This is a genomic window from Bacillus sp. FG16 (assembly GCF_057809515.1).
In genome coordinates, this window is the sequence record NZ_JBMDKC010000021.1 from 1 (window position 1) to 57,671 (window position 57,671).

57 protein-coding genes, 2 tRNA genes and 2 other annotated features (1 of these 61 running past the window's edge) are annotated in these 57,671 nt (G+C 36.6%); of the genes, 53 read left to right on the forward strand and 6 right to left on the reverse strand.

Translation table 11 applies throughout. The annotated features are described in order from the left end of the window. Positions 1-72: 72 nt before the first annotated feature. Positions 73-1,038: a DMT family transporter gene (locus tag ACODS7_RS10180; protein ID WP_001201639.1), complete on the reverse strand. Its 966-nt coding sequence runs from the start codon at positions 1,036-1,038 to the stop codon at positions 73-75. 100 nt (positions 1,039-1,138) lie between these two features. Here ACODS7_RS10180 and ACODS7_RS10185 point away from each other — a divergent pair, with 100 nt between their 5' ends. After that, positions 1,139-1,711, forward strand: coding sequence for a helix-turn-helix domain-containing protein (locus ACODS7_RS10185; protein ID WP_088115420.1), 573 nt, complete (start codon positions 1,139-1,141; stop codon positions 1,709-1,711). Positions 1,712-1,781: 70 nt separating this feature from the next. Here ACODS7_RS10185 and ACODS7_RS10190 read toward each other — a convergent pair whose 3' ends face one another. Then, positions 1,782-1,967, reverse strand: coding sequence for a PspC domain-containing protein (locus ACODS7_RS10190; RefSeq protein ID WP_000044337.1), 186 nt, complete (start codon positions 1,965-1,967; stop codon positions 1,782-1,784). Between the two features lie 180 nt (positions 1,968-2,147). Here ACODS7_RS10190 and ACODS7_RS10195 point away from each other — a divergent pair, with 180 nt between their 5' ends. The 5 genes from ACODS7_RS10195 (at position 2,148) to ACODS7_RS10215 (ending at position 6,875) form a co-directional block, all read left to right on the forward strand. Then, positions 2,148-3,389: an amidohydrolase family protein gene (locus ACODS7_RS10195; protein ID WP_050844558.1), complete on the forward strand. Its 1,242-nt coding sequence runs from the start codon at positions 2,148-2,150 to the stop codon at positions 3,387-3,389. A gap of 98 nt (positions 3,390-3,487) precedes the next feature. Further along, a complete protein-coding gene (locus tag ACODS7_RS10200) occupies positions 3,488-4,783 on the forward strand; it encodes a purine/pyrimidine permease (protein ID WP_088115421.1) in 1,296 nt (431 codons plus the stop codon). A 165-nt stretch (positions 4,784-4,948) separates the two neighbouring features. After that, the gene (gene gerE / locus ACODS7_RS10205) at positions 4,949-5,173 is read left to right on the forward strand and encodes a spore germination transcription factor GerE (protein WP_000659484.1); all 225 of its coding nucleotides are present in this window, start codon (positions 4,949-4,951) and stop codon (positions 5,171-5,173) included. A 107-nt stretch (positions 5,174-5,280) separates the two neighbouring features. Then, positions 5,281-5,943 carry a type 1 glutamine amidotransferase domain-containing protein gene (locus tag ACODS7_RS10210; RefSeq protein ID WP_043935309.1) on the forward strand — a complete coding sequence of 221 codons (663 nt, stop codon included), beginning with the start codon at positions 5,281-5,283 and terminating at the stop codon, positions 5,941-5,943. A gap of 293 nt (positions 5,944-6,236) precedes the next feature. Beyond that, a complete protein-coding gene (locus ACODS7_RS10215; RefSeq protein ID WP_001233034.1) occupies positions 6,237-6,875 on the forward strand; it encodes a TetR/AcrR family transcriptional regulator in 639 nt (212 codons plus the stop codon). A gap of 49 nt (positions 6,876-6,924) precedes the next feature. On the opposite strand, the gene ACODS7_RS10220 is transcribed toward ACODS7_RS10215, so the two are convergent. Further along, positions 6,925-7,608, reverse strand: coding sequence for a type 1 glutamine amidotransferase domain-containing protein (locus ACODS7_RS10220; RefSeq protein ID WP_000728514.1), 684 nt, complete (start codon positions 7,606-7,608; stop codon positions 6,925-6,927). 392 nt (positions 7,609-8,000) lie between these two features. On the opposite strand from ACODS7_RS10220, the gene ACODS7_RS10225 reads away from it, so the two are divergent. The 9 genes from ACODS7_RS10225 (at position 8,001) to ACODS7_RS10265 (ending at position 14,526) form a co-directional block, all read left to right on the forward strand. Next, complete coding sequence (locus ACODS7_RS10225; RefSeq protein WP_088115422.1) at positions 8,001-9,326, forward strand: MFS transporter; 1,326 nt, start codon at positions 8,001-8,003, stop codon at positions 9,324-9,326. Between the two features lie 213 nt (positions 9,327-9,539). After that, complete coding sequence (gene racE / locus ACODS7_RS10230) at positions 9,540-10,349, forward strand: glutamate racemase (protein ID WP_000774005.1); 810 nt, start codon at positions 9,540-9,542, stop codon at positions 10,347-10,349. Positions 10,350-10,533: 184 nt separating this feature from the next. After that, positions 10,534-11,583 (forward strand): spore germination protein GerM, encoded by a 1,050-nt coding sequence (gene gerM, locus ACODS7_RS10235; RefSeq protein ID WP_001126744.1) that lies wholly within the window; start codon positions 10,534-10,536, stop codon positions 11,581-11,583. A 131-nt stretch (positions 11,584-11,714) separates the two neighbouring features. Beyond that, on the forward strand, positions 11,715-12,452 hold the full coding sequence (rph, locus tag ACODS7_RS10240) for a ribonuclease PH (protein ID WP_016080158.1): 738 nt from the start codon (positions 11,715-11,717) through the stop codon (positions 12,450-12,452). An 11-nt stretch (positions 12,453-12,463) separates the two neighbouring features. Then, a complete protein-coding gene (locus ACODS7_RS10245) occupies positions 12,464-13,072 on the forward strand; it encodes an XTP/dITP diphosphatase (protein WP_142333797.1) in 609 nt (202 codons plus the stop codon). A gap of 13 nt (positions 13,073-13,085) precedes the next feature. After that, positions 13,086-13,589, forward strand: coding sequence for a metallophosphoesterase (locus ACODS7_RS10250; RefSeq protein ID WP_029443375.1), 504 nt, complete (start codon positions 13,086-13,088; stop codon positions 13,587-13,589). 110 nt (positions 13,590-13,699) lie between these two features. Beyond that, a tRNA-Gly gene (locus ACODS7_RS10255) sits at positions 13,700-13,773 on the forward strand. Position 13,774: 1 nt separating this feature from the next. After that, positions 13,775-13,848, forward strand: a tRNA-Arg gene (locus tag ACODS7_RS10260). A 477-nt stretch (positions 13,849-14,325) separates the two neighbouring features. Then, positions 14,326-14,526 carry a hypothetical protein gene (locus ACODS7_RS10265; protein ID WP_016080160.1) on the forward strand — a complete coding sequence of 67 codons (201 nt, stop codon included), beginning with the start codon at positions 14,326-14,328 and terminating at the stop codon, positions 14,524-14,526. Positions 14,527-14,611: 85 nt separating this feature from the next. Here the strand turns inward: ACODS7_RS10265 and ACODS7_RS10270 are convergent, their stop codons facing one another. Beyond that, positions 14,612-15,226 (reverse strand): PH domain-containing protein, encoded by a 615-nt coding sequence (locus ACODS7_RS10270; RefSeq protein WP_029443374.1) that lies wholly within the window; start codon positions 15,224-15,226, stop codon positions 14,612-14,614. A 519-nt stretch (positions 15,227-15,745) separates the two neighbouring features. On the opposite strand from ACODS7_RS10270, the gene ACODS7_RS10275 reads away from it, so the two are divergent. The 7 genes from ACODS7_RS10275 to ysxC all read left to right on the forward strand — a co-directional run bounded on the left by ACODS7_RS10275 (position 15,746) and on the right by ysxC (position 25,184). Then, positions 15,746-15,994, forward strand: coding sequence for a hypothetical protein (locus ACODS7_RS10275; protein ID WP_001983650.1), 249 nt, complete (start codon positions 15,746-15,748; stop codon positions 15,992-15,994). Between the two features lie 197 nt (positions 15,995-16,191). Then, positions 16,192-17,190, forward strand: coding sequence for a hypothetical protein (locus tag ACODS7_RS10280; RefSeq protein ID WP_016080162.1), 999 nt, complete (start codon positions 16,192-16,194; stop codon positions 17,188-17,190). A gap of 309 nt (positions 17,191-17,499) precedes the next feature. Further along, positions 17,500-18,777, forward strand: a complete 1,278-nt coding sequence (gene tig / locus ACODS7_RS10285; protein WP_016080163.1) for a trigger factor — start codon at positions 17,500-17,502, stop codon at positions 18,775-18,777. A 264-nt stretch (positions 18,778-19,041) separates the two neighbouring features. Then, complete coding sequence (gene clpX / locus ACODS7_RS10290; RefSeq protein ID WP_000472289.1) at positions 19,042-20,301, forward strand: ATP-dependent protease ATP-binding subunit ClpX; 1,260 nt, start codon at positions 19,042-19,044, stop codon at positions 20,299-20,301. A 106-nt stretch (positions 20,302-20,407) separates the two neighbouring features. Continuing rightward, positions 20,408-22,078 (forward strand): ATP-dependent protease LonB, encoded by a 1,671-nt coding sequence (gene lonB, locus ACODS7_RS10295; RefSeq protein ID WP_016080164.1) that lies wholly within the window; start codon positions 20,408-20,410, stop codon positions 22,076-22,078. Positions 22,079-22,260: 182 nt separating this feature from the next. Then, positions 22,261-24,591: an endopeptidase La gene (gene lon / locus ACODS7_RS10300; RefSeq protein WP_000097288.1), complete on the forward strand. Its 2,331-nt coding sequence runs from the start codon at positions 22,261-22,263 to the stop codon at positions 24,589-24,591. Beyond that, positions 24,588-25,184 (forward strand): ribosome biogenesis GTP-binding protein YsxC, encoded by a 597-nt coding sequence (gene ysxC / locus ACODS7_RS10305; RefSeq protein WP_000869118.1) that lies wholly within the window; start codon positions 24,588-24,590, stop codon positions 25,182-25,184. The genes lon and ysxC overlap by 4 nt, the downstream gene beginning before the upstream one ends. 34 nt (positions 25,185-25,218) lie before the next feature. Here the strand turns inward: ysxC and ACODS7_RS10310 are convergent, their stop codons facing one another. Continuing rightward, complete coding sequence (locus tag ACODS7_RS10310; RefSeq protein WP_029443372.1) at positions 25,219-25,635, reverse strand: organic hydroperoxide resistance protein; 417 nt, start codon at positions 25,633-25,635, stop codon at positions 25,219-25,221. A gap of 2 nt (positions 25,636-25,637) precedes the next feature. After that, positions 25,638-26,090 carry a MarR family winged helix-turn-helix transcriptional regulator gene (locus tag ACODS7_RS10315; RefSeq protein ID WP_029443371.1) on the reverse strand — a complete coding sequence of 151 codons (453 nt, stop codon included), beginning with the start codon at positions 26,088-26,090 and terminating at the stop codon, positions 25,638-25,640. A gap of 415 nt (positions 26,091-26,505) precedes the next feature. On the opposite strand from ACODS7_RS10315, the gene hemA reads away from it, so the two are divergent. The 31 genes from hemA to ACODS7_RS10470 form a co-directional block, all read left to right on the forward strand. Next, positions 26,506-27,840, forward strand: coding sequence for a glutamyl-tRNA reductase (hemA, locus tag ACODS7_RS10320; protein WP_016080167.1), 1,335 nt, complete (start codon positions 26,506-26,508; stop codon positions 27,838-27,840). Positions 27,841-27,857: 17 nt separating this feature from the next. After that, on the forward strand, positions 27,858-28,691 hold the full coding sequence (locus tag ACODS7_RS10325; protein WP_000009002.1) for a cytochrome c biogenesis protein: 834 nt from the start codon (positions 27,858-27,860) through the stop codon (positions 28,689-28,691). A gap of 15 nt (positions 28,692-28,706) precedes the next feature. Then, a complete protein-coding gene (gene hemC / locus ACODS7_RS10330; RefSeq protein ID WP_016080168.1) occupies positions 28,707-29,636 on the forward strand; it encodes a hydroxymethylbilane synthase in 930 nt (309 codons plus the stop codon). Between the two features lie 2 nt (positions 29,637-29,638). Beyond that, positions 29,639-30,391 (forward strand): uroporphyrinogen-III synthase, encoded by a 753-nt coding sequence (hemD, locus tag ACODS7_RS10335; protein ID WP_016080169.1) that lies wholly within the window; start codon positions 29,639-29,641, stop codon positions 30,389-30,391. Positions 30,392-30,411: 20 nt separating this feature from the next. Continuing rightward, positions 30,412-31,401 carry a porphobilinogen synthase gene (gene hemB / locus ACODS7_RS10340; protein WP_029443370.1) on the forward strand — a complete coding sequence of 330 codons (990 nt, stop codon included), beginning with the start codon at positions 30,412-30,414 and terminating at the stop codon, positions 31,399-31,401. After that, positions 31,401-32,687 carry a glutamate-1-semialdehyde 2,1-aminomutase gene (gene hemL, locus ACODS7_RS10345; RefSeq protein ID WP_000712942.1) on the forward strand — a complete coding sequence of 429 codons (1,287 nt, stop codon included), beginning with the start codon at positions 31,401-31,403 and terminating at the stop codon, positions 32,685-32,687. Before hemB ends, hemL begins: the two co-directional genes overlap by 1 nt. A gap of 80 nt (positions 32,688-32,767) precedes the next feature. Continuing rightward, positions 32,768-33,778: a stage VI sporulation protein D gene (spoVID, locus tag ACODS7_RS10350; protein WP_140163894.1), complete on the forward strand. Its 1,011-nt coding sequence runs from the start codon at positions 32,768-32,770 to the stop codon at positions 33,776-33,778. Positions 33,779-33,844: 66 nt separating this feature from the next. Then, entirely contained in the window at positions 33,845-34,870 is a 1,026-nt protein-coding gene (gene ysxE, locus ACODS7_RS10355; RefSeq protein WP_243168358.1) for a spore coat protein YsxE, read from the forward strand. 218 nt (positions 34,871-35,088) lie between these two features. Then, positions 35,089-35,320, forward strand: a binding site (T-box leader). A 37-nt stretch (positions 35,321-35,357) separates the two neighbouring features. Continuing rightward, positions 35,358-38,003, forward strand: coding sequence for a valine--tRNA ligase (locus ACODS7_RS10360; RefSeq protein ID WP_000072222.1), 2,646 nt, complete (start codon positions 35,358-35,360; stop codon positions 38,001-38,003). A 93-nt stretch (positions 38,004-38,096) separates the two neighbouring features. Further along, on the forward strand, positions 38,097-39,398 hold the full coding sequence (locus ACODS7_RS10365; protein WP_029443369.1) for a bifunctional folylpolyglutamate synthase/dihydrofolate synthase: 1,302 nt from the start codon (positions 38,097-38,099) through the stop codon (positions 39,396-39,398). Positions 39,399-39,563: 165 nt separating this feature from the next. Continuing rightward, entirely contained in the window at positions 39,564-40,514 is a 951-nt protein-coding gene (locus ACODS7_RS10370; RefSeq protein WP_243168359.1) for a stage II sporulation protein B, read from the forward strand. A 233-nt stretch (positions 40,515-40,747) separates the two neighbouring features. Continuing rightward, positions 40,748-41,323, forward strand: coding sequence for a Maf family protein (locus tag ACODS7_RS10375; protein WP_029443367.1), 576 nt, complete (start codon positions 40,748-40,750; stop codon positions 41,321-41,323). Positions 41,324-41,369: 46 nt separating this feature from the next. After that, positions 41,370-42,047: a DNA repair protein RadC gene (gene radC / locus ACODS7_RS10380; protein ID WP_016080177.1), complete on the forward strand. Its 678-nt coding sequence runs from the start codon at positions 41,370-41,372 to the stop codon at positions 42,045-42,047. Positions 42,048-42,204: 157 nt separating this feature from the next. After that, positions 42,205-43,224, forward strand: coding sequence for a cell shape-determining protein MreB (gene mreB, locus ACODS7_RS10385; protein WP_000466736.1), 1,020 nt, complete (start codon positions 42,205-42,207; stop codon positions 43,222-43,224). A 41-nt stretch (positions 43,225-43,265) separates the two neighbouring features. Continuing rightward, positions 43,266-44,117: a rod shape-determining protein MreC gene (gene mreC / locus ACODS7_RS10390; protein WP_016080178.1), complete on the forward strand. Its 852-nt coding sequence runs from the start codon at positions 43,266-43,268 to the stop codon at positions 44,115-44,117. A gap of 14 nt (positions 44,118-44,131) precedes the next feature. Beyond that, the gene (gene mreD / locus ACODS7_RS10395) at positions 44,132-44,677 is read left to right on the forward strand and encodes a rod shape-determining protein MreD (RefSeq protein ID WP_000975765.1); all 546 of its coding nucleotides are present in this window, start codon (positions 44,132-44,134) and stop codon (positions 44,675-44,677) included. A 35-nt stretch (positions 44,678-44,712) separates the two neighbouring features. Continuing rightward, a complete protein-coding gene (minC, locus tag ACODS7_RS10400; RefSeq protein WP_000391521.1) occupies positions 44,713-45,399 on the forward strand; it encodes a septum site-determining protein MinC in 687 nt (228 codons plus the stop codon). Positions 45,400-45,401: 2 nt separating this feature from the next. After that, positions 45,402-46,199 (forward strand): septum site-determining protein MinD, encoded by a 798-nt coding sequence (minD, locus tag ACODS7_RS10405; protein WP_000503309.1) that lies wholly within the window; start codon positions 45,402-45,404, stop codon positions 46,197-46,199. Between the two features lie 133 nt (positions 46,200-46,332). Beyond that, a complete protein-coding gene (spoIVFA, locus tag ACODS7_RS10410; RefSeq protein ID WP_029443366.1) occupies positions 46,333-47,079 on the forward strand; it encodes a stage IV sporulation protein SpoIVFA in 747 nt (248 codons plus the stop codon). Then, the gene (spoIVFB, locus tag ACODS7_RS10415) at positions 47,072-47,932 is read left to right on the forward strand and encodes a stage IV sporulation intramembrane metalloprotease SpoIVFB (protein ID WP_016080180.1); all 861 of its coding nucleotides are present in this window, start codon (positions 47,072-47,074) and stop codon (positions 47,930-47,932) included. Before spoIVFA ends, spoIVFB begins: the two co-directional genes overlap by 8 nt. 67 nt (positions 47,933-47,999) lie before the next feature. Continuing rightward, complete coding sequence (locus ACODS7_RS10420) at positions 48,000-49,388, forward strand: Rne/Rng family ribonuclease (RefSeq protein ID WP_243168360.1); 1,389 nt, start codon at positions 48,000-48,002, stop codon at positions 49,386-49,388. 77 nt (positions 49,389-49,465) lie between these two features. Continuing rightward, positions 49,466-49,543, forward strand: a sequence feature (ribosomal protein L21 leader region). A 14-nt stretch (positions 49,544-49,557) separates the two neighbouring features. After that, positions 49,558-49,866, forward strand: coding sequence for a 50S ribosomal protein L21 (gene rplU / locus ACODS7_RS10425; protein WP_000270907.1), 309 nt, complete (start codon positions 49,558-49,560; stop codon positions 49,864-49,866). 11 nt (positions 49,867-49,877) lie between these two features. Continuing rightward, positions 49,878-50,222, forward strand: coding sequence for a ribosomal-processing cysteine protease Prp (locus ACODS7_RS10430; RefSeq protein ID WP_002094147.1), 345 nt, complete (start codon positions 49,878-49,880; stop codon positions 50,220-50,222). A 3-nt stretch (positions 50,223-50,225) separates the two neighbouring features. Further along, positions 50,226-50,516, forward strand: a complete 291-nt coding sequence (rpmA, locus tag ACODS7_RS10435) for a 50S ribosomal protein L27 (protein WP_000944957.1) — start codon at positions 50,226-50,228, stop codon at positions 50,514-50,516. A 63-nt stretch (positions 50,517-50,579) separates the two neighbouring features. Then, a complete protein-coding gene (locus ACODS7_RS10440; protein ID WP_001003587.1) occupies positions 50,580-51,128 on the forward strand; it encodes a sporulation initiation phosphotransferase B in 549 nt (182 codons plus the stop codon). Next, positions 51,128-52,414 carry a GTPase ObgE gene (gene obgE / locus ACODS7_RS10445; RefSeq protein WP_000497121.1) on the forward strand — a complete coding sequence of 429 codons (1,287 nt, stop codon included), beginning with the start codon at positions 51,128-51,130 and terminating at the stop codon, positions 52,412-52,414. The genes ACODS7_RS10440 and obgE overlap by 1 nt, the downstream gene beginning before the upstream one ends. Positions 52,415-52,554: 140 nt before the next feature. After that, positions 52,555-53,262: a response regulator transcription factor gene (locus ACODS7_RS10450; protein ID WP_048564872.1), complete on the forward strand. Its 708-nt coding sequence runs from the start codon at positions 52,555-52,557 to the stop codon at positions 53,260-53,262. Continuing rightward, positions 53,252-54,334, forward strand: a complete 1,083-nt coding sequence (locus ACODS7_RS10455) for a HAMP domain-containing histidine kinase (protein WP_029443364.1) — start codon at positions 53,252-53,254, stop codon at positions 54,332-54,334. The genes ACODS7_RS10450 and ACODS7_RS10455 overlap by 11 nt, the downstream gene beginning before the upstream one ends. Positions 54,335-54,427: 93 nt before the next feature. Next, positions 54,428-55,204 carry an ABC transporter ATP-binding protein gene (locus ACODS7_RS10460; RefSeq protein ID WP_000114529.1) on the forward strand — a complete coding sequence of 259 codons (777 nt, stop codon included), beginning with the start codon at positions 54,428-54,430 and terminating at the stop codon, positions 55,202-55,204. Further along, positions 55,179-57,101, forward strand: coding sequence for an ABC transporter permease (locus tag ACODS7_RS10465; RefSeq protein WP_243168361.1), 1,923 nt, complete (start codon positions 55,179-55,181; stop codon positions 57,099-57,101). The genes ACODS7_RS10460 and ACODS7_RS10465 overlap by 26 nt, the downstream gene beginning before the upstream one ends. A 49-nt stretch (positions 57,102-57,150) precedes the next feature. Continuing rightward, positions 57,151-57,671, forward strand: the start of a protein-coding gene (locus tag ACODS7_RS10470; RefSeq protein WP_029443362.1) for an ABC transporter permease. The gene runs 1,393 nt beyond the window's last position; the window shows 521 of its 1,914 coding nt (coding positions 1-521); it begins with the start codon at positions 57,151-57,153; its stop codon lies beyond the right edge, outside the window.

A 57,671-nucleotide genomic window follows, 5' to 3' on the forward strand; every position in this document is an offset into this window, starting at 1 on the left:
AAAAACTGCACCTCCAATTGTTAGACTGTGTCTAACAATTGGGGTGCAGTTCATAGAACCATACTCTTTTTTTTATGCTGATTTTTTCTGTTTAACGGCTGGAATAGATCGGTTTAAAATACTATTTGCAACCATTCCTAACATAATAATAATCATTCCAAGTAGGGAAAGCCCGCCAGGAAACGAACCATTCAAGAAAACAATTTCTCCAAGTACGGTAAAGACCATCGTTCCAGCTTGTGTTGCTTCAACAGCTCCAAGTAAAGCCAGGTTATCTTTTGCTAAGTCAGTAGCAAAGAAAAATGTCATCGTTGCAATAACGCCGGAACATAATGCTAACAAAAATCCTTGAAGCATTTGGCTAGATGTTGGAATACCCGTAGTAGAAAATCCGTATACACCAAGCAAAATTGTTATAGGAAGACTTCCAATTGCCATTCCTAATACACGTTGGAACGTATCAAGGCGTCCGCCAACAAGCTCCATCATTTTTCGGTTACCGAACGGATATAAGAAAGCGGCTAATACGACAGGTAAAAAACCTGAAATGAACTGAGTCATTGTAATATGGCCTGCGGCAGTTGCTTGCATACAAATTACACCAAGTAAAATAAATAAAGCAACATATAAGCTACGAAGTGGAATTTTTCCACGTACAAGTTTCGTACCTGATTTTGTTTCTATTTTCACAAAAAATAGTGGTGATAGTAGTAAACCAGCTAAAATCGTAACTTGCCAAGTTCCAGCAACGAGCCAAGCTGGAGAAAAGACAGCTGCGAAACTTAATAAAGAATAAAAACCAATACCGGCAACAGAACCCCATCCGATCCACGCTAATGGATGTTTTTTTAACTCTTTCCATAATCCCCTAAAGTTTTTGCGAAATAAAACGATAAGGAATAAAATAGGGAGAGCAAATAAAAAACGGAAGGAAGCTGTCCAAGCCCAGCTCGTTCCAGATACATTCATTGCTCTATTAATAATAAAGGTTGCAGAAAAAAAGGCCGATGATAAAAGACCTAATAAAATTGCGCGCATGAAGTATAGCACTCCTTTCGAAAATAAATAATTATGTATAGTATAATATACTTTTAACGAACAAAAGTAAACTATTTTATATTTTAAGGTGGTTTTATATATGAAAGAAAATGAAGATATGCAAACGAAAGAAGTCATTCAACAAGTTGGACAGTTATTGAGACAAATTCGAAATGAACAGAAATTAAGTTTAGAAGAATTAGCTCATAAAACAGGAGTTAGTAAATTAACATTAGGAAAGATCGAAAGAGGGGAAACAAATCCGACGCTAGCTGTCATTTGGAAAATAACGAAAGGGTTATCAATTCCTTTATCTAGATTAATGGTTGTTGGAGAACCTGTAGCCGTTGCGCGCTGTGGAGAAGGATTTGCAGTAGATGTAGGACAAGCATGGCATTTAGAAACGATGTTCCGTTATACGAAAGAAACAGGGATGGAAATGCACCGTGCTTGTTTACGATCAAATAGTATATATGAACCAGAAGCTCATCATGAAGGTGCGATTGAGCTTGTAACGGTAATGAAAGGGAAAGTATCGATTCAAGTAGAAAGCGATGTATACGAATTAAATGAGTTTGATTCCATTCAATTTGAAGCGAATAAGAAGCATATTTATAAAAATGAAGAAGAAGAAGTGGCGGTATTACATTTAACGATGAAATATTCTTCATGAAAAAATCCCCTATAGAAAAATCTATAGGGGATTTTGTATACACTATGCTCAAATATATGAAAGAATGTTATTAGTAAGAGCGTGGCATAAGTAATAAACAAATAAAATAAACTAAAAACCCCGTCCCAAAACATAAAACTGCAATGACCCAAAGTATGCGAATGAGAGTAGAGCTAATATCAAAATATTCTCCTAAACCACCGCATATACCAAATAGCATTTTATCAGTTTCGGATTTACATAATCTTTTTGACATCTTCCAATACACTCCTTTTTATAGCAAACTCTATACTTCTATTCTATATGGAAATCTATGAGGAGACTATGAGGTTGTATGACATTTTTTTAGGGAACAGTCATATTAATTGTCTTAATTTTCAGTTGATATTAAAATTATAGTAAGAGGTAACTTTTAATAAAGGGTGGGGAAATAGAGATGACGGTATATTGGTTGACTAATGTAACGCTTGAATCGGGGTATACATATGAAGAGGGGAGAATTTCACAAACAGAAACAGAATTATGCAGTTTACTTATTGAAGATGGTCGAATTAAAAAAATTATAAAAGGGATTGTTCAAGAGGAAGATATAGTAACTTTTGATGCTAAGCACTTATTAATGTTGCCATCTTTCAAAGAGATGCACATTCACATTGATAAAACATATTATAGTGGCCCATGGAAAGCTTGTATGCCAGCAGAAAGTATTTTTACACGTTTTAATGAAGAAGAAAAAATTTTACCAAAGCAATTAGCAACTGCCCAAAATAGAGCGGAAAATATGCTAGAGTTACTACTGCAAAATGGTGCAACGAATATTAGAACGCATTGTAATGTTGATCCAATTATTGGGCTTGGTAATTTGGAGGCGACGTTAGCGGCATTAGAAACATATAAAAATCGAGTGTCTAGTAGAATTGTTGCGTTTCCGCAACATGGATTATTACGCAGTAATTCTGTGCAACTCGTGAAAGATGCGATGCGTATGGGTGCGCATCTAGTCGGAGGAGTGGATCCAGCTACAGTGGATAATGACATTGAAAAATCATTACATACAATTATGGATATCGCAGTCGAATTTAATGCGGATGTTGATATTCATTTGCACGATGCGAATAATCTTGGAACGTTTACGATGAAGAGATTGGCAAGTTTAACAGAAGAAGCAGGATGGCAAGGCCGTGTAACTATTAGTCATGCACTTGGACTTGGTGGTGTTACTGAGAAAGAGGCTGAAGAAGTGGCAGAAACACTCGCAAATGTAAATATTGATATTACTTCTACGGTGCCAATTGGTAAACAAGTGATCCCAATTCCGTTATTAGATAAAAAAGGTGTTAAGGTTTCATTAGGAAATGATAGTATTACAGATCATTGGTCACCGTTTGGAACAGGTGATATGCTTCAAAAGGCGAATCGATTAGCAGAGCGTTTTGGGTGGAGTGACGAAAGGTCTTTAGGAAAAGCACTTCGCTTTATTACAGGAGGAAAAGAAACGTTAAATAATGAAGGGAAGCGAGTATGGCCGAATGTAGGGGATGAAGCGAGTTTTGTTTTGACAAATGCGACATGCGCTGCTGAAGCAGTAGCGCGTCAAACAGAAAAACGTTTAGTCGTGTATAAAGGAAATATTGTTATTGGAAGTTTAAATGAGGTGGAATTAAATAATCTTGTGTAGAAGAATCGTTTAAATATTTTGAGGAGGGTTCTAATGGTAAGTCTAGAACTCTTCTTTTTTATTCTTACAATATATTTTTTATAGGAAAGCTAGAAGGGATGAAAATTTTGGACAATCAACATAACCAAAATCATATTATGGGAACTTTGCAATGGTTTATATTTTTATTAGCAAATTCAATCGCATTACCAATTGTCGTTGGCGGATTATTTCATCTTACGACGGAAGAAATATTTTATTTAATGCAGCGTACGTTTTTTGTAGTTGGTATATCTTCTTTTTTACAAGGATGGCTTGGGCATAGACTGCCAATTGCGGATGGGCCGGCTGGATCTTGGGTTGGTGTATTTACCGTACTTGCTTATGCAACGGCCGGACAGGATCAATTACATAGTACACTGCAAATTTTAGAATTAGGAATGATAATCTCCGGTGTTATTTTAATAGGATTAGGAGTAACTGGTTTTATAGGGCGTATTTTATTTTTATTTACGCCGCTTGTGACAGGGACGTTTTTACTTTTATTATGTTTACAATTAAGTGGTGTGTTTTTAAAAGGAATGCTAGGAATTACAGCTACTATTTCTCAAATCGACGGATTTACAGCAATAATCGCGTTTAGTATATTTCTGTTCGTTATTATACTATCTAATTTTGGAAAAGGCTTTGTCAAAAGTTATGCAGTTTTAATAGGATTAATTAGTGGATGGATTATTTTTCTCATTGCAGGGAAAGTGACAATCCCATCTCAAGTAACTCATTTTGTGCAACTTCCACATATATTTGCTTGGGGACTTCCAAAATGGAATACAGGTATGGCAGTATCCAGTTTCGTTATGGTATGTATTTTAGTTTCGAATACGGTGGCAGCTATTATAGCAATTAATCAAGCAACTATTCATAAAGCGACTATTGAACAAAAACAGTTGAAGGATGGGACGTGGGTTGGGGGGATTTCACATATCATCTCTTCCGTATTTTCAACTGTAGGTGTCGTTCCGTTACCAGCAACGGCAGGATTTATACGTTTAACAAAACAAAAGTATATACGATCGTTCTTAATGGCATGTGCGTTACTAGTCGTAATGTCTCTTTTTCCAAGTATTATTCGTTACTTAGCATCTTTACCATCTGCTGTCGCATCGGCTGTTTTAATGGCTTCGTTCGTACAGTTAATTGGAATTGGATTTAATAATATAAAACAAGTGCCGATGAGTGAAAGGAATGTAACGATTTTAGGCGTTGCAGTATTATTTGGCAGCGGCGTTATGTTTTTACCGTCTGGAGCACTCCAATCCTTGCCGTCTGTTATGCAATATATATTCGGTAATGGTTTATTTGTAGGTACGGTTGTAAGTATATTGCTAGAACAAATATGGCGCGTTGGAAAGTAAGTGGATAAAAAGAGTGTACGCACTGTATAAAAGTCTAAAATAACATAGGAAATAAAGCCCATTTTCATTCACCACCTGCACATTTCGTTCATACAATATCTTGACTAAATAAACACCCAACTTACACATACACAGCTCTGGCTTAAGCAAGGAGGGTTATACCAGTTGAAGGAAAAAGCGTATCAATCTAAACCTTTACTCACAAAGAGAGAAAGAGAAGTATTTGAATTACTGGTTCAAGATAAAACAACGAAGGAAATTGCAGGTGAACTTTTTATAAGTGAAAAGACAGTTCGCAACCACATCTCAAACGCAATGCAAAAGCTAGGGGTTAAAGGACGTTCACAAGCAGTTGTGGAGCTTCTTCGTATGGGAGAGCTCGAACTATAAGAAAGCAGCCGACTTTTATACAAAGAGTCGGCTATTTTTCTGTTTGCTTCACTTGCTATATGAATGATAAGAACACTCCATACATAAATAGGTAATAAGGAGGGGATATGTTGAAAAGGATACTGTTAGTTTCAACAAGTGCTCATGATATGAATGGACACCCGACTGGTTTGTGGCTTGAAGAGCTCGCAGCTCCTTATCATTTATTTAAAAAGTCTAAGTTTGATGTTGATATTGTGTCAATAAAAGGTGGGAGAGTACCTATAGATAGAGTGTCTATTCCGAATGGTATACCTCGCGAATTCAAGCACGTAGCTTCTTTATTGCAAAATACGAGGCCGATTTCGAATGTTCATTTTTCGGATTATGATGCGGTTTTATTTGGTGGTGGGCACGGGGCGATTGTAGATTTTCCAGGTAATCCATATGTAGCAAATTTAATTGAGAATATGTATAACAATAACCGGATTGTAGCGGCTGTTTGTCACGGAGTAAGCTCCTTAGTCGGTGTGAAAAATAAGGATGGCTCGTTTTTTGTTGCCGGTAAGCGTATAACAGGTTATACAAACGATGAAGAAAAAGCTGTACATTTAGAAAAGCGCGTTCCGTTTTTGTTAGAAAGTAAGTTGAAAGAAGAAGGAGCTTTGTTTTATGTAGCTCCCAATTTTACGCCGCATGTGGTAGTAGATGGGCATTTAATTACAGGACAAAATCCACAGTCTAGCGTGGAAATAGGTAAGGCTATAAAAAGGGCTGTAAATAAATTATAGAAAAAGTACCCGCTACTAACAAAGGTAGTGGGTATTTTTATCCCGCTATTTGCCGAGCAGCCCGTAAAAGCCCAATTGGTGAGGGGTGATTAAAGTTTCACTTTATCCTAAAATTCCCCCCCTCAAAATTGGTTTGTAACCGTCCAGTTGGTGATAATGGATTATAGTTTTTTATGTATAGTATATGAAAATGTAATAAACTAAAAAGGCGTAATAAGTATAATAACTTCATTTATAATCATTCGTGAATTTGCTATACTATTTTGTATGGACAAAAGGGGAGGCTCTTTTAAATGAGAAAAGTCGCATGTGCAAATACTTATATTAATAAAATAAAGCCCGTTATTAGAAAGACGAGTTTTAGCCAATTGAAAATAGATGAAATTGCGAAATATATGGATATTAGTAAAGCTACTTTATATAAACGTTTTTCTTCGAAAGATGAAATTATTGAGGCGGTAGTAGAGGATTTCATGAATTATCTACTCGAAGGTGATGTGGATAATCAAGATGAAAGCATGTCTTTTGCAGAACGTTTCCAAAAGACGTTTATCCACTCTTTAAAATGTGTGACATATATTTCGGATGTTTTTTTGCAAGATTTGAAAGAAGCATATCCGCATTTGTCAGATCAATTAGTCGCTGCACAACAAAATCGTAATCATAATTTGCAAATGTTTTTTGAAGCGGGTATGGAACAAGGTTATTTTAATAAAATGAATGCACAATTATTTATGGTACAAGATGATGTGATGTTACGACGTATTATAGATCATTCTTTTTGTATTCAGTACGATATTACTTTAAAGAAAGCGATACTTGATTTTTATCAATTAAAGAAGTATCAACTTTTTAAACCAGAGTATATAGAAGCAATTGATGATTCTGAAATTGAAAAAGAAGTTATTGCTATTTTGCAAATGATTTCGTAAAAAAGCAGATCTCCCTTAATAGAGGGAAATCTGCTTTTTTTAGTACATATTATTTTTGCAACTGTTTTAATACTAATTCGGCTACTGGACCACCTGAAGCTGGGTTTTGACCAGTGATAACACGATTATCTTCTAGAGCAAAAGCTTCCCAAGGCTGTGCAGCTTTTTCGTAAAGTCCTCCATTTTTAATGAGTTCATCTTCTGTTAAAAATGGAACGAATTGATCTAATTCAGCTAATTTTTCTTCTTCATTTGAAAAGCCTGTTACCTTCTTACCGCTAATTAAACGATCCCCATTACTTAATGTAATATGAAATAAACCAGCAGCTCCATGACAAACGGAAGAAACAATACCGCCGTTTTCATAAATATTGCGGCTAATATTTTGAAGTTCTTTATTTTCTGGGAAGTCCCAAATAACCCCGTGACCACCTGCGTAATAAATAACAGCGTAGTCTTCTGGATTCACTTCACTTGGTTTCATTGTAGAACCGAGGCGATTCATAAACTCTTTCTTTTGGTACCATTCCCAATCGATGCTCTCCGCCATTGCTAAACTATGTGGATCAATTGGTGTATAACCGCCTTGTGGACTGACGTAATCAACTTCGTAACCCGCTTCTTCTACTTTTTTTACGAAATGTACAGCTTCACCGAGCCAAAGTCCGGTAGCCCTATTTAAATTTGGGTATTTTTCTACGCTTGTTAATACAACTAACATTTTTTTCTTCATCATAATCCTCCTATAATGTCTCTTCTATATAAAAGTTCTGTATTCGTTTCATTTTATTAAGTTAAAAAATGCAAATTTGAATAATCATGCCAGTCCTCCTTATATCAGCTTCGAAATTAGTGTATAATAACTTTTGAACAAAGTAAACTAAAAAGACTAAACTAGTTTACTTTGTATGTTTTTCGTTGACAAACTGTAATGCTGAAACTATGATAGTTCCATGAATATCGAACAATATACGTGTTTCGTTTCGAATTCAATTTATCGCACGATAAATTAGCACCATTTATACATTTAATGAAGTTGTTTAGTGGTGATACAACATTTAAATAACTTCATTTTTTTATCAATAGTTTGACAGTTTTAAAATTGTAATCAGGAGAGTGTTACACATGGGGAAAGATATAAGTAACCATTCGAAATGGTTTGTTTTTACATTATGTTTTATTGTTTTGTTAGGACCGATGAACGCTGTGTTATTTAATGTAGCGCTAGAGGATATTGCTAATGATTTATCAATTAGTCAATCGAAAGTAAGTTGGGTTGTAGTAGGGTATTCTTTAGTCGTCGGTATTGGTTCGATGATATATGGAAAACTGGCTGATCGTTACAGTGTAAAAAGGCTATTAATTATTTCTATTATCATATTTGTAGCTGGTTCTATTGTTGGGTTTGTGAATCAATCTTATGAGATTATCATTTTCGCAAGGCTAGTGCAGGCGAGCGGAGGAGCAGCGTTTATTGCGCTTAGTATGATTGCGGTGGCTAAATTAGTTGCTCCAGCTAAAAAACCGGGTGCGTTAGCAATGATTAGTTCTTCTATTGCATTAGCGGTTGGTATTGGACCTTTAGTTGGTGGGGCAATTACAAATACGTTAGGGTGGCCGTATTTATTTTTATTTATGGTTATTTCAATGGTTGGTATTTTCTTGCTCGTAAAATTTATGCCAGAAGAGGTGCAACATACCGATGAAGTGTTCCACTTTGATTTCATTGGAGCATTTTTATTATTTGTATTGATTACGACCGTTTTATTAGGAGTGAATATTAATAGTTGGCTTTTTGTGTTATCTGTTGCTTTCCTATTTTTATTCAAGGCTCATATGAAGAGAGCAGAGTCGCCGTTTATTGATATTGAGTTGTTTACAAATAAACCATTACTGCGTTTAATAGCGGTCGGATTTATCATTAATGTGGCGTTATGTGCTAGTTTATTATTATTACCATTACTGTTAGGAAGAGGGCACGGAGTGTCTCCGTTCGTTATTGGAATTGTATTGTTTGTTGCATCTCTCTTTGGTATTGTATCTAGTTTTATTACCGGAAAAATTATTCCTGCGTTTGGGAATGTGAGGATGATGTATGTAGCGTCTGTAGTTATGATCATTGGCTTTTTGATTTTAGGGATTATTCCAGACGGGAACTTACTCTTTATTTTATTTGCGGTTATTTTAACATTTATGAGTTATTCGGCAATTCAAGTATCATTAAACACATTTATTCCGAAAACATTAAATCCAGCTAAAGTTGGAGTCGGCCTTGGTTTATATAATTTAATTAACTTTTTCGGTATGGCATTCGGGCCAGCTGTAGCGAGCAAAATTATGGAATCTACAAATAGTTATCGATTGAATTTTATTTTGATCGTCATTTTAATTTCTGTTCATTTCGTCTTATTAATGGGAATGTCTTCTTTTCAAAAAAAGATGGAGCAATGAATATGCACTTTATATAGAAGAAACCGACTTTCTTATAGAAGGTCGGTTATTTTTCTATCTTGCAAATTATGAAAAAAAGGAGCAAAATAAAAAAGGTCCTAGTCTATACATGGGCAAATGAAAATTTTCATACAGAAGCATTTGAAGTGAGCGAACTTAAAGTGTGTAAAATATAATGATAAACATAAAAGATGATGAATGAGAAAACGGGTGATGAAGTTGAATAGAGCAATCGGTGTTATCGATTCAGGAGTTGGCGGTTTAACAGTAGCGAAGGAATTAATTCGTCAGTTGCCGAAAGAACGTATCATATATTTAGGAGATACAGCACGTTGTCCTTATGGTCCGCGTTCTCGAGAAGAAGTGCGTCAATTTACGTGGGAAATGACGGAGCATTTACTAGATTTAAATATCAAAATGTTAGTTATTGCGTGTAATACAGCAACTGCGGTTGTATTAGAAGAGATGCAAAAACAATTACCAATTCCAGTAGTGGGAGTTATTCACCCAGGATCACGTACAGCTTTAAAAGTGACAAACACGTATCATGTTGGGATTATTGGAACGATTGGAACTGTGAAAAGTGGTGCATACGAAGAGGCGTTAAAGTCTATTAATAACCGTGTTATGGTAGAAAGTTTAGCTTGTCCACCTTTCGTTGAACTTGTAGAGAGTGGGAATTTCGAAAGTGAAATGGCGTATGAAGTTGTAAGAGAAACGCTGCAACCACTGAAAAGTACCGATATTGATACACTTATATTAGGGTGTACACACTATCCAATTTTAGGACCTGTTATTAAAAAAGTAATGGGAGATAAAGTACAACTAATTAGTTCTGGTGATGAAACAGCACGTGAAGTAAGTACAATCTTATATCATAGTAAAATGTTGAATGAAGGAGAAGAACAAAGCGATCATCTCTTCTTAACAACAGGAAAAATAGGCTTGTTTAAAGAAATTGCATCAAAATGGTTCGGTCAACCGATTGAAAATGTGAAGCATATTCATTTAGAAAAAGAATAATAGTAGAATTCATATAAGTGAGCTCCTGAGAAATCAGGAGTTTTTTTGTTTTATCTTGCTATTTGCTGGGCAGTTAGAACCTCCACTGATTAAAGTTTCACTTTATAAGAGGCACAGCTTGTTCTAAAATGTGAAACGGCTCGTATACATAATAGTACAAACTTAGATTTTAGGGGGGAATGGCATGCCTAAATCCACTTTTAAATGGGTTGTTGGTGCTACTGTGAGCGCTGTTTTACTAACAGGGTGTGGCTTTATAAATCAGGAGAAAGCAACTGAACAAATTGATCCGCCAAAACAAGTTACGTATACAGAGGGTGGGAAGAAAGAAGTAGCTAAAAAAGATAAGCAAGGGCAAATGGTAAATAGAGAACTATACCTTGTTGATAAAAATGGTTATGTTGTACCACAAACGTTAGCTATACCTACTCCGAAAGCAAATGAGACTGTGAAGCAAACGTTAGAATACCTTGTGAAAGATGGACCGGTAACGAATTTATTACCGAATGGGTTTCGTGCAGTCATTCCGGCGAATACAACGATGACTTTAGATTTGAAAAAGGATGGGACGGCAGTTATTGATTTCTCTAAAGAAATGAAAAACTATGCGAAAGAAGAAGAGCGTCAAATCATTGAATCTATAGCGTGGACGTTGACGCAATTTACAGAGATAAAACAAGTGCAGTTCCAAATAAATGGTGAGAAATTGGCGAAGATGCCGGTTGCTGGTACACCGCTTGGTGAAGGAGTGAGCCGTGCAAATGGTATTAACTTCGATGATGAACAAGTAGCAGATGTAACGAATACAAAACCAGTCACACTATATTTCATGGCGCAAAATAATAATAAACAGCAATACTACGTACCAGTCACACGCCGCGTTGCGGAAGGAAAAGAAAATGATTATGCAGCAATTATAGATGAACTTGTAAAAGGTCCGATTCATCAATCGCTCCTGAATGATTTTAATCCAGGCGTTAAGCTTATTACGAATCCGAAATTACAAGACGGAAATCTTACATTAAACTTTAATGAAAATATATTTGTAAACCCAGATAAAAATATGATTTCAAATTACGTATTGAAGTCGTTAGTTTTATCTTTAACAGAAAAGAAAGGTGTGAAAAATGTTTCTATTGAAGTGAATGGAAAAGCAAATCTTATAGATGAAAAGGGCGGAAAGTTAATAAAACCTGTAGATCGTCCAGAAAACGTGAATACAGGTAGTTTTTAATCTTGAATAATTTGATATACTTAAGTAAGAAAGGAGAATTGCTTTTTGGGTTCTCCTTCTTTTATTGTATACATATCATACATTTAAATTTGGCTATACTAACGAGTAGTAATTAAGAGGAGGTTATTTTTATGCGAGTAGATGGTAGAGAGAAAACAGAATTACGCCATATACATATTCATACGAATTATTTAAAACATCCAGAGGGATCTGTATTAATTGAAGTTGGGGATACAAAGGTGATTTGCTCAGCAACAATTGAAGAGCGTGTCCCGCCATTTATGCGTGGAGAAGGAAAAGGATGGGTAACAGCTGAATACGCGATGATTCCGCGTGCAACAGAACAACGTACAATTAGGGAGTCAAGCAAAGGGAAAGTAACAGGACGTACAATGGAAATTCAACGTCTAATTGGACGAGCATTACGTGCGGTAGTTGATTTAGAAGCGCTTGGCGAGAGAACAGTTTGGATTGACTGTGATGTTATCCAAGCAGATGGTGGAACGAGAACAGCGTCTATTACAGGTGCATATGTAGCGATGGTATTAGCTTTCGAGAAATTATTACAAGCAGAAAAAGTATCTAAAATTCCAGTAAAAGATTATTTAGCAGCAACGTCAGTAGGAATTGTTGAAGAGCAAGGTGTTGTTTTAGATTTAAACTATGCAGAAGATTCTAAAGCAGACGTTGATATGAACGTAATTATGACTGGAAAAGGCCAATTTGTTGAAGTGCAAGGAACTGGAGAAGAAGCGACGTTTAGTAGAGCGCAGTTAAATGAACTACTTGATGCTGCGGAAAAAGGTATTTTCCAACTGATTGATATGCAAAAAGAAGCTTTAGGTAACATCGTATCTCATATAGAGTAGAGGTGGAAAGTATGAAACAAGTTGTTGTAGCGACAAAAAATATGGGAAAAGTACGTGAGTTTACTGAGTTATTTGAGCGATTTGATTTAGAAGTGAAATCATTACACGATTTTCCTCATATTGAAGAAGTCGAAGAAACTGGTGAAACATTTGAAGAAAATGCGATCTTAAAAGCGGATAGTTTGAGTAGACAGTTGAATTCTATCGTAATTGCGGATGATTCGGGTCTTATTGTAGATGCTTTAAATGGAAAACCAGGAGTGTATTCAGCGCGTTTTGCTGGTGAACCGAAAAATGATCAAGCAAATATCGATAAAGTGTTACAAGAATTAAATGGTGTGGACTTTGAAAAGCGTAAAGCGCGTTTCTATTGTGCATTAGCAGTTGCTTTCCCTGAAGGTGATAAAAAGCCTGTCATTGTAAATGGGACATGTGAAGGATTTATTTTAGAACAACGCCGAGGAGAAAATGGTTTTGGATACGATCCGATCTTTTATGTGGAAGAATACAAAAAAGCAATGGCGGAATTAAGTTCAGATGAGAAAAATGCTATTAGCCACCGTGGCCGCGCTCTTCGTAAGTTAGAAGAAAAAATCCCGGAATGGTTTTTAGGAGAATAAGGGAGAGAGAATGATGAAAGCTTTAATCGTAAGCGATAGTCATAGCTCTGTGAAGGAATTACAGCAGTTGAAAGAGAAATATGAAGGGGAAGTAGACATCATGATTCATTGCGGTGATTCAGAGCTAACGCCTGCTCATGAAGAACTGCAAGGTTTCCATGTTGTAAAAGGAAACTGTGATTATACTAACTTTCAAGATGAAATTGTAACTGATGTAGATGGAATTCGCTTCTTAGTTGCGCATGGACATCGTCATAATGTGAAAATGACATTACAAACGCTAGCGTACCATGCTGAAGAAGTGGGAGCGCAAGTTGCATGCTTCGGACATTCTCACGTATTAGGTGCGGAATTAATCGACGGCGTTTTATTTATTAATCCAGGCAGTATTTTATTACCACGTCAGCGTGTAGAGAAGACATTTGCTTTATTAGAAATGGATGAAAATCAAATGGAAGTTCGTTTTGAAACACTAGACGGACAGCTAGTTGAACAAGCAGTTTTTAAAAGAGGATAAGAAAAATTATCCTCTTTTAAAAAAGGTGTTGACTTTATGTGTGGTTATACATATAATAAATATTGTCGATAGGGCAACGGCGCTAACGAAGAGAAAATAAAATAACATATGCGGGTGTAGTTTAGTGGTAAAACAAGAGCCTTCCAAGCTCTGGTCGAGAGTTCGATTCTCTTCACCCGCTCCATGTCCCAGTAGCTCAGCCGGATAGAGCATACGCCTTCTAAGCGTACGGTCGGGAGTTCGAATCTCTCCTGGGACGCTAACAAAACCTTGTTATCTTTTGATAACAAGGTTTTTTGTTTGTCTAAAAATTGATGTTTGGGTTATAAGTGTAGTTCATTCTTAATATCTGCGACCTTTCTTTCGATATTAAGCAGTTGCATATGTACTTCTTTTTCTTAAATAAAAAGAGCGCTGTTTATCCCGCATTAGCGGGCAGCCCGATTGGTGAGGGCTGATTAAAGTTTCACTTTATGCGCCCTGTTCCTCATATTTAATTTAAAGAATCAATAGGCTTATGGTGGAACTCAAATCAACATCCAGATTCTCCTAATTGTTCACTTACAATGTTATAAAAGTTTTTACCATTCTAGTGTGATTGAGTAGCGTTATCGGAACTTATCTCCGACGGTGTGTTACAATTAACCGAAGTGGAAAGCGAGGATCTCCAATTGACTGGACGTGTGATTGATTGGACAGTTTAAGAAGGTTGTATAAAAAGGGAGATGGCGCAAAGATGGCGAGATCAAACGAGAATAATTTAACGGAGAAATTGGCAGAAGGTCAACGGAAATATGGTGACGGCAACTTTACAGTACAGAACATCGGTGATGAAACTAACCCGAATTGGACTGTTGTAAAAAATGTGAGGAAGGGATCAGCAGGCATTCGCGAAGGAGAAGATATATTAAGACTGCGATCAAAATATATAAAATAGTACGGAAATGGGCGGAGCGGGAGTTCGAATCTCTCCTGGGACGGTAAGAAAACCTTGTTATCTTGTTGATAACAAGGTTTTTTGTTTAGTTATTAATAAACTTCTCAAATACAAAACCATAATCTTTCACATTATATTGTTTCTTCGTATCAACAAGCCAGTTAAAGGCGATCTCGTTCATCTCTTTAAATTGTTCTGCTAAGTTTACTTGTGCATTTGAAATACGGCTAAAAGCATTAGATGCCATATCTAAACTTTTATGTGCATATTGTAATGTAATGTCGTTGTCGTATGAAATTTCTTCGATTTTAAGTAAAGCTTTATATAAATCTTTTAATTCTTCAATATGTTTTTTATGAACATCAATTGAGTAATGCTCATCGCCCATTTGAAACTTAATTTCTACATCTAAATCAATCGTTCCTGCAGTTTCAAGTGCTACGTTTTTAATTTGATATTTACTATAGCTATAGCGGCGCAGTGTACGTTTTTTGCTTGTTGCGCTTGTACCGTCTAAGTGAATTAACCCTTTGTTTGTAAAGCAATATTCATCTGATTTCGATTTAATTAGAAAATAAATTTTCTCCCCATCTTCATGCATCACATAATCATCAGCATCGACCTTATCATAGTCTTTAGGTGTAATGACAGAACCTACATCGCTTAGTCCTAATACATCTGCCGCCATTTTTTTAAACATATATAATCCCCCTTGTAAATTAAATTCTTAATTGTACAAAAATATATTAACATGATTTTCATCCTTTGTTTTCTTGTAATACGAAAATATCTGAAGGTAAGTTAAGAAAAGTAATGAATAATTATTTTGATCCTAAATTATTTAGTAAATCTATTAGTTTAAGAATCGATTCGCCGAAAAATAACTAAGAGAAAAAAGTTAATTTTACAAGTGATTATAGAGGAATTCCGTGAAAGCACCTCAAGCGATATGAGGTGTTTTTAAATCTCTTTTTGAAATCTTACAATTCTGTAAGGTAACTGTAAGGTAGTTCGATGGTAAGAAACTGCTAATCTTTTATAATGAAGATAACAACGATAAAACGAGGAGGAAGAAATGATGAAAGGATTAGTTGTAACGGGCTTAACGGTTGCTTTTGGATTTGTAGCGTATGAGAAATTAACGTATGTAGTTGATGTTGTGAAACATTTGATCGCTTAGAGAAAACAGCTATGAGAGGGAAAGGGAATGAGTGAATGAATGGAATGGTTATTTGGAATTATAGGTACTTGTAGTGTAGTGTTATTGTTCTTTGTCCCAAGTGGTATACTTAGTTCGACAACAAGTTTGTTCTTCTTAAGTTTGTTTGCTTGTACGATGCTTATTATTATGTTTTTAATGAAGCGAAGTAAACCAATCTTCTATTTTAGCATGATTGTTATGGCAATTATTGTTCTCCAAATTATTACCCTTGTAATATACCCCACAATTATAAAAGCTTTCCATTAATGATGAATCCTCTGCGCTTGTTGCTGGGGATTTTTATTTGTACAATTTTAATTTTTAGTAGAAATTTATTCGTATTGGAATGTAAAAATTAAATATTTTCATATTCCAAACAAATAGTTTAGGGATGTTGTGTTCTCATTACGCATTTGATATATTTACTTTGAACATAATTAAAATCAAGAAAAAGAGGCGGACGTATGGATAAAAAAGAAAATACGGTCGTATTGTTTCCGCAACTATCAGAGCGCTATATTGATGAAGGTTTTTTAGCGCTGAAAGAGCGGGAATTCGAAGATGCATTGCGTTGCTTTGAAATATTACGTCAGTATAATGCGGAAACGGAACAAACGGAATTAGCTTCAGTTATTTGTTTACTCGAATTAAAACGTATGGAAGAAGCGAAAGACAAATGTGAACAGTTGCTTAAAACAGGAGTTGTCTTATTTGGTGATATTCTTGAAACGTACGTAACTATTTTAGTTCAAACAAATGATTATGAAGGTGTTATTGAAACTGTTGAAAAGGTTTTACAAACGAAAGATATAATGCCTGATCAAAAGGAAAAATTAGCGCAGCTTGCTTTATTTGCAGAAGGTATGCTAAATGAGGGAGACGCATCGCTAGTGGATTCAAATTTTGAATTGGAAGAGTTTACTAATGAAATTTTTGGAGAAAACTTTGGACAGAAGCTAAGAGCGATTCAGCGACTTTCGTTAAAAGACTTAGATCTTGCATTACCTGTTTTAAAGAAATTTTTAATAGACGAAGAGCAGCACCCCTATTTGAAAACTTCTATTTTGTATAAAATGATAGAAAGTCAGGTAGAAGAAGAAATAGAGGTAGAAAAGTTTGGAAATACGATTAAGGTGATTCCAGCATTTACAGGTCATAATGAGGAGCAATCCAATAACATTATACATAAATTATCAAGCCGATTAGAGCAAAATTATCCCGATATATTTGAAGCAATGGTTACATATTGGAAAGAGTTGCAAATTAGCATTTTCCCATTCGCTCTATTAATGGATAAAGAAGAGATTTGGTCAGCTGTTTTAGAGAGAATTGGAAGAAAGCGTTTCGGATTGGCTATAGATGAAGAAGAGCTTATGGCAGCATATAATATCGAATTGGAAGAGTTTCATATTGCCTATCAATGGTTATTACGTGTTGAAAGAGAAGGATATTTGCCCGTATAATTATGAAAAAGAATCGTTCAGTTCTTGAAACGAGCATATTCTATGTTATAATGTAAGGGTTGCAAAAGGCAGAAATCTGCCTGTTTGTAAGAGAAGAGAAGTGTAATTCTCTTACTTAATATGTTTCATATTATTCTCGAACAAAATATACCGTAGTTGTCTTCTGGGCAATTAGTAGATTGGAACATTATATCTGAAAGCTTTTGCTAGAGGATTATTTGTGTATTTGTTATTTCAAAAAAGAGATAATGAAGATCTTAATCTATAGAGGTATGTGCATACATTATTATAGTTGGAGGGAAAGAATAAATGTCTACAAAATGGGAAAAATTAGAAGGTAACGTTGGCGTTTTAACAATCGAAGTTGATGCTAAAGAAGTAAACAACTCTATCGACGCTGCGTTCAAAAAAGTAGTAAAAACAATTAACGTACCAGGTTTCCGTAAAGGAAAAATGCCTCGTCCATTATTCGAACAACGCTTTGGTATTGAATCTTTATACCAAGATGCTTTAGATATCATTTTACCAAAAGCATACGGTGAAGCGATTGAAGAAGCTGGTATCTTCCCAGTTGATCATCCTGAAATCGACATCGAGAAGTTCGAAAAAAATACTAACCTTATCTTCACTGCAAAAGTTACAGTGAAACCTGAAGTTAAATTAGGTGAGTACAAAGGTTTAGCAGTAGAAAAAGTTGAAACAACTGTAACTGACGAAGATGTAGAGAACGAATTAAAATCTTTACAAGAGCGTCAAGCTGAACTAGTTGTTAAAGAAGAAGGAACTGTTGGAAACGGTGATACAGCTGTAATCGACTTCGAAGGTTTCGTTGATGGCGAAGCATTTGAAGGCGGAAAAGGCGAAAACTACTCTCTAGCAATCGGTTCTGGTACATTCATCCCAGGTTTCGAAGAGCAAGTAATCGGTCTTAAATCTGGTGAGTCTAAAGACGTTGAAGTATCATTCCCAGAAGAGTACCATGCTGCTGAATTAGCTGGCAAACCAGCAACATTCAAAGTAACAATTCACGAAATCAAAACAAAAGAACTTCCTGAGTTAAACGACGAGTTCGCTAAAGAAGCTGACGAAGAAGTTGCAACTCTTGATGAATTAAAAGCAAAACTTCGCACAAACTTAGAAGAAGGCAAAAAGCACGAAGCTGAGCACAAAGTACGTGACGAAGTAGTAGAATTAGCTGCTGCTAACGCTGAAATCGAAATTCCAGAAGCTATGATCAACACTGAGTTAGATCGTATGGTTCGTGAATTCGAGCAACGTTTAAGCCAACAAGGTATGAACCTTGAGCTTTACTACCAATTCACAGGTACTGACGCTGACAAATTAAAAGAGCAAATGAAAGAAGATGCACAAAAACGTGTAAGAATCAATCTTGTTCTTGAAGCTATCATTGAAGCTGAAAACATCGAAGTTACTGAAGAAGAAGTAACTGCAGAAGTTGAAAAAATGGCTGAAATGTACGGTATGCCAGTAGACGCTATCAAGCAAGCTCTTGGAAGCGTAGACGCTTTAGCTGAAGATCTTAAAGTACGTAAAGCTGTAGACTTCTTAGTAGAAAACGCTGCATAATAAAATAACAAGGCACGATTTTAATCGTGCCTTGTTTTATAAATATAGAAATATATTTATAAAACTTTTCGATGGAGAAGGAAAAGTTCCTTTACAAGTCGAATATACATATTTCAAAAGTTTTAAAATTTTTTTATTTGTACATAACTAGTCATATTATTTGTATTTCTCGCCACGTAGTGACATAATATGTATTTACATACGATACATTTATCGTGTACATACGAAGGCAAGAGGTTAGCACTTTGTAAGGGGTGTGAAAATATGTTTAAATTTAATGATGAAAAAGGGCAATTAAAATGTTCTTTCTGTGGTAAAACACAAACGCAAGTTCGAAAGTTAGTGGCAGGTCCAGGTGTTTACATTTGTGACGAGTGTATCGAACTTTGTACTGAAATTGTACAAGAGGAGCTTGCGAAGGACGAAGAAGTAGAATTCAAAGATGTACCGAAACCGGTAGAAATTCGTGAAATCTTAGATGAGTATGTCATCGGGCAAGATAGCGCGAAAAAAGCACTAGCGGTAGCGGTATATAACCATTACAAACGCATTAATTCTAACAGCAAAATTGATGATGTAGAATTAGCGAAGAGTAATATCGCACTTATCGGGCCAACAGGTAGTGGTAAAACATTACTGGCACAAACGTTAGCGCGTATTTTAAATGTTCCATTTGCAATCGCGGACGCAACATCTTTAACAGAAGCTGGATATGTTGGGGAAGATGTAGAAAATATCTTACTAAAATTAATTCAAGCAGCTGATTATGATGTAGAGAAAGCGGAAAAAGGAATCATTTATATTGATGAGATTGATAAAGTGGCACGTAAGTCCGAAAATCCATCAATTACACGTGATGTATCTGGTGAAGGTGTGCAGCAGGCACTTCTGAAAATTTTAGAGGGTACTGTAGCAAGTGTTCCACCTCAAGGTGGTCGTAAGCATCCGCACCAAGAGTTTATTCAAATTGATACAACGAACATCTTATTCATTTGTGGTGGAGCGTTTGATGGCATTGAGCCGATTATTAAACGTCGTCTTGGTGAAAAAGTAATTGGATTTGGTTCTGAGAAGAAAAATGCTGATGTAAATGAGAAGCATGTTTTATCTCACGTATTACCAGAAGATCTTTTAAGATTTGGTTTAATTCCAGAGTTTATCGGTCGTCTTCCAGTTATTGCGAACCTAGAGCCACTTGATGAAGATGCTCTTGTTGATATTTTAACGAAACCGAAAAATGCACTTGTTAAGCAATTCCAAAAACTATTGGAGCTTGACGATGTTGAGTTAGAGTTTGAAGAAGGTGCACTAATCGAAATTGCGAAAAAAGCAATTGAACGTAAAACGGGTGCTCGTGGACTTCGTTCTATTATTGAAGGCTTAATGCTTGATGTAATGTTCGAACTTCCATCTCGTAAAGATATCGAGAAGTGTATTCTTACAAAAGAAACAGTAGCTGATAATGAGCCGCCAAAATTGGTGTTACAAGACGGTACTGTACTTGATACAAAAACATCTGCATAATGCGAAAGGGAAACAGCAATTTTTATAATTGCTGTTTTTCTTTATGTTTAGCTATGTTCCTCCGCGGAAATACTAAGAGATAAAATATTGCGGGAGGAAATAAATAATGAGCTGGACAAATATATTTTTAGTTGTTCAACTTGTTTTTGGTGTAATTGTCGGATTGTATTTCTGGCATTTACTTCGAAATCAACGAACACAAAAAGTTTCAATTGATCGAGAATCGAAAAAAGAATTAGAACAGCTTCGTAAAATGCGTGAGATTTCTTTAACAGAGCCGCTAGCAGAAAAGGTGCGTCCTACATCCTTTTTAGATATTGTAGGGCAAGAGGACGGGATTAAGTCGTTAAAAGCGGCTCTTTGTGGTCCGAATCCGCAACATGTAATCATATATGGCCCGCCAGGTGTTGGGAAAACAGCGGCAGCACGTCTTGTATTAGAAGAAGCGAAACGAAATCCTAAATCTCCATTTCGTACGAATGCAACATTTATTGAACTTGATGCGACGACAGCTCGGTTTGATGAACGTGGTATCGCAGACCCTTTAATTGGTTCGGTGCATGATCCGATTTATCAAGGTGCTGGGGCGATGGGGCAAGCAGGTATTCCGCAACCGAAAAAAGGTGCTGTAACAGATGCGCATGGTGGTATTTTGTTTATTGATGAGATTGGTGAACTCCATCCGATTCAAATGAACAAAATGTTAAAGGTGTTAGAAGATCGAAAAGTATTTTTAGAAAGTGCGTACTATAGTGAAGAAAATACGATGATCCCAACATATATACATGATATTTTTCAAAAAGGCTTACCGGCAGATTTTCGCTTAGTTGGAGCAACGACACGTTCGCCAGAGGAAATTCCTCCTGCTATTCGGTCACGTTGCTTAGAAGTATTTTTCCGTGAATTAGATACGGAAGAAATTCAAAAAGTAGCGAAAAATGCCGCGGAAAAAGTAGAAATGCAAATAGGTGAAAATGGTATTGAAATGATTGGGATGTATGCAAGAAATGGACGAGAAGCGATTAATCTTGTGCAAATCTCTGCTGGTATGGCGATAAATGAAGAACGTTCTTTCATTAAAGATGAAGATATAGAGTGGGTTGTTCACTCAAGTCAGCTTACACCGAAATACGAAAAGCACATTTATCCGATTCCAAGGATTGGTCTTGTAAATGGTCTTGCTGTATACGGACCAAATACAGGTGCGTTATTAGAAATTGAAGTAACAGCAATTCCGGCGAAAGATAAAGGATCGGTAAATGTTACCGGAATTGTAGAAGAAGAAAGTATTGGTAGTCAAACGAAATCGATTCGCCGTAAAAGTATGGCAAAAGGCTCTGTTGATAATGTATTAACAGTACTTCGTTCTTTAGATGTGTTGCCAGAAGGATACGATATACATATTAATTTTCCAGGTGGTATCCCAATTGATGGACCTTCTGCAGGAATCGCTATGGCAACAGGTGTATATTCTGCGGTGCATCGCACATATGTAAATAATGAAGTAGCGATGACAGGTGAAATAAGTATACACGGAGAAGTAAAGCCTATTGGTGGCGTGTACGCAAAAATAAAAGCTGCGAAAAAAGCGGGAGCTAAGAAAGTCATTATTCCTGCTGAAAATATGCAACCATTTTTGTATACGATAAAGGGAATTGAAATTATTCCTGTCCGTAAGTTAAAAGAAGTATTTGAGTTAACGTTTATGCAAGAAAATATGCATAGAGAGCTAGATGTACATACTAACGTAGACGAAACAGATGCACAATCTATGTAAAAATAAACAATAATAAAATTTGCCAGACTTCGTTTAAGTTTGTATGCTTAATCGGAGTCTTTTTTCTTTTCGTGAGATAGAAAAACAAGCTATTTACAATTGCGAGGAATCTCAGCAATTGCATCTAGGTGTATTGTAATATAAAATAGTTGAACAGGAGTTTAATTTATTATGGAGGTGCTATGTCTAGTATGAATACGAACGAAAGAATCGTGCCCCTCCTACCATTAAGAGGCGTTCTCGTATATCCAACGATGGTTTTGCATCTTGATGTAGGACGTGATAAATCGATACAAGCACTAGAGCAGGCGGCAATGGATGAAAATATCATCTTTTTAGCAATGCAAAAAGAAATGAATATCGATGATCCGAAAGAAGATGACATATATAGTGTAGGTACAGTGGCGAAAGTAAAGCAAATGCTAAAATTGCCGAACGGTACGCTTCGTGTCCTTGTGGAAGGTTTACATAGAGCAGAAGTAATAGAGTTTATCGAAGAAGAAAATGTAGTACAAGTGTCTATTAAAACGGTAACTGAAGAAGTAGAAGATGATTTAGAAGAGAAAGCTCTTATGCGTACGTTACTGGAGCATTTCGAACAATATATTAAAGTTTCCAAAAAAGTTTCAAATGAAACATTTGCAACGGTAGCTGATGTAGAGGAACCAGGGAGATTAGCTGATTTAATTGCTTCTCACTTGCCGATTAAAACGAAGCAGAAACAAGAGATTCTAGAGATTGTATCTGTAAAAGAACGATTACATACACTTATTTCAATTATTCAAGATGAACAAGAGTTACTTAGCCTAGAAAAGAAAATTGGGCAACAAGTGAAACGTTCAATGGAGCGCACGCAAAAAGAATATTTCTTACGTGAGCAAATGAAGGCGATTCAAACTGAACTTGGCGACAAAGAAGGTAAGGGCGGAGAAGTAGAAGAACTTCGTGAAAAAATTGAACAGTCAGGAATGCCCGAAGAAACAATGAAGGCTGCGCTGAAAGAATTAGATCGTTATGAAAAGTTACCAGCAAGTTCTGCGGAGAGTGGTGTTATTCGCAATTATATCGATTGGTTATTAGCGCTTCCGTGGACAGAGGCAACAGAAGATATAATTGATCTTGCTCATTCGGAAGAGATTTTAAATAACGATCATTACGGTCTTGAAAAAGTGAAAGAGCGTGTACTTGAATATTTAGCTGTACAGAAGTTAACGAATTCATTAAAAGGACCTATCCTTTGTTTAGTAGGCCCTCCTGGGGTCGGAAAAACTTCGTTAGCGCGTTCAATTGCAACATCATTGAATCGTAACTTTGTCCGTGTATCTCTTGGTGGTGTGCGTGATGAATCTGAAATTCGTGGTCACCGCCGTACATATGTTGGAGCAATGCCAGGACGCATTATTCAAGGTATGAAAAAGGCGAAAACAGTTAATCCAGTCTTCTTATTAGATGAGATTGATAAAATGTCTAACGATTTCCGTGGAGATCCATCAGCAGCATTACTTGAAGTATTAGATCCAGAACAAAACCATAACTTCAGTGATCATTACATTGAAGAACCATATGATCTATCGAAAGTTATGTTTGTAGCAACTGCTAATACACTTTCAAGTATTCCAGGTCCATTACTTGACCGTATGGAAATCATTTCGATTGCTGGCTATACAGAACTTGAAAAAGTACACATTGCTCGCGAGCATTTACTGCCGAAACAATTAAAAGAGCATGGCTTACGAAAAGGTAATTTACAAGTGCGCGATGAAGCACTTCTTGAAATTATTCGTTATTATACACGTGAGGCTGGTGTTCGTACGCTAGAACGCCAAATTGCAAAAGTTTGCCGTAAAGTAGCGAAAATTATCGTTACAGCAGAACGTAAACGTATCGTTGTGACAGAGAAAAAGATTGTTGATTTACTTGGTAAACACATATTCCGTTATGGGCAAGCTGAAAAAACAGACCAAGTTGGTATGGCAACAGGTCTAGCTTACACAGCAGCAGGCGGCGATACACTTGCAATTGAAGTTTCTGTAGCGCCAGGAAAAGGGAAACTAATTTTAACAGGGAAACTTGGGGATGTTATGAAAGAATCAGCACAAGCTGCGTTTAGTTATATACGTTCTCGTGCAGAAGAGCTTCAGATTGATCCGAATTTCCATGAGAAAAATGATATTCATATTCATGTTCCAGAAGGAGCAGTTCCGAAAGATGGACCGTCAGCAGGTATTACGATGGCAACGGCACTTATTTCTGCACTAACAGGTATTCCTGTAAGTAAAGAAGTAGGTATGACAGGTGAAATTACACTTCGTGGTCGTGTATTACCAATTGGTGGCTTAAAAGAAAAAACATTAAGTGCTCACCGCGCAGGCTTAACAAAAATTATTTTGCCAGCAGAAAACGAGAAAGATTTAGATGATATTCCAGAGAGCGTAAAAGAAAACCTTACGTTTGTGCTTGCATCTCATTTAGATGAAGTATTGGAGCACGCATTAGTAGGAGTGAAACAATGAAAGTAACAAAAGCAGATATTGTAATTAGTGCTGTTAAACCAGAACAATATCCAGACAGTGATTTACCAGAAATTGCATTAGCAGGTCGTTCAAATGTCGGGAAGTCTTCCTTTATTAATAAAATTTTAAATCGTAAAAAGTTAGTGCGTATTTCTTCTAAACCAGGAAAAACGCAAACGCTGAACTTTTTCTTAATCAATGAGATGATGCATTTTGTTGACGTTCCAGGTTATGGATATGCGAAAGTGTCTAAGTCGGAGCGCGCGGCATGGGGGAAAATGATTGAAACGTACTTTACAACGCGTAAGCAATTAGACGCAGCTGTATTAGTAGTTGATTTACGTCACCAACCAACAAGTGATGACGTGATGATGTATGATTTCTTAAAGCATTATGAAATCCCAACAATTATTATTGCGACGAAAGCTGATAAAATCCCGAAAGGGAAATGGCAAAAGCATTTAAAAGTTGTAAAAGAAACGCTTGCTGTTGAAATTGGCGATGAAATCGTTCTATTCTCTTCTGAAACAGGACTTGGAAAAGAAGAAGCGTGGAAGGCAATTCATAAAATGACAAAAACAAAAAACGCGTGACGAATGTCGCGCGTTTTTTTCTTTATATAAGCTGTTAACGTACGTTTAATGTAACTTCAATATTACCTCGTGTTGCTTTAGAGTAAGGACATACACCGTGAGCCGCTTCTACAAGTTCTTGTGCTTCGCTATGTGAAACGCCAGCGACATGTACATCAAGCACGGCAGATAGGCCAAAACCACCATCTGTATCTTTTCCGATAGAAACGTGAGCAGTTACTTCTGTACTTTCTACTTTCACACGTTTTGTACGAATGACAAGTTGTAATGCACTATCGAAACAAGCTGCATAACCAGCTGCAAATAGTTGTTCTGGATTTGTTGCTTCTCCGCCTGCACCACCTAGTGCTTTCGGCATTTTCACATCAAGATTTAATATGCCATCATCTGAAACTACTTTCCCATTTCTTCCACCTGTTGCTGTTACTGAAGCAGTATATAATTTATTCATATTTATTCCCCTTTTCCATCATTAATTGTTTTCATTGTTTCAATTAGTTTATTTAGTTGAATTAATAAAGAGCGATATTTTTGTTCTGTAATTCCTAAGTTTGTAGCCATTGTTGTCGGTAATGAACAAGCCTTTTCCTTTAAATTTTTGCCTTGTTCTGTTAATTCAATACAAACTTTTCGCTCGTCTTCTTTGGAACGAACACGTTTTACAAGTGTTAATGATTCCATTCGTTTTAACATAGGTGTTAACGTACCGGAATCTAAAAATAGACGTTCTCCAATTTCTTTTACTGTTAGTCCATCTTGCTCCCATAGTACGAGTAAAGTAATGTACTGGGGATACGTAATACCCATTTCTTCTAAATAAGGTCGATAAAAACGAGTAACCTCTCTAGAACAGGCGTAAATAGAAAAACAAAGTTGGTTATCTAGATGCAAAGAGTCCTCTGTCATACATAACTCCCTTCTGGTTAAGTTGTGCACAATTTAATTTTGTAAAATCAATATAACGAAAAAGAAATAAAATGTCAAATACATTGTATTGAGAAAGTGTTTGCTACATTTTGGAACAATCATACATATTTTCCTTCATGATGAAAGAAGATAGGAAAGATGATGTTATAATTTATATGGAATAGTTTCCATCACTTGATTATGAGGACTTTTTTTGGTAACGTACAAATAGAGTTGTTAATTTATAATCATTATAAAGTAGGATTTTTTTTATTAGTTTGCTGAATCTCCTTTATTACATACGGAGAATAATTAAAAAATAATCGGTTGTTCACACGATTGTCAGATTCATAAGAGGAAAGTTGTATTATGATAGTAGATAAAGTGATAAAACGGGTGAAGGGGGACATGCTGCGTGCATATTCTTGTTGTTAGTGTAAATTATCGAACAGCCCCTGTAGAATTTCGTGAGAAACTCACATTTCAGGCAGCAGAGCTAGAGCGAGCGATGACTACATTACAAAATCAAAAGAGCGTGTTAGAGAATGTCATTGTATCAACTTGTAATCGCACTGAGATTTATGCTGTTGTCGATCAATTACACACGGGACGGTATTATATTAAGAAATTTTTAGCTGATTGGTTTCAGCTTGAAATAGAAGAAGTCGCACCATATTTAACTATTTTTGAACAAGATGGTGCAATAGACCATTTATTCCGCGTAACGTGCGGTTTAGATTCTATGGTAGTTGGAGAAACACAGATTTTAGGCCAAATAAAAGATAGCTTTTTAGAAGCACAACAAGTTAAAGCAACAGGCACAATTTTTAATGAATTGTTTAAGCAAGTCATTACATTAGCAAAACGTGCCCACTCAGAAACAACAATTGGTGAAAGTGCGATGTCTGTTAGTTATGCTGCTGTTGAGCTTGGAAAGAAAATATTTGGCGAGTTAACGGATTGTCACGTGCTTATTCTTGGTGCTGGCAAAATGGGCGAACTTGCATTGCAAAACTTATATGGAAGCGGTGCTCGTAAAGTAACAGTTATGAATAGGACGCTTTCGAAAGCAGAAGTAATGGCTGAGAAATATATGGGACATGCAAAATCGTTAAGCGAACTACAATGTGCATTATTAGAAGCAGATATTTTAATTAGTTCAACTGGTGCATCAGAGTATGTCATTACGAAAGAGATGATGACAAAGGTAGAGAAAATGCGCTCTGGTCGTCCTTTATTTATGGTTGATATTGCAGTACCACGTGATATTGATCCAGCGATTGATGAGTTAGAAGGTTCTTTCTTATATGACATTGATGATCTGCAAGGAGTAGTGGAAGCAAATCGTGCTGAGCGTTTGAAAGAAGCGGAGAAAATTCAATTTATGATTGAAGAGGAAATTGTTCTATTTAAAACGTGGTTAAGTACACTTGGTGTTGTTCCGTTAATAGCAGCTCTTCGTGATAAGGCACTTGTAATCCAAAGCGAAACGATGGAAAGTCTTGAACGAAAAATACCAAACCTTAGTGATCGTGAGAAAAAAGTCATTAGTAAGCATACGAAAAGTATTATTAATCAATTATTAAAAGACCCAATTTTAGTAGCGAAAGAAATAGCTGCTGAAGAGGGAGCGAGCGAAAAATTAGCGTTATTTGCGAAGATTTTCGATTTAGAAACGGAAGAAGTAGAGAGTCGTGCGGAAGAAGTAGAACATAAAAGAGTGTGGACACCATCCGTTCCATCTTTATAATTTGGAAGGATGATCGGATGAGTTTTTTAAATAACAGTATTATTTATCATATTGCAATTATTTTATATGCTTGTAGCATTAGTTTATATTTTATAGATTATTTCCAAAGTAACCGAAAGGCGAACCGATTTGCTTTTTGGTTACTTTCGATTGTGTGGGTATTGCAGTCTATTTTTATGTTGCTTAGGGCGACAGATTCAGAAACGAATCCCATTTTAACTTTATTATCAGGGATTTATTTTTATGTTTGGTTATTGATTACGATGTCGTTAGTCATAAATCGATTTATGCGCGTTGACTTTTTAGTCTTCTTTACAAATGTTGTTGCATTTGGCGTAAGCGCTTTTTCTATTTTTACACCGCTCGGAAAGATGTCGCCAGTACTTGCAGAGCAATTAGTTTCAGAACTTGTATACGTGCATGTTGGAATGGCGATTATTTCTTATGCAACGTTTACGGTATCGTTTATTTTTTCTATTATGTATTTACTGCAATATCGCCTATTAAAAAAGAAAAAGTGGAATGCGAGATTAAGAAGGTTAGGGAATTTACCGAAGCTTGAATCTACGTCTTACGGATTAAATTTATTTTCTGTTCCATTTTTCTTACTAGCAATTTTATTAGGGTGCATATGGGGATATACAAAATTGGATAATTTTCATTGGTATGATACGAAAGTAATTGGTTCGTTTGTCGTTCTATTTGTATATTGTGCGGGCTTGTATTTAAGAGCGGCTGATGTGTTGCAAGGGAAGAAAATAGTACTGTGGAATGTAGGGGCCTTTCTCGTAATGTTAGTTAACATTTTTCTATTAAGTAGTTTATCTAATTTCCACTTTTGGTATTTATAATGAGGAGAGAGAATTATGCGCAAAATTATTGTAGGTTCACGAAAGAGTAAGCTAGCATTAACGCAAACCAACTGGTTTATTGATCAGTTAAAAGCACTTGGCTTACCATATGAATTTGAAGTGAAAGAAATTGTCACTAAAGGTGATGTGATTTTAGATGTTACTCTTTCAAAAGTAGGCGGAAAAGGTTTGTTCGTTAAAGAAATTGAGCATGCGTTACTTACGAAAGAAATCGATATGGCTGTACATAGTATGAAAGATATGCCAGCCGTACTTCCAGAAGGGTTAATGATTGGCTGTACACCAAAGCGTGTTGACCCTCGTGATGCTTTTATCTCAAAAAATGGAGCATCGTTTAAAGAGTTAGCGGAAGGTGCTATTTTAGGTACGAGTAGTTTAAGACGTAGTGCACAGCTACTCGCTGCGAGACCAGATTTACAAGTGAAGTGGATTCGCGGAAATATCGATACACGTTTACGTAAATTAAAAGAAGAGGATTACGATGCGATTATTTTAGCGACAGCTGGATTACAAAGAATGGGCTGGGATGATGAAGTTATTACAGAACATTTAGATGAAACGTTATGTGTACCTGCTGTAGGACAAGGTGCATTAGCGATTGAATGTCGTGAGGATGATAAGGATTTATTGCAGTTGTTAGCGCATATTAATGATGCGATAACAGAAAGAACAGTGGCAGCGGAGCGAGTATTTCTTCATAAACTTGAAGGTGGATGCCAAGTTCCAATCGCTGGATATGCAACCCTTACAGAAAACGATGCAATCGAATTAACAGCTCTTGTCGGCTCTATGGATGGTTCTGTTTTATTAAAAGAAACAGTAGTGGGTACTAATCCTGAAGAAGTAGGGTTAGAGGCCGCGGACCGTTTAATTAAACAAGGCGCCAAAGAACTCATTCTTGCTGCAAATAAGGAGCAACAATAAATATGAACGCTCTCGCTGGAAAAACGGTATTGATTACACGTGCCCAGCATCAAGCGAAACAAATGAGTGTAGCAGTGAAAGAAAAGAGCGGAATTCCATTGGAAATTCCGCTTTTGCGTATGGAAGGTATGTCTCATAGGCAAATTCAACATATTGAAGGGCAGCTACATTCGTATGACTGGGTTATTTTTACGAGCAGAAATGGTGTAGCTTTTTTTCTAGATAGTTTGAAAAAGAAACTACCACTAACCATTAAAATCGCTGCGGTAGGTGTGAAAACAAAATTAGAGTTAGAAAAAAGGGGCTATCAAGTTCATTTTGTTCCAACTTCATTTGTTGCAGAAGCATTTGCAGAAGAGTTTCTAAAAGAATTAAGTGGAAATGAACGTATTTTATTTCCAAAAGGAAATTTAGCAAGAGATGTAATACCAGTTAAACTTCGGGAAATTGGTGTTTCTCTAGATGAGTTAATCGTATACGGTACGAAAGTGAATATAGAAAAAAAGCAAGAGCTTATAGCAGCGTTGAAGTTAGGAGAAGTAGACATTATTACATTTACGAGCCCTTCAACTGTTACTAGTTTTGTTCGTTTACTTGAGGGTACAAACTGGAGAGAATGGACAAAAAAATGTACAATTGCTTGTATAGGACCTATTACGGAAAAAGAGGCAATTCGTTATTTTCCGTCTGTTATTGTGCCGAAAGAGTACACTGTAGAAGCATTGCTACAATGTGTTTGTGAATCTATAAAATGAAAGAATGGGGACAGAAATCTATGAACTCTTTACAATTTAATCGTCATCGTCGTTTAAGACAAAGCGGGGGCATGCGTGCGCTTGTACGTGAAACGTTTTTACATACGGAAGATTTTATTTACCCTATTTTTGTATTAGAAGGTGAAAATGTTCGTAATGAAGTTCCTTCTATGCCAGGCGTATATCAAATGTCTTTAGATTTATTGCAAGCTGAAATGCAAGAAGTTGTTGATTTAGGTATTCGTTCTGTTATTGTATTTGGTTTACCTGCTGAAAAGGATGAAGTTGGATCATCAGCATATTGTGATCATGGAATTGTACAACGTGCTATTCAACAAATTAAAGGTGATTTCCCTGAGCTAGTAGTAGTTGCGGATACATGTTTATGTCAATTTACAAGCCATGGTCATTGCGGTGTAATTGAAGATGGTATTATTTTAAATGACGAGTCTCTTGCAGTTCTTGCGAAAACAGCTGTAAGTCAAGCGAAAGCAGGAGCGGACATTATTGCGCCATCAAACATGATGGACGGCTTCGTAACAGCAATTCGCCATGCATTAGATGAAAATGGTTTTGGACACGTGCCAGTTATGTCGTACGCTGTGAAATATTCATCAGCATTTTATGGGCCATTCCGTGATGCTGCGCACGGTGCACCGCAATTTGGTGACCGTAAAACATATCAAATGGACCCAGCGAACCGTATGGAAGCATTCCGTGAAGCAGAATCAGATGTAATGGAAGGTGCTGATTTCTTAATTGTAAAGCCAGCTCTTTCTTACTTAGATATCATTCGTGATGTGAAAAATAACTTCAATTTACCAATCGTTGCTTACAACGTAAGTGGTGAATATTCGATGATTAAAGCGGCAGCGCAAAATGGCTGGATTAATGAAAAAGAAGTTGTTCTTGAAAAATTAATTAGTATGAAACGTGCAGGAGCAGACTTAATTATTACGTATCATGCGAAAGATGCAGCAAAATGGTTACAAGAAGGAGGCGCTAAATAATGAAAAAGTTTGATAAGTCGATTGCGGCGTTTGAAGAGGCACAAGACTTAATGCCTGGTGGCGTAAATAGCCCGGTTCGTGCTTTTAAATCTGTTGGGATGAATCCGTTGTTTATGGAGCGTGGAAAAGGCTCTAAAGTATATGATATTGATGGGAATGAATACATCGACTACGTATTATCATGGGGGCCTTTAATTCATGGTCATGCAAATGATCGTGTGGTAGAAGCGTTAAAATCAGTTGCTGAAAGAGGTACAAGCTTCGGTGCACCAACAGAAATTGAAAATAAATTAGCGAAACTTGTTATTGAGCGCGTACCATCAATTGAGATTGTGCGTATGGTTAACTCTGGAACGGAAGCGACAATGAGTGCACTACGTCTAGCTCGTGGTTATACAGGTCGTAATAAAATCTTGAAATTTATCGGTTGTTACCACGGTCATGGTGATTCGTTATTAATTAAAGCTGGTTCTGGTGTGGCGACTTTAGGTTTACCAGATAGCCCTGGTGTACCAGAAGGTGTAGCGAAAAATACGATTACAGTAGCTTATAATGATTTAGAAAGTGTGAAATACGCTTTTGAACAATTCGGTGATGATATTGCTTGTGTAATTGTAGAACCAGTGGCAGGGAATATGGGTGTAGTTCCTCCGCAACCAGGATTTTTAGAGGGGCTTCGTGAAGTAACAGAACAAAACGGTGCACTGCTTATTTTTGATGAAGTAATGACAGGATTCCGTGTTGCTTATAACTGTGGACAAGGTTACTACGGTGTAACACCTGATTTAACTTGTTTAGGTAAAGTAATCGGTGGTGGCTTACCAGTAGGAGCGTACGGTGGTAAAGCAGAAATTATGCGCCAAGTTGCGCCAAGCGGACCGATTTACCAAGCTGGTACTTTATCAGGTAACCCACTTGCAATGGCAGCAGGTTATGAAACGTTAGTACAGTTAACGCCAGAATCATATGTAGAATTTGAGCGTAAAGCTGAAATGTTAGAAGCTGGATTACGTAAAGCAGCTGAAAAACATGGCATTCCGCATCATATTAACCGTGCAGGTTCTATGATTGGTATTTTCTTTACAGATGAGCCCGTTATTAATTACGATGCAGCAAAATCTTCAAACTTAGAATTCTTTGCGGCTTACTATCGTGAAATGGTAGAACAAGGTGTATTCTTACCGCCATCTCAATTCGAAGGTTTATTCTTATCGACAGCACATAGTGACGCAGATATTGAGGCGACGATTGCAGCAGCTGAAATTGCAATGTCAAAATTAAAATAATGTATTAGAGAAAAATCGCTCTCCATAAGGGGAGCGATTTTTTTTATTCATAAAGTAAGCTTTCCCTACATAAATCTGTAATGACATATAGTTTGGGAGGGGGAAAAGAAGTGGCTGCAGATCATTCGTTACGATTTTCATTAAAAGAATCTGTTTGGTTCCAAAAGGGACAGGAAGTCGATGAACTTTTGTCAATTTCGTTAGATCCAGACGTTGAGATAGAAGAGCTTGATCATGAAGTAATTGTGAGAGGGCAATTAGATTTAACGGGAGAGTATGTTGCACGAAAAGATGATTCGGCGTATTCATTAAGAGAACTATCGCCAGCAAAGTCAATTGATTATGTAGAAACAAGGGAAGATGGGGTTAATGAACTTGTTCATTCCTTTCCGCTTGAAATATCAATTCCGAGAAATCGAGTGAAAGTAATTGAAGAACTATATGTATCAATTGAGGAATTTGATTATGAATTAAAGGAAAATGGTTGCTTACAATTATTAGCGGATATATCTATTACCGGTTTATGTGATGAAGAGAGAAGCGAGGATGAAGCTGAAGAGGAAGAGACGGTGTATGCGGAGTTAGAAGAAGATTCAGCGCAAGAGGATGAAAATAGACCGGCGCCGCATGTAGAAGAACCAACATATAAGGAATCAGATGAGTGGGAAGATTACGCATTTGAACCGTTCCAGTTAGAGGAAAGAAAAGAACAGGAATTAGAAGAAGAGAAAATAGAAGAACATGAATTTGTGGAGCGTGAAGCGGAGCAAGAAACAACGCCGCAATTTGAATTGTTTGGGCGAAAAGATTTCAAGAAAGAAAAAGCGAAAAAGCAGGAAGAACAAGAAGAAGAGTACTCACAGCGAGATGAAAATGCGCTTTATTTAACAAAACTATTTACGAAAGAACCGGAAGAAGAATTTACAAAGTTAAGAATGTATTTCGTGCAAGAAGGGGATACAATTGAATCTATTGCAGAACGTTATGAAACGTCTGTACAAAATGTGTACCGTGTCAATCAAACAGAAGATATATTTTTAAATACGGGGCAAATTATTTATATTCCCGTTTCAAGGGTAAAGGCGAAATAAGGAAGTGAGTGTTTTCACTCGCTTCTTTTCTTAGAGGCTATGTTTTGAATAGAAAGGGTTATTCGTATGGATATTGAATTACGAAATCACTATGAACCTATCGTGAGGCAATATAGATTGGATACGCAGCATATGGAAGAGCACGGAAGTGTAATGAAAATTTATACGAATCAAGGTCCATATGCACTCAAGAAAATAGAAGGCAGAAAGTTAGAGCGGAATAATTTTCTGCATCATATTCAATATTTGAAGGAGAAAGGTTTTTCAAATTATGTACCTATATACCATGCGACGGATGGAAATTATATTTTAAGTGACGGGACGTATAATTATTATTTAATGCCTTGGTTAGAACGTGCAGAAGGAAACGGCGAAGACAATGATCAATACCATAAAATGTTTCAGACACTCGGAACGTTGCATCAAAAAACTGTGAAGGAAGAAACATATACGGAAGAAGATTTAGAAAAACATTATACAACTATATCCGATCGCTGGGAAAATGATGGTGAGATGTTAGAAGAGTTTCTCGTAGAATCTGAATCGAAATGGTATATGTCTCCGTTTGAATTACAATATTGTACGTACTATCATCATGTAATGAGCGCGCGTGAATTTGCAACGAAGCAATTAAATGAGTGGAACGATGCGATGAAAGAAAAAGAGAAAACACGTATTACTTTTGTGCACGGTAACGTGTCGCTTAATCATTTTTTATTTGACTATGAGCGGAATGGCTATTTTATTAGTTTGGAAAAATCGAAGTTTGCAACGCCTGTGCAAGATATAGTAGGTTTTTATTCGCGGTCTTTAAACACATATCCAATCGCAAGAAGTGATCGGTTTGAATGGTATCAAATGTATCAAAAAAATTTTCCATTTACGAAAGAAGAGCAACTTCTCATGTTTGCTTATATGACGTATCCATCACAATTTATTCGACAAATCGGGTCTTATAGGAAAAGAAAAGATAATCGCAGCGAGGAAAATGAACTGCGCGAAGTAAAGAGTTTGCAACAATCGCATTGGCTCGTTAGCAATATAGAATATTTCCTGTCACAATTACAAGCTGCCCAGCAAGGGAACGGGTAAAGTGAAACTTTAATCAGTGGGTGGCTCCCATCTAACTTCTTTGCTTCAGTTGAATTTTGAGGTGGGGGTCTTACTGCCCACAAATAGCGGGATAAAGAAGATAAGTAGAGAATGCTACTTATCTTTTTTGTATTCACCCGAAAAGCCATAGTTTTAAATTTATCTTGACGAATAAGGTTTCGTTTTTTACACTATTGTATATAATAATTAACAATCATATAAATGCCTTGAAGGGGAAGAGTATAACATGAAACGTCTTCAGAGAGGAGAATCATTAGCTGGGAGATTCTCTAGATAGTTATGTTAGAAGGTAGCCCTGGAGCATCTTTTCTGAACGGAATAGTTCTCATTAGGAAAAGACGGATTTGTCCGTTATCAAATTAAGAGTATAAGCAAATTATGAATTTGTTTGTAAATAAAGGTGGTACCGCGATGTCCCTCGTCCTTTTTGGATGAGGGACATTTTTTATTTTAAGGAGGGAAAATAATGTCAAACACGGAAAAGAATTTACCAACTAAATATGATCATATGTCCGTTGAAGAAGGCCTTTATCAATGGTGGCTTGAAGGCAAGTATTTTGAAGCAACAGGAGACGAGAAGAAACAACCGTATACAATTGTAATTCCACCTCCGAACGTAACTGGTAAGTTACACTTAGGTCATGCTTGGGATACAACTCTTCAAGATATTTTAACTCGTACGAAGCGTATGCAAGGATACGATGTGTTATGGCTTCCAGGAATGGACCATGCTGGTATCGCAACACAAGCGAAAGTAGAAGGAAAACTTCGTGAAGAAGGTATTTCACGTTACGATCTTGGCCGTGAGAAATTCCTTGAAAAAGCTTGGGAGTGGAAAGAAGAGTACGCTTCTCACATTCGTCAACAATGGGGGAAAGTTGGTTTAGGGCTAGACTATTCTCGCGAACGTTTCACATTAGACGAAGGTTTATCTGATGCGGTTAATAAAGTATTCGTTCAATTATACGAAAAAGGCTTAATTTACCGCGGTGAATATATTATCAACTGGGATCCAGCAACACGCACAGCTCTTTCTGATATTGAAGTAATTCATAAAGAAGTTCAAGGTGCATTCTACCATATGAACTATCCGTTAACAGACGGTTCAGGTCACATTCGCCTTGCTACTACTCGTCCAGAAACGATGCTTGGTGATACAGCGGTAGCAGTTCATCCAGAAGATGATCGTTACAAACATTTAATCGGAAAAACAGTTACACTTCCAATCGTAGGCCGTGAGATTCCGATTATTGCTGATGAGTACGTAGAAAAAGACTTCGGAACAGGCGTTGTAAAAATTACACCAGCTCATGATCCGAACGACTTTGAAGTGGGTAACCGTCATGACTTACCACGCATCTTAGTAATGAACGAAGATGGATCGATGAACGAAAAAGCTGGTAAGTATAACGGTATGGATCGTTTCGAATGCCGTAAAGAATTAGTGAAAGACTTACAAGAAGCTGGCGTATTAGTAGAAATCGAGCCTCATATGCATTCAGTAGGTCATAGTGAGCGTAGCGGTGCAGTAGTTGAGCCTTACTTATCAACACAATGGTTCGTAAAAATGGCTCCACTTGCAGAAAAAGCAGTAGCACTTCAACAAAAAGAAGAAGAAAAAGTAACGTTCGTACCAGAGCGTTTTGAAAACACATATTTACGCTGGATGGAAAACATTCATGACTGGTGTATTTCTCGTCAATTATGGTGGGGACACCGCATCCCAGCTTGGTATCATAAAGAAACTGGTGAAGTATACGTAGGTACAGAAGCACCAGCAGATATTGAAAACTGGAATCAAGATAACGACGTACTTGATACATGGTTCAGTTCAGCGTTATGGCCATTCTCAACACTTGGTTGGCCAAATGAAGATTCAGCAGACTTCAAACGTTACTATTCAACAGATGCACTAGTAACTGGTTATGACATCATCTTCTTCTGGGTATCTCGTATGATTTTCCAAGGTTTAGAGTTTACAGGCGAGCGTCCATTTAAAGATGTATTAATTCACGGTTTAGTTCGTGATGAGCAAGGTCGTAAGATGAGTAAATCTCTTGGTAACGGTATTGACCCAATGGATGTTATCGAGAAGTACGGTGCAGATGCAATGCGCTATTTCTTATCAACAGGAAGTGCACCAGGTCAAGATTTACGTTTCAGCATGGAAAAAGTAGAATCTACTTGGAACTTCATTAATAAAATTTGGAACGCATCACGTTTCGTATTAATGAACATGGATGACATGAAGTATGAAGAAATCGATTTAACTGGTGAAAAATCAGTTGCAGATAAGTGGATCTTAACTCGCTTAAACGAAACGATCGAGAGTGTAACACGTAACATGGATAAATATGAGTTCGGTGAAGCTGGTCGTTCATTATACAACTTCATTTGGGACGATTTCTGTGACTGGTACATTGAAATGGCGAAACTTCCACTATACGGTGAAGATGAAGCAGCTAAGAAAACAACTCGTTCTATTTTAGCTTACGTATTAGATCAAACAATGCGTCTATTACACCCATTCATGCCATTCGTAACAGAGAAAATTTGGCAACATTTACCGCATGAAGGCGAATCTATTACAGTAGCTGCGTGGCCAACAGTTCGCGAAGATTTACAAGATACGGAAGCGGCAGCAGAAATGCACCTTCTAGTTGATATCATTCGTTCTGTTCGTAACATCCGTGCAGAAGTTAATACGCCAATGAGCAAAAAAGTTCAAATGCAAATTAAAGCAAAAGATGAGGCTGTACTTGCTCAACTTACGAAAAATAGCTCTTACATTGAGCGTTTCTGTAACCCAAGTGAATTAACAATTCAAACGGATTTACAAGCGCCAGAAAAAGCGATGACTGCAATCGTATCAGGTGCGGAGTTATTCTTACCGTTAGCTGATCTTATCAATCTTGATGAAGAGAGAGCTCGTCTTGAGAAAGAACTTGAGAAGTTTGATAAAGAAGTAGAACGTGTACAGAAGAAACTTTCTAACCAAGGTTTCGTAGCGAAAGCTCCTGCAGCGGTTATTGAAGGAGAGCGTGCGAAAGAGCAAGATTACCTAGAAAAACGCGAAGCAGTTCGTCAACGTCTAGCAGATCTTGAAAAGTAAAAATGTTTTTAGAGACTCACTATATTGGTGAGTCTCTTTTCTTTGCGTATAATAGAACTATGAAAGTTGTCTTTTGAAAGGGGAAAAGCATACGTGATACATACATACGAAGAAGCGATAGGGTGGATTCATACCCGGTTGAAATTTGGTATTAAACCAGGATTAGAAAGAATGAGTTGGATGCTAGAAGAGCTCGGAAATCCAGAGCGTCATATAAAATGTGTTCATCTTGCTGGTACAAATGGAAAAGGTTCAACGTTAACATATATGCGCTACATGTTAGAAGGCGCGAAATATAAGGTAGGAACGTTTACCTCTCCTTACATCGAAACATTTAATGAGCGCATTAGTGTGAATGGAACACCAATTGCAGATGAAGAGATTACTGAACTCGTAAAGATGGTAAAGCCAGTCGTTGAAAAGCTAGATGAGACAGATTTAGGGGAAGCGACTGAGTTTGAAATTATTACTGTTATGGCAATTTGCTATTTCGGTAAAGTCAATTTCTGTGATGTTGTTTTATTTGAAACAGGGCTTGGTGGACGTTTTGATTCTACCAATGTTATACACCCTGTTCTCACGATTATTACGAATATCGGTCACGATCATATGCATATTTTAGGGAATACACTAGGAGAAATTGCATATGAAAAGGCGGGGATTATTAAGTCTGGCGTGCCGGTAATTACTGGTGTACAAGATGAAGAAGCTTTGCAAGTCATTCAAAATGTTGCAAAGGAAAATCATGCAAACTTATACGAACTTGGCAATCATTTTACAGTGTTACATAAACAGTCTAACGAAGATGGGGAACAGTTTGATTTTACTTGTCCTTTTTCCGCATTTGAAGATTTGCAAATCTCAATGAAAGGTATTCATCAAGTAGGAAATGCAGCGCTAGCACTTATGGCGGTAATGTATGTAAAAACATATTTATCATTTTTAATTGAGGAAGAGGTAATAAGAACGGGATTACGGGAAGCGTATTGGATTGGGCGCTTTGAAAAGCTACAAAGTAACCCGGATATTATTATAGATGGTGCTCATAATCCAGAAGGTATTGAAAGCCTTGTGAAAACAGTAGAAGCGCATTATAAAGATAAAAATGTAATAGTTTTATTTACTGCCCTTGGTGATAAACAATTGCATAACATGGTAGGCCAATTAGAAACCATTGCAGATGAAATTATTTTTACAACATTCGCCTTTGATCGTGCTATTTCTGCCGACAAGCTTGCATCATATTCGCAAAAAGAATCAAAACTAGTTTTTGAAAATTGGAAAGAGGCAATTGATACAAAAGTTGAAATGATAGGGAAAAATGATGTTTTTATCATAACAGGTTCTCTTTATTTCATTTCTGAAGTTCGAAAATATATTCGAGAAAAAAACTAGATAGTCTTTGCTATCTAGTTTTTTTGTTCTACAAATGAAGTCAAATGCATACATATAAGATAAATATATAGGGTTATTTGGCGAATTCCTCTGACAAATATCTCGTTTTTTTGTGAAATGAATATGATATGATGCGGACAACGATAAGAGGTGAGGTGTGAGTGTATGGACAAGCAATCACGAACGATCTCAGTGAAAGTGAATGGAACAGAAGCGAAGTATGAGGAAAAGAAGAAAGATGAATTTGAATGGATGGTAGTAGAAAGTGAACGACCGAAAAATGTTGTTCCGTTTCAAAAAGCGAAATCAATGTCTGTGGAAAAATACCGAAAGAAGTGGAGTAATACATTAATTGCAATCGTTGCAACCGCAATTATTATCGGTACGGCGTTTGGAATGGGGATGCTTCATTTACTTACTGGACAAGGAACAACAGGAGGAAGTGAAGTAACTGCTTCAAGGCCGACTGGAAATGGAGAATCAAAGGTGGGTGGAACGGCAGAACAAACACCAGCACCGAAAGAAGAAAAACAAAAGGCGCAGGCAGGAACGTCATTGGATCCGATGAAATTATTTTTTGTTCAAGGGGGGCTTTATTCTTCTGAAGAAAAAGGACAGGCAGCTCTTGAAGAATGGAAAGGCAATGGGGGCATTGGTGCTTTGAGACCGAGCGGGGATAAGTATGCAATAGTTGTTGGTATTGCTAGCGATGAACAGGCTATAAATCAATTAATGACTAAGTATAAAAATGATGGTGTCTCCGTTTTAAAGAAGAACTGGGATATAACAGATAAAGCATTGCTGAAAGATGATAAAGAAGTAGGAACATTTTTAACAAAAGTGCAGCCATTATACACTCATTTAGCAAAATATGCTTCTAGCGTACAAGTTAGTGGAAAAAGCAGCGCAAAAGATATAGAAGCGATTGAAAAAGAATGGAAAGTGATTGAAAAAGAAGGGAAAAGTATGAAGCGAGAAGAAGCAAAGAAAATGTATATGTATACGTCGGTAGCTGTACAAACAGTAAAAGATGGGAAAATGGATAAGGAATCTTTGGCGAAATTAAATCAAGTTATTATTGATGGCTTACTCTCGTATGAAAAAATTGTTTCGTAGAAAGTGAAATGATAGGATAATAAAATGAGTAAGAAAGAAGTACATGTACTTCTTTCTTTTCTTTTGAATTTAGAGCAAAGTGCTTTCTCTATGACAGGAATATAATCGTATGCAATAAAGAAGTGTTATTTTTAGTTAGAGAAATTAATATTTCTTTCATTTGTGGGCAAACTATTCCTTTGATACGATTGATATAAATTGTTCTGCTTCATGTGAGAAAGGAAGGAGAAAATATGAAAAAAATAATTTTAGCTTCAGGGTCACCTCGGAGGAAGGAATTGCTTGAGTTAGCTAGCGTACCATTTGAAATCGTTGTAAGTGAAGTAGAGGAAACAATTGGTGCATATTCATCGCCTTCTGATATTGTAATGTCGCTTGCCTTGCAAAAAGCATCAGCGGTTGCAGAAAATAATAGTGATCACATTGTGTTAGGTGCAGATACAATTGTTACATATGAGTCGCGTATTCTTGGTAAGCCTTCTAATGAGGATGAGGCGAAAGAGATGTTACAATTACTATCAGGGAAAACACATGAAGTGTATACAGGTGTTGCGATTATATCAAAAGAAAAAACGGTTACTTTTTATGAGCGTACAGAAGTTACGTTTTGGGAATTAACAGAAGAGGAAATTGATACATACGTCGCGTCGAAAGAACCTCTTGATAAAGCAGGTAGTTATGGGATTCAAGGTAAAGGGTCTATTTTCGTTCAACATATTCAAGGGGACTACTATAGTGTAGTTGGCTTACCAATTGCACGTCTCGTTCGGGAATTAAAACAATTTGATATTGATGTAACCCATGCGTAAAATTGCATGGGGTTTTCTTTGAGAGAACAAATAAAGGGGTGGAGAGATGAACGGTATTCGTGATGTTGTAAGAGAAGAACAACCACGGGAGCGTTTATTGTTAGAAGGTGCTGGAAGTTTATCAAATCGAGAGCTTCTCGCAGTGTTACTCAGAACAGGTTCTAAAGAAGAAACAGTTTTAAAGTTGTCGGATAAAATTTTACACCAATTTGATGGCTTGCGTATGTTGAAAGATGCAACATTAGAAGAGCTAATTAGTATACATGGTGTTGGGATTTCAAAGGCATCGCAACTTATGGCGGCCTTTGAACTAGGTAGAAGAATGGTACGTTTAGAATATCAAAATAGATATAGTATTCGAAGTCCAGAAGATTGTGCGAAATACATGATGGAAGAAATGCGTTTTTTACAACAAGAGCATTTTGTTTGTTTATATTTAAATACAAAAAATCAAGTTATACATAGGCAAACGATCTTTATTGGAAGTTTAAACACGTCAATTGTACACCCAAGGGAAGTTTTTAAAGAAGCCTTCCGTCGTGCAGCAGCCTCTATCATATGTCTCCATAACCATCCCTCAGGAGACCCCACGCCGAGCCGTGAAGATATTGAAGTAACAAAACGCTTAGTAGAATGTGGCCAGATTATCGGAATTGAGGTGCTTGATCATATTATAATAGGTGACCATAAATTCGTGAGTTTAAAGGAAAAAGGTCATATTTAAGACTATGCTTTTTACTTATTTTGTTTTATAATGTGATTTATGAGTTTTTTGTAGAAATTTATCTACAAAAAGGATAAAGATATAAAAAACGTACTGTTTTTATAATATAAAGTAAGAAAAAATGAGTCCGTGAAAACAAGAAAGGAAGATAAATAATATGTTTGGATTTGGTGGATTTACTCGCGATCTTGGAATAGACTTAGGAACTGCGAACACGCTTGTATATGTAAAAGGAAAAGGTGTAGTTTTACGTGAACCTTCAGTAGTTGCGTTACAAACTGATACGAAACAAATCGTTGCTGTAGGTAGCGACGCAAAACAAATGATTGGTCGTACACCAGGGAACGTTGTGGCACTTCGCCCGATGAAAGACGGTGTAATTGCTGATTATGAAACAACTGCAACAATGATGAAATATTACATTCAACAAGCTCAAAAATCAAACGGTTTCTTCTCACGTAAGCCGTATGTAATGGTATGTGTACCATCTGGTATTACAGCTGTAGAAAGACGTGCAGTAATCGATGCGACTCGTCAAGCGGGTGCTCGTGATGCTTATCCTATCGAAGAACCATTTGCAGCAGCAATTGGTGCAAACTTACCTGTTTGGGAACCAACTGGTAGTATGGTTGTTGATATCGGTGGTGGTACAACAGAAGTTGCAATTATTTCTTTAGGTGGTATTGTAACAAGCCAATCAGTTCGTGTTGCTGGTGATGATATGGACGATTCAATCATTCAGTACATTAAGAAAAGCTATAACTTAATGATTGGTGAAAGAACAGCTGAAGCATTAAAATTAGAAATTGGTTCTGCAGGCGAGCCAGAAGGTATCGAGCCTATGGAAATTCGCGGTCGTGATTTAGTAAGTGGTTTACCAAAAACAGTACTAATTCAGCCAGAAGAAATTGCGGATGCATTAAAAGATACAGTAGATGCGATTGTAGAATCAGTTAAAAATACGTTAGAAAAAACTCCACCGGAATTAGCGGCTGATATTATGGACCGCGGTATCGTATTAACAGGTGGCGGGGCATTACTACGTAACTTAGATAAAGTAATTAGTGAAGAAACAAAAATGCCAGTTCTTGTTGCAGAAGATCCATTAGATTGCGTAGCAATTGGAACGGGTAAAGCATTAGACAATATCGATCTTTTCAAAACTGCTGCTCGATAATATTGCAAAATAAAAATCAGTGAAATTAAGAGGGTGTGAACGTGCCACAGTTTTTCTTAAACAAAAGATTAATTGTTTTGTTGGTTAGTATTATTCTTCTCGTGGCATTGATTGGAATCTCATTGAAAGAACGGAACAGTTTAACATGGCCAGAGCAGTTTGTTAAAGACACTGTCGGTGTTGTAGAACGTGTATTCCAAAAGCCAGCGAAATACGTAGCTGGATTCTTCGAAAATGTAGAGGATGTAAAGCGCACGTATGAAGAGAATAAAGAATTAAAAGCAAAATTAGATAATTATGCAGGTCTATCAGGGAAAGTAAAACAATTAGAAGATGATAACAAGAAGCTACAAGAGCTAACTGGTAAGAAAGAGTTAAATAGCGGGTATACTGAAATTCCAGCTACTGTTGTTTCTCGTAATCCAGATAAATGGTACGATTTAATTGGAATTGATAAAGGGGCACAGCAAGGAATTAAAAAAGATATGGCTGTAGTAACTTCACAAGGGTTAGTTGGAAGAGTGAAAAGTGTATCTCAGTTTACATCATCAGTAGAATTACTAAGTTCTATGAGCCGAACAAATCGCGTTTCTGCTATTGTACAAGGGCAAGAGAAAATCTTTGGTTTGATTGAAGGTTATGACAAAGAAAAACAATTACTTCTTTTCACAAAGATTGGCTCTGATGCACCGGTAGCAAAAGATCAACTAGTTGTAACATCTGGACTTGGTGATATTTTCCCGAAAGGTCTTGTAATTGGAAAAATCGTTGATGTTCAGCCGGATGCATATGGCTTAACAAAAACAGCTTATGTAAAACCTGCCGCTGATTTAAATGACGTAGAGCATATTACGGTTGCTAAACGTGCAACACCTTCAGCGCCATTAGAATAGGAGGAGAAGAAGAGATGATGAAGATATTAAAAAGAGCAGCTCTTCCTCTTTTGCTCCTTTTTGTGTTTCTATTTGAAAATATGTTTGCTACAGTTGTTCCAACGGATGTGTTTTGGAAAGACAGTATAGCAGCACCGCATTTCTTTATAATCGTCTTATGTTTTATTACAGTGTATTATAGTCCGGTCCAAGGGATTTATTACGGACTATTATTTGGCTTCTTATTTGATACCGTATACACAGAACTTGTCGGGATATATATTTTTGCTTATCCGATTTTAGCTTATTTAGTTTATAGTGTGATGAAAGTATTACAATTGAATTTATTTATTGTTGTTTCTATCATATTAGCTAGCATTGTAGCACTAGAGTATTATGTGTATGGATTCTTAACTTTGTTAGGACGTACTCATATGCCAGCGCATGTCTTTTTCACAGATCGTCTCCTTTCTACTTTATTGTTAAATGCTATTTTCTTATTGATAGTTTGTTTCCCACTGAGACGATATATAGTGCGTCTTTCAAAAGCGATGGAAGAAAAAGAAAAAAGGATTTTCTAATTTTATGTCGAATTGAATCGGTGGGGTGAACTTTAGTGGAAGAAAAAAAGCAACAAAATGTAACGATAAAAGGGACAAAAGATGGGATAACGCTTCATTTAGATGATTGTTGTTCATTCTCAGAATTATTGATGGAATTAGACGAAAAACTTTCTACACATTACTACGATGGTGATGGGCGCTCTTTAATTGAAGTGCATGTGAAAGTAGGAAATCGTTATTTAACAGAAGTCCAACAAGAAGAGATTCGTACGTTAATTCGTAATAAAAAGAATCTTGTTGTGGATTCAATTGAAAGTGATGTTATCACTAAAGCAGAAGCAATAGCTTGGAAAGAAGAAACAGAAATTGTCCCTATTTCCAAAATTGTTCGCTCTGGACAAGTTTTACATGTAAAAGGAAATTTGTTGTTAATTGGAGATGTTAATCCAGGCGGAACGGTTATCGCTGGGGGGAATATTTTTGTTGTAGGATCATTAAGAGGAATTGCGCATGCTGGGTATTATGGGGATTCGGATGCTGTAATCGCTGCATCTGTTATGAACCCGATGCAACTTCGAATTAGTGATGTGGCAATGCGGGCTCCGGAAGAGAAAGAAGACGGAGCGGAGGCGGCAGAATGTGCGTATATTAATGAGAACAATCACATTGTTGTCGATCGCCTGCAACTTCTCACTCATCTTAGACCTAATTTAACAAAGTTAGAAAGGGGAATTGTATAGCTGTGGGAGAGGCAATAGTAATTACATCTGGAAAAGGCGGAGTAGGTAAAACTACAACGTCTGCGAACATTGGTACGGCCCTAGCGTTATCTGGAAAGAAAGTGTGCTTAATTGACACAGATATCGGTCTTCGAAATTTAGACGTAGTAATGGGGCTGGAAAATCGTATTGTATTTGATCTTGTTGATGTCGTTGAAGGGCGTTGCCGTTTACCTCAGGCTCTTATTAAAGATAAACGTTTTGATGATCTTTATTTATTACCTGCAGCACAAACGAGTGATAAATCAGCGGTAACACCTGAACAAATGGATGAATTAATACAAGTATTACGTCAAGATTATGATTACATATTAATTGATTGTCCTGCGGGGATTGAGCAGGGGTTTAAAAATGCGGTAGCTGGTGCGGATAAAGCAATCGTTGTTACGACGCCAGAAGTATCCTCAATGCGCGATGCGGATCGTATTATTGGGCTTTTAGAAAAAGAGGATATTGAACCACCGAAACTTGTTATTAACCGTGTACGTAGTCATATGCTTCATGAACAGGATATGTTAGATGTTGATGAAATTGTACGTACATTGTCAATCGAGCTTCTTGGTGTTGTCGAAGATGACGATGAAGTTATTCGAGCTACAAATACAGGTGAACCTGTGGCGTTGCAACCAAGCGGAAAAGCAGCGTTGGCTTATCGTAATATTGCAAGACGCTTGTTAGGTGAGAATGTACCATTACAAGCATTTGAACAAGAAAAGGTATCGGTATTTGCAAAGGTGAAAAACTTCTTTGGAATCCGTTAAGAGCACTTCGCATATATGCGAAGTGCTTTCTTTTTTCTTCACACGAATATCTTTCTTTCTTAGCTCATACATATGTACAAACTGTATACAACTGTTTCTATTGAAATTAGCTTAACGAAAGAAAGGAGACAGTATGAAGAATAGACGCGTAGAAGAAATTAAAAAGCGGATTGCAAAAAGGAAGGCCGAGCAAGAAAGGATGGAGGAAGAGCAGTATTTTACCGGAGGGAATTTTGATAGCGAAACAGTATTTATTGAAGATGGAGAAAAGGAAATGCATCCTTTATTTCGAAAGGAAGTCTTTTTCTTCAAAGTTTTATTATCAGCAATATTAGTTCTTTCGGTTGCTATTTTATATAAGAATGCTCCTTCTTCATTCAATGGAGCTAAAGCTGTTACAGAAAAAGTGATGAAAGAGGAATTTCAGTTTGCTACTGTAGCGAAATGGTACGAAAAGCAATTTGGAAAACCGCTCGTATTCTATTCGCCAAACGAGAAAAAAGAAGGAAGTATTCAGCAAAAAGATTATGCAATTCCTGCTTCTGGAAAGGTAATGCAAGGGTTTCAAAAAAATGGCCAAGGTGTATTTGTCCAAACAGCTACAAATGCAACAGTTGAGTCAGTGAATGAAGGATTAGTTGTTTTTGCGGGTAAGAAAGAGGAACTTGGAAATACAGTTCAAATTCAACATGCAGATGGTACGGAGTCATGGTATGCAAACTTAAACGATATGTCAGTGAAATTATATGATTACGTTTCAAAAAAACAAAAAATTGGAACGGTGAGTAATGATACAAATGATAAAAATGGAAAGTTTTATTTTGCGATAAAAAAGAATGAAAAATTTATTGATCCGATCCAGGTGATATCATTTGATTAAATATAGGGACGTTTTAACGAAAATTTCCGTGCATCCATTATTTTGGGTTATTATTGTCATTGGTATTTTTACTGCACGTTTTAAAGAGTTACTACTGTTATTTTGTATCGTTCTTATTCATGAACTTGGGCATGCTTTTGCAGCAGCACACTATAATTGGCGTATAAAAAGAATTCAGCTTTTGCCGTTTGGTGGTGTCGCCGAGCTTGAGGAACATGGTAATAAGTCATTGAAAGAGGAACTTGTTGTCGTAATTGCAGGACCGATTCAACATGTTTGGATGATGCTGGTAGGTTATATGTTGTTTGAAGCCGGTTGGCTGAATGCAGATTTATATTATTTCTTTATGTGGAATAATATAATTATTTTAGCGTTTAATTTACTCCCTATTTGGCCGTTAGATGGCGGGAAAGTATTGTTTAATATACTATCATATCGTTTTCCTTATTTACAAGCACATGAAAAGATGATGAAATTGTCATGTGTTTTTTTTGGTGTAATATTAGGATGGCAGTTGCTCTGGAATAGTAACAATATTATGATGTGGGTACTACTCATATTTTTGGCAGTGTCGTTATATCAAGAGTGGAAACAAAGACGGTATGCATTTATGCGTTTTTTATTAGAACGTTATTATGGAAATAAAAGAGGGATTGAAAAGATTGCACCTATTGAAGTGCAATCAGAAGATCATTTATATAAGATATTCACAAAATTTCGTAGAGGATATAAGCATTCTATTATCGTCCGTGGAAAATATAAAGAGCATTACACATTGGATGAAAATGAATTGCTCTATGCATATTTTACTGAAAAACGAACAACTTCATCAGTTGAAGAATTAATCGGTTAGTGTTGACGATAGCACTAACCTTTTATTATTGTAAAAGCAAAGAAGATTATAAAGTGAGGAAATAATTTTGAAAACGTTATATGTGAATTACGCTGGTTCGGAAAAGCGCGTTGCAATTGAAGAGAAGAACAAGATTGTTGAGTTTTTATGGAAACGTAATGAAGAGCAAGAAATTGTTGGGCATATTTATGTTGGACGTATCGTAAGAACAATTGCTGGAATGAACGCAGCTTTTGTAAACATCGGTTTAGAAAAACATGCGTATCTTTCATACGATGATGTACCAGCTTCTTATCGTATACATGAAGGGCAAGCGATACTCGTACAAGTTGTGAAAGAGGCAATTGATACGAAAGGGCCTAAGTTGACAGCGAATATAGAATTTACCGGGAAATATGTCGTTTATATGCCGTTTGATGAGATGCGAGCTGTTTCTCGGAAAATAAAAAATAATAAAAGAAGACAACAGTTACTTGAAATTGAAGTAGAAGGAACGGGAGGTTACATTTTCCGCTCTGCCTCTGAAAAAGGGGAAATTGAAGAAATACAAGCTGAAATGCAAGGGTTACAACAGTTGTATGAAGAGTTAAAAAGAAAAGAGGATCAAGGAAAGGCGCCGTTATTACTTCATCGACCGGCGACCTTTTTAGATCGTGTATTTCAAGAGAACCCAATTGAAACAATTGAAAAAGTAGTTGTAGATACAAGAAGTATAGTAAAAGAATTAGAAGACAAAGTTGGAAAAGAAAAAGTATCTTTTTATAATGAAAAGTCTTCGATGTTTAACCATTTTGGAATAGAGCGTGAAATTGAGAAAGCACTCCAAAAAATTGTGTGGCTTCCAAATGGTGCTTATTTAATTGTAGAGCAAATGGAGACGATGACTGTAATTGATGTGAATACGGGCAAGTTTACTGGAAAACAAAATTTACAAGATACAGTACTTCGCACAAATGAGATGGCAGCTGAAGAAATTGCACGCCAATTAAGACTTCGTGATATTGGTGGTATGATATTAATTGATTTTATTAATATGAAAAAAAGAGAAGATAAAGAAAAGGTAAGAGAATGTCTCATAGCTGCTATGAAAGATGATCGTACTTATACAAGAGTGCTTGGATTTACTGAGTTAGGAATTTTGGAGATGACACGAAAACGTAAAAAACATTCTTTACGTGACGTATTACTAGAAGAGTGTGTATCTTGCAAAGCGACGGGTTATGTAATGTCGTATGAAACAATTGCGTATGAGCTAGAGAGAGAATTAATCACATATGGCAACATAGAGGATGAGGCAGTATTAATCGCTGCGCCTAAAGAACTGCAAAAACAATTTTTGCAAAAAGAATTACAAAAAAATATTCTATTTGAAATTTATTTCAAAGATGATATTATCGAAAAGTACGCTATTATCCGTTTTGGAAGTAAAAAAGAAATTGTAGAACGGAAAAAATAGTTAGTAGAAGATTCATTGACAATACTCAATGAATTATGGTAACATCTTTATGTTATAGTTTATAGCACCTAAACGGCTATATGCTACAACCGCACAAGACAGGTTCCCTAAAGGCATTTATGTCTACCTCGTTTTTGGCGAGTCTTAGTAATTAAGAGGAGGTGCAAGTATGTACGCAATTATCGAAACAGGTGGAAAACAAATTAAAGTTGAAGCTGGTCAAGCAATCTACATTGAAAAATTAGATGTTGAAGCTGGTGAAACTGTTACTTTTGACAAAGTTCTTTTCGTTGGTGGCGAAAACGTTAAAGTTGGTAGCCCAGTTGTAGAAGGTGCAACAGTTACTGCGAAAGTTGAAAAACAAGGTCGCGCTAAGAAAATCATCGTTTTCAAATACAAAGCGAAAAAGAACAATCGTAAGAAACAAGGTCATCGTCAACCTTACACTAAGCTAGTTGTTGAAGCTATCAACGCTTAATTCTGGTTAACATGATTAAAATTACGATAAGTCGCACGAAATTAGGAAGTATCCAATCATTTAAAATGACTGGACATGCCGATTATGCGCCACATGGACAAGACCTTGTCTGTGCTGGAACTACAGCGGTTGTGTTTGGTTCTATAAATGCAGTGGAAGAACTTTGTAATGTGCAGGCAACTATTGAACTCGGAAGTGATGGCGGATTCTTAACGTATGAATTGCCTAATGATTTAGACGTTCATGCAGCAGAAAAAGCACAGATACTTTTAGAAGGATTGGTTGTTTCGCTTAAGACGATCGAACTTGATTACGGAAAGTATATCCGTTTAATAGAAAAAGTGCAGGAGGTGTAACGTATGTTAAGATTAGATCTTCAGTTTTTCGCATCTAAGAAAGGTGTAGGTAGTACAAAGAACGGTCGTGACTCTCAGTCAAAACGTCTTGGTGCTAAACGCGCAGATGGTCAAACGGTTTCAGGTGGTTCAATTCTTTACCGTCAACGCGGTACAAAAATTTATCCAGGTGTTAACGTTGGTCGTGGTGGCGATGACACTTTATACGCGAAAGTTGACGGCGTAGTACGCTTTGAGCGTCTTGGCCGTGACCGCAAACAAGTGAGCGTATATCCTGTTGCTCAAGAAGCATAAGAACTCACGGAAAACTCTAACCTGAGTGCAGGTTAGAGTTTTTCTATATTAAGGGGTATCTAAATGAATGAAAAATGGACAATTATAGATGCATTGCGCCATTCAAGACATGATTGGCTCAATCGTATGCAGATGGTGAAAGGAAACCTTTCACTTGGAAAAGTGGAAGAAATTCATAGTCTCATCGATCGTTTTGTCCAAGAAGCGAGACAAGAATCCAATCTGATGGGGTTATCAATGCCTTTATTTTCAGAGTGGATTTTAACATATAATTGGAAACAGCAGCCGTGCTTATTGGAGTACGAAGTATTAGGGAAATTACATAACTTATCTCACTTAGATGAGACTGTATGTACATGGACGAATCAATTTTTCTCAATGCTTCAGCATAGTTTAGACGTATATGTTGAAAATTATGTTTGTATCACAATTGAATGTGACGCGGAGAATGCTCGTTTCTTTTTTGATTTTCGTGGTAAGCTAACGAGTGTAGAAGAACTACAGAATTGGCTTGCGACCCAAAACAATAAATGGTATTCCATTTCTTATACAGTGCGAGACGAAGAAGTCTCAGTTATATTACAACCAATTGAAAAAAGTGTGGTGAAATAATGTTTGTAGATCAGGTCAAGATATATGTAAAAGGCGGCGACGGTGGTAACGGTATGGTTGCGTATCGTCGTGAGAAGTATGTTCCTAAAGGTGGCCCAGCAGGTGGCGACGGCGGTAAAGGTGCAGATGTTGTTTTCGTAGTTGAGGAAGGCTTACGTACATTAATGGACTTCCGCTACCAACGTCATTTCAAAGCTGATCGCGGTCAGCACGGAATGAGTAAAGGTCAGCACGGACGTAAATCTGAAGATTTAATCGTAAAGGTTCCACCAGGAACAATAGTAAAAGATGAAAAAACTGGTCAAATTCTTGCCGATTTAGTAACGCATGAACAAACTGCTGTAATCGCAAGAGGTGGCCGAGGTGGCCGTGGTAACTCACGTTTCGCAACAGCTACGAACCCAGCACCAGAAATCGCTGAGAACGGAGAACCAGGTCAAGAACGTGATGTCATTCTAGAACTTAAAGTACTAGCAGATGTTGGACTTGTTGGATTCCCAAGTGTAGGTAAATCTACATTATTATCTGTTGTATCATCAGCACGTCCGAAAATTGCAGAGTATCACTTTACAACAATCGTTCCGAATCTTGGTGTTGTTGAAACTGGTGATAACCGCAGCTTCGTGATGGCTGACCTTCCTGGACTAATTGAAGGCGCACATGCTGGCGTTGGACTTGGACACCAATTCTTACGTCATATCGAGCGTACACGTGTAATTGTACATGTTATTGATATGTCTGGTTTAGAAGGCCGTGAGCCATATGAAGATTATGTTACAATCAATAATGAATTAAAAGAATACAATATGCGTTTAACAGAGCGTCCACAAGTTGTTGTAGCAAACAAAATGGATATGCCAGATGCAGAAGAGAACTTACAAGCATTTAAAGAGAAAGTGGGAGACGAAGTAAAAATCTTCCCAATCTCAGCTGTAACGAAACAAGGTGTTCGTGATTTACTATTTGAAGTAGCGAACTTATTAGAAACAACACCAGAATTCCCAATGTACGATGTTGTCGAAGAGTCTGAAGCAAGTGTAATGTATAAATTTGATGCTGAAAGTCTTAAATTTGAAATTACACGTGAAAGTGACGGCACGTTTGTTATTTCTGGTTACGATATCGAGAAGACATTCAAAATGACAGACTTCTCACGTGATGAGTCTATACGTCGTTTCGCTCGCCAAATGCGTGGAATGGGTATTGATGAAGCGCTTCGTGCACGTGGTGCAAAAGACGGAGATATTGTAAAAATTCTTGAATATGAATTTGAATTTATCGACTAAGACTGCCGAAATAGGGCAGTCTTTTTTTATATCGTAAAAATCAGATTTATATAGGAAAAAATCCCCACTAATTAAATTTTCAATTTATAATAAAAAGGGGAGTGGTTTTAGAAGAATTCTTTTATGGGGAGAAAACGAACATGTATAAAATATTAATTGTAGAAGATGATGAGAAAATCGCGGGAATATTAGAAGAGCATTTAGAAAGGTATGGCTATCAATCATTTAGAGCAAGTGATTTACGTCATATAAAAGATGAGTTTGTAAAAGTAAATCCTCATCTCGTGTTACTTGATATTAATTTACCGTACTTTGACGGTTTTTATTGGTGTCGTCAAATTCGTACTGTATCGAATGCGCCGATTATTTTTGTTTCTGCAAGAACAGGGGAAATGGATCAAGTAATGGCGATTGAAAATGGCGGGGATGATTATATTACGAAGCCATTCCATTTAGATATCGTAATGGCAAAGGTGAAGAGTGCACTTCGCCGTGGTTATGGAGAGTATGCTTCTGCTGCTGAGAGTGATTGTTTAGGTGTAAATGGACTGTTGTTATTCCCGTCCCAGCATATTGTTGAGTGGCAGGGACAACAAACTGAACTGACAAAAAATGAGTTTTACTTATTAGAGTGTTTAATGAAACAGGTGAATCAATATGTAACGCGCGAAGAACTGTTAGAAGCCCTATGGGATGAAGTAGCATTTGTGGATGATAATACATTAACCGTAAATGTAAAACGTGTAAGGAAGAAGCTAGAGGAGCTAGGCATTAAAAATGCAATTGTAACGAAACGTGGATATGGTTATGCGCTTCTTACAGAGTGGGGCGAAGGGTATGAAGGTTAAAAATTACCTTATGGACCGCTTTTCTTTAATTCTTTCTTATATTGTTAGCCTTTGTTTATTTGGGCTCGTTTTGCAGTTGCAAAGTCTTTTAGAAAAGAAATCCATTGATTGGAGTACGTGGTTATATGGACTTTTGTTAGGAACAGTTGTGTTTACTGTATACCTCATTTACGATTACCGAAAACGGAGTGTGTTTTTAAAGAGGATCCAAAAGTATGTTAATGGCGGAAATACATTACATGACTCTTTACTTATTGATGAATCTTATACATTAGAGCAAGAAATGGTCGTTGAATCTTTTACGTTATTAAGACAGCAATATATGAATGAAGTTCATAAACAGCATGCGAAAGAGCAACAGCAAATGATATTTATGAACCAATGGATTCACCAAATGAAAACACCAGTATCTGTTATTGAATTATTGTTGCAGAAGTTTGGCAAGGAGCATCGTGAGGCAAGAGCAACAGTTGAAAGTATTCGTGAAGAAAATAACCGTATACTAAATGGTTTAGATTTAGCGTTACATATGGCAAGGCTAGAGCAGTTCGCGAAGGATTATAAAGTAGAAGTAGTAAATGTTATAGATGTCGTGCGAGGTATTATTAATGAAAATCGAAAATCCTTCATTCAATCGTCTGTATTTCCGAAAGTGATGTTTGAAGAAGATACTTGTATGGTTGCATCTGATAGAAAATGGCTGAGTATTGCTATAGGTCAAATTGTTGTAAACGCAATCAAGTATACAAAAATTTCAGCGGCAGAGAAAAAAGAAATTCAATTTCAAATTGAAGAGAAAAATCAAAAGGTGTTATTACATATTAAGGACAATGGAATTGGTATTCCAGAGCAAGACGTAAAGCGCATATTTGATCCATTCTTTACGGGAATAAATGGACGTAAAACGAGAGAAGCGACTGGGATGGGCTTATATATTACGAAGGAAATTTGCGATAATTTACATCATGGAATGTGTGTTCAATCGGCTGAAGGAGAAGGGACAACATTCACGTTCCAATTTGCAAAAGATGAAGAATATCATACATTAATGAGAAAAATGACAAAACTGTAAGATAACAAAACGTTTTGTAAGGGAAATCACTCGTTTCTTTTTCTTATTTTTCTTATAGTAAATGTAAGAAGAAAACGCATAGGGGGATTAGAAATGAGTGTTCTTGAAGTAAAAGGATTAACAAAGGTGTATCAATCGAAAGGTTCAGTAGCGACGACTGCTTTAAATGATATAAATTTTAAAATAGAAGAAGGCGAATTTGTAGGGATTATGGGTCCTTCAGGAAGCGGGAAAACAACGCTTTTAAATTTATTAGCAACAATCGATAAGCAAACTTCAGGTCATGTGCTTGTAAATGGAGAAGAAATTAATCAAATGCGTGCTGCAAAATTAGCAGAGTTTCGCCGTACACATTTAGGATTCATCTTCCAAGATTTTAACTTACTTGATACGTTATCCATTAAAGAAAACATCATTTTACCGCTTGTAATGGCGAAGAAATCTGTAAATGAAATCGATGCGAAAGTGCTTGAGATTGCGAAGTTTTTAAACATCGAAGAAATTTTAAATAAAAAAGTATACGAAGTATCTGGGGGACAACAACAACGTGCAGCAGCAGCGAGAGCAATCATTCATGAACCGACATTAATTTTAGCAGATGAGCCAACTGGAAACTTAGACTCAAAGTCAGCGAAATCGCTAATGGGCGCTCTGCAAGATTTACACGAGCAAAAGAAAGTAACGATTGCAATGGTTACGCACGATCCAGTAGCGGCTAGTTATTGTGAACGTATCCTTTTCATACGCGATGGAGAAATTTTCTCGGAAATACATAAAGGAAGAACGAAACAAGCCTTTTTCCAAGAAATTCTGGACGTACTTGCGATGCTAGGAGGAGAGTATCATGAACTTTCGCCAGCTCGCGCTTAATAACGTAAAAAGAAATTGGCGTAACTATAAAGCGTTTCTTATAAGTAGTTGTTTATCGATTGTCGTATTTTTCATGTATGCTTCTTTTATTTATCATCCAGATGTCGTAAGCGGTAATATTAGTATGAGGACGATGATCACAAAAGGATTAGAATCGATGAATTATATTGTGGTCATTTTCTCGGCACTCTTTATTTTATATGCAAATTCAACGTTTTTACGAGCAAGAAAAAAAGAGTTTGGTCTACTAACATTAATAGGCGGAACGAAATCGCAGCTCGGCCGAATGATTATATTAGAGCAACTGATGTTAGGTAGTATTGCAATTGTAGTTGGTATTGGGGCTGGAATGCTTTGTTCAAAATTATTTTTCCAAGCGTTAAGCGTATTATTGAAAATAGATAAGACACTTCCACTCGTTTGGAATAGTAAAGCAATTCTTATTACAGCTGGTGTATACTTTATTCTATTTTTAATCCTATCGTTGTTTAGTGTTTGGACAGTCGGACGCTTGCAAATTATTGATTTATTAAGAGAAGCAAGAAAGCAAAAAGTAGAGCCGTTTGCATTTACATGGTTATGTGTAGTTGGTATAGGATGTATTATTGCTGCGTATGTACTTAGCTTCCAAGTAACATTTATGAATTTTATCATTCTGTTTTTACCGATTGTAGGGCTGACGATAGGCGGAACTTATTTGCTATTTACACAAGGTAGTACAGTCGTATTAAAGGCGTTACAAAAACGAAAAAAATCTTTTTATACATATCCAAATATGTTCGTACTTAGCAATCTTATTTATAAAATGAAAGATAATGCTCGTTTTCTATTTGTAATTTCTATTATTACGGCGGTTGTATCCTCGGCAGTTGGCACGCTTTACGTATATTTTGAGGATATGAGTTATAAAACGGTAGTCAAAACTCCACATGCTATTTCATATGAGGAAAAGGGGTTAAATACGCATAACCTTATTAATGAAGAAAAGGTACAGCAGCTTGTGAAGAGACACGGGTTTGAAGATGCGCGAAAAGTAACCTACGTTAAACTACCGGCAACACAGAAAATAACGTTGTTTAATAGTGAACATGAAGTACCGATGACGATTATTTCAGAAAAAGAATATAATGCAGAAGTGCGTGAACAAAAGAGAGAGCAAGTTACAGAAGTTCATAATGCACCAGGCAGTGCAACGATGGTTATGGTCGATATGGCAAATGAACTGATGAAGATAGACCGTACGAAACCGTATGAATTTACAATTAACGGACAAAAGCAGTCTGTTCAGTTAAATAGCCCAACTTCATTTTCTGTTTTTAATGATAGTGAATATCTCGTTGTAAATGATCAAGATTTTGAGAAGTATGCAAAACTCGTACCAGATGAAGAAAAGACGAAATATTACGGTTATTATATTGAGGATTGGAAAAGTACAGAAGATCTTGTATTAGATTTGAAAAATGAAATTGCACCAGAAAAGCAAGGAGAATTGAGAAATTCAGTGTTTGCGTATAAGGATATAAGAGAAGGTGGAGCGATTACAATGTTCATCGGTTTCTTCGTGGCGGTACTGTTCTTCTTCTTCGCTTGTAGTATGACATACTTTAAATGGTTTAACGATAAAGAACAAGATCGTATTCAATTTAAATCGTTAAAGAGAATCGGTATGACAGATAAAGAAATTCGCAAAATTGCGATTCGACAAATGGGAGTTATCTTCTTTATCCCAATTTTAATCGGTTCCATTCATAGTGGATTTGCTCTTCATACGTTAGGGAAAATGCTTTATATTGATTTGTGGAAATCAGGTGCGCTTGTAATTGGAGCATACATTTTAGCTTCTGCCATTTACTTTATGATCGCGCAAAGAGGATATTTAAAACACATAAAAAGCTAGGGGAACCTCTAGCTTTTTGCCTATGTAGTAAGTTACAGGAGGACGATAGATGAACATTCGGCAACTAGCGCTGCAAAATATAAAAGGAAATTGGCGTAATTATAAAGTGTTTTTCTTAAGTAGTTGTTTTGCAATATTTGCATCTCTTGCATATATGTCTGTTATTGTACATCCGTATATGCAAGAGACGATGTGGTATCAAAACGTACGCTGGGTACTTATCATATGTAACATTATAATTATTTCTTTTTTCGTCATATTTATTTTGTACTCTACTTCTATTTTCATAGAAGCACGTAAGAAAGAATTAGGACTATATATGTTAATGGGAGCAACGAAGTCTAACGTAATAGGAGTAATTATGACCGAGCAAATATTAATTGGAATTTTTGCTAATATTTTCGGTATAGGGCTGGGCATGATCTTTTTAAAGCTCTTCTTCATGGTGTTTAGTATGTTACTGGGGCTTCCGAAAGAACTCCCTGTTATATTTGACGTAAGTGCGATTGGTGTAACATTTATTACATATATGGTCGTTTTTATTCTGTTATCTTTTATAAGTGCTTTACG

Excerpts from the sequence above, each read along its gene's own strand:
- ACODS7_RS10310 (WP_029443372.1), bottom strand. The coding sequence starts at position 25,635 with ATGAATAAATTATATACTGCTTCAGTAACAGCAACAGGTGGAAGAAAT.
- ACODS7_RS10360 (WP_000072222.1), top strand. The coding sequence starts at position 35,358 with ATGTCAAACACGGAAAAGAATTTACCAACTAAATATGATCATATGTCC.
- spoIVFA (WP_029443366.1), top strand. The coding sequence starts at position 46,333 with ATGAAGAATAGACGCGTAGAAGAAATTAAAAAGCGGATTGCAAAAAGG.
- radC (WP_016080177.1), top strand. The coding sequence starts at position 41,370 with ATGAACGGTATTCGTGATGTTGTAAGAGAAGAACAACCACGGGAGCGT.
- clpX (WP_000472289.1), top strand. The coding sequence starts at position 19,042 with ATGTTTAAATTTAATGATGAAAAAGGGCAATTAAAATGTTCTTTCTGT.
- ACODS7_RS10190 (WP_000044337.1), bottom strand. The coding sequence starts at position 1,967 with ATGTCAAAAAGATTATGTAAATCCGAAACTGATAAAATGCTATTTGGT.
- ACODS7_RS10370 (WP_243168359.1), top strand. The coding sequence starts at position 39,564 with ATGGACAAGCAATCACGAACGATCTCAGTGAAAGTGAATGGAACAGAA.
- ACODS7_RS10270 (WP_029443374.1), bottom strand. The coding sequence starts at position 15,226 with ATGTTTAAAAAAATGGCGGCAGATGTATTAGGACTAAGCGATGTAGGT.
- ysxC (WP_000869118.1), top strand. The coding sequence starts at position 24,588 with ATGAAAGTAACAAAAGCAGATATTGTAATTAGTGCTGTTAAACCAGAA.
- rph (WP_016080158.1), top strand. The coding sequence starts at position 11,715 with ATGCGAGTAGATGGTAGAGAGAAAACAGAATTACGCCATATACATATT.
- ACODS7_RS10275 (WP_001983650.1), top strand. The coding sequence starts at position 15,746 with ATGGAATGGTTATTTGGAATTATAGGTACTTGTAGTGTAGTGTTATTG.
- hemB (WP_029443370.1), top strand. The coding sequence starts at position 30,412 with ATGAACTCTTTACAATTTAATCGTCATCGTCGTTTAAGACAAAGCGGG.
- ACODS7_RS10265 (WP_016080160.1), top strand. The coding sequence starts at position 14,326 with ATGGCGAGATCAAACGAGAATAATTTAACGGAGAAATTGGCAGAAGGT.
- ACODS7_RS10225 (WP_088115422.1), top strand. The coding sequence starts at position 8,001 with ATGGGGAAAGATATAAGTAACCATTCGAAATGGTTTGTTTTTACATTA.
- mreD (WP_000975765.1), top strand. The coding sequence starts at position 44,132 with ATGATGAAGATATTAAAAAGAGCAGCTCTTCCTCTTTTGCTCCTTTTT.
- ACODS7_RS10200 (WP_088115421.1), top strand. The coding sequence starts at position 3,488 with ATGAAAATTTTGGACAATCAACATAACCAAAATCATATTATGGGAACT.
- racE (WP_000774005.1), top strand. The coding sequence starts at position 9,540 with ATGAAGTTGAATAGAGCAATCGGTGTTATCGATTCAGGAGTTGGCGGT.
- ACODS7_RS10220 (WP_000728514.1), bottom strand. The coding sequence starts at position 7,608 with ATGAAGAAAAAAATGTTAGTTGTATTAACAAGCGTAGAAAAATACCCA.
- ACODS7_RS10430 (WP_002094147.1), top strand. The coding sequence starts at position 49,878 with ATGATTAAAATTACGATAAGTCGCACGAAATTAGGAAGTATCCAATCA.
- obgE (WP_000497121.1), top strand. The coding sequence starts at position 51,128 with ATGTTTGTAGATCAGGTCAAGATATATGTAAAAGGCGGCGACGGTGGT.
- ysxE (WP_243168358.1), top strand. The coding sequence starts at position 33,845 with ATGGATATTGAATTACGAAATCACTATGAACCTATCGTGAGGCAATAT.
- mreB (WP_000466736.1), top strand. The coding sequence starts at position 42,205 with ATGTTTGGATTTGGTGGATTTACTCGCGATCTTGGAATAGACTTAGGA.
- ACODS7_RS10215 (WP_001233034.1), top strand. The coding sequence starts at position 6,237 with ATGAGAAAAGTCGCATGTGCAAATACTTATATTAATAAAATAAAGCCC.
- ACODS7_RS10245 (WP_142333797.1), top strand. The coding sequence starts at position 12,464 with ATGAAACAAGTTGTTGTAGCGACAAAAAATATGGGAAAAGTACGTGAG.
- ACODS7_RS10450 (WP_048564872.1), top strand. The coding sequence starts at position 52,555 with ATGTATAAAATATTAATTGTAGAAGATGATGAGAAAATCGCGGGAATA.
- ACODS7_RS10465 (WP_243168361.1), top strand. The coding sequence starts at position 55,179 with ATGAACTTTCGCCAGCTCGCGCTTAATAACGTAAAAAGAAATTGGCGT.
- gerM (WP_001126744.1), top strand. The coding sequence starts at position 10,534 with ATGCCTAAATCCACTTTTAAATGGGTTGTTGGTGCTACTGTGAGCGCT.
- ACODS7_RS10185 (WP_088115420.1), top strand. The coding sequence starts at position 1,139 with ATGAAAGAAAATGAAGATATGCAAACGAAAGAAGTCATTCAACAAGTT.
- ACODS7_RS10180 (WP_001201639.1), bottom strand. The coding sequence starts at position 1,038 with ATGCGCGCAATTTTATTAGGTCTTTTATCATCGGCCTTTTTTTCTGCA.
- ACODS7_RS10325 (WP_000009002.1), top strand. The coding sequence starts at position 27,858 with ATGAGTTTTTTAAATAACAGTATTATTTATCATATTGCAATTATTTTA.
- ACODS7_RS10375 (WP_029443367.1), top strand. The coding sequence starts at position 40,748 with ATGAAAAAAATAATTTTAGCTTCAGGGTCACCTCGGAGGAAGGAATTG.
- ACODS7_RS10455 (WP_029443364.1), top strand. The coding sequence starts at position 53,252 with ATGAAGGTTAAAAATTACCTTATGGACCGCTTTTCTTTAATTCTTTCT.
- ACODS7_RS10440 (WP_001003587.1), top strand. The coding sequence starts at position 50,580 with ATGAATGAAAAATGGACAATTATAGATGCATTGCGCCATTCAAGACAT.
- hemD (WP_016080169.1), top strand. The coding sequence starts at position 29,639 with ATGAACGCTCTCGCTGGAAAAACGGTATTGATTACACGTGCCCAGCAT.
- lonB (WP_016080164.1), top strand. The coding sequence starts at position 20,408 with ATGAGCTGGACAAATATATTTTTAGTTGTTCAACTTGTTTTTGGTGTA.
- ACODS7_RS10195 (WP_050844558.1), top strand. The coding sequence starts at position 2,148 with ATGACGGTATATTGGTTGACTAATGTAACGCTTGAATCGGGGTATACA.
- ACODS7_RS10315 (WP_029443371.1), bottom strand. The coding sequence starts at position 26,090 with ATGACAGAGGACTCTTTGCATCTAGATAACCAACTTTGTTTTTCTATT.
- ACODS7_RS10250 (WP_029443375.1), top strand. The coding sequence starts at position 13,086 with ATGAAAGCTTTAATCGTAAGCGATAGTCATAGCTCTGTGAAGGAATTA.
- lon (WP_000097288.1), top strand. The coding sequence starts at position 22,261 with ATGTCTAGTATGAATACGAACGAAAGAATCGTGCCCCTCCTACCATTA.
- ACODS7_RS10460 (WP_000114529.1), top strand. The coding sequence starts at position 54,428 with ATGAGTGTTCTTGAAGTAAAAGGATTAACAAAGGTGTATCAATCGAAA.
- rpmA (WP_000944957.1), top strand. The coding sequence starts at position 50,226 with ATGTTAAGATTAGATCTTCAGTTTTTCGCATCTAAGAAAGGTGTAGGT.
- spoVID (WP_140163894.1), top strand. The coding sequence starts at position 32,768 with ATGACATATAGTTTGGGAGGGGGAAAAGAAGTGGCTGCAGATCATTCG.
- tig (WP_016080163.1), top strand. The coding sequence starts at position 17,500 with ATGTCTACAAAATGGGAAAAATTAGAAGGTAACGTTGGCGTTTTAACA.
- hemL (WP_000712942.1), top strand. The coding sequence starts at position 31,401 with ATGAAAAAGTTTGATAAGTCGATTGCGGCGTTTGAAGAGGCACAAGAC.
- ACODS7_RS10280 (WP_016080162.1), top strand. The coding sequence starts at position 16,192 with ATGGATAAAAAAGAAAATACGGTCGTATTGTTTCCGCAACTATCAGAG.
- hemC (WP_016080168.1), top strand. The coding sequence starts at position 28,707 with ATGCGCAAAATTATTGTAGGTTCACGAAAGAGTAAGCTAGCATTAACG.
- rplU (WP_000270907.1), top strand. The coding sequence starts at position 49,558 with ATGTACGCAATTATCGAAACAGGTGGAAAACAAATTAAAGTTGAAGCT.
- ACODS7_RS10210 (WP_043935309.1), top strand. The coding sequence starts at position 5,281 with ATGTTGAAAAGGATACTGTTAGTTTCAACAAGTGCTCATGATATGAAT.